At 39.0% G+C, this 57,671-nt stretch carries 56 protein-coding genes and 3 tRNA genes (2 of these 59 cut by a window edge); 22 read left to right on the top strand and 37 right to left on the bottom strand.

The genetic code is table 11. The features are described 5' to 3' along the window. Positions 1-1,059, bottom strand: the 5' portion of a protein-coding gene (locus I6L31_RS16010; RefSeq protein WP_004885574.1) for a UvrD-helicase domain-containing protein. The gene continues 675 nt to the left of window position 1, outside the view; 1,059 of the gene's 1,734 nt are visible here — the first part of the coding sequence; it begins with the start codon at positions 1,057-1,059; its stop codon lies beyond the left edge, outside the window. A 5-nt stretch (positions 1,060-1,064) separates the two neighbouring features. Continuing rightward, positions 1,065-3,161: an ATP-dependent nuclease gene (locus tag I6L31_RS16005; protein WP_005003443.1), complete on the bottom strand. Its 2,097-nt coding sequence runs from the start codon at positions 3,159-3,161 to the stop codon at positions 1,065-1,067. 365 nt (positions 3,162-3,526) lie between these two features. Here I6L31_RS16005 and I6L31_RS16000 point away from each other — a divergent pair, with 365 nt between their 5' ends. Both I6L31_RS16000 and chrA read left to right on the top strand, forming a co-directional pair. Next, the gene (locus I6L31_RS16000; RefSeq protein WP_004885571.1) at positions 3,527-4,447 is read left to right on the top strand and encodes a chromate resistance protein ChrB domain-containing protein; all 921 of its coding nucleotides are present in this window, start codon (positions 3,527-3,529) and stop codon (positions 4,445-4,447) included. A 2-nt stretch (positions 4,448-4,449) separates the two neighbouring features. Continuing rightward, positions 4,450-5,802: a chromate efflux transporter gene (chrA, locus tag I6L31_RS15995; protein WP_004885570.1), complete on the top strand. Its 1,353-nt coding sequence runs from the start codon at positions 4,450-4,452 to the stop codon at positions 5,800-5,802. A gap of 59 nt (positions 5,803-5,861) precedes the next feature. Here chrA and I6L31_RS15990 read toward each other — a convergent pair whose 3' ends face one another. From I6L31_RS15990 to I6L31_RS15920, 15 genes are all read right to left on the bottom strand, one after another. Next, positions 5,862-7,016, bottom strand: coding sequence for an IS4 family transposase (locus tag I6L31_RS15990; RefSeq protein WP_005003123.1), 1,155 nt, complete (start codon positions 7,014-7,016; stop codon positions 5,862-5,864). A gap of 122 nt (positions 7,017-7,138) precedes the next feature. Further along, the gene (locus I6L31_RS15985; RefSeq protein ID WP_016541229.1) at positions 7,139-7,264 is read right to left on the bottom strand and encodes a YHYH domain-containing protein; all 126 of its coding nucleotides are present in this window, start codon (positions 7,262-7,264) and stop codon (positions 7,139-7,141) included. Between the two features lie 89 nt (positions 7,265-7,353). Then, positions 7,354-8,661: an MFS transporter gene (locus tag I6L31_RS15980; RefSeq protein WP_004885568.1), complete on the bottom strand. Its 1,308-nt coding sequence runs from the start codon at positions 8,659-8,661 to the stop codon at positions 7,354-7,356. Positions 8,662-8,741: 80 nt separating this feature from the next. Then, positions 8,742-9,380: a hypothetical protein gene (locus tag I6L31_RS15975; protein WP_005003442.1), complete on the bottom strand. Its 639-nt coding sequence runs from the start codon at positions 9,378-9,380 to the stop codon at positions 8,742-8,744. 11 nt (positions 9,381-9,391) lie between these two features. Continuing rightward, positions 9,392-10,105 carry a HupE/UreJ family protein gene (locus tag I6L31_RS15970; protein ID WP_004885567.1) on the bottom strand — a complete coding sequence of 238 codons (714 nt, stop codon included), beginning with the start codon at positions 10,103-10,105 and terminating at the stop codon, positions 9,392-9,394. 5 nt (positions 10,106-10,110) lie between these two features. Further along, on the bottom strand, positions 10,111-10,482 hold the full coding sequence (locus I6L31_RS15965) for a hypothetical protein (RefSeq protein WP_004885566.1): 372 nt from the start codon (positions 10,480-10,482) through the stop codon (positions 10,111-10,113). An 11-nt stretch (positions 10,483-10,493) separates the two neighbouring features. Then, positions 10,494-13,622 (bottom strand): efflux RND transporter permease subunit, encoded by a 3,129-nt coding sequence (locus I6L31_RS15960; protein WP_004885564.1) that lies wholly within the window; start codon positions 13,620-13,622, stop codon positions 10,494-10,496. 14 nt (positions 13,623-13,636) lie between these two features. Then, positions 13,637-15,112 (bottom strand): efflux RND transporter periplasmic adaptor subunit, encoded by a 1,476-nt coding sequence (locus tag I6L31_RS15955; RefSeq protein ID WP_004885562.1) that lies wholly within the window; start codon positions 15,110-15,112, stop codon positions 13,637-13,639. Positions 15,113-15,122: 10 nt separating this feature from the next. Next, positions 15,123-16,322, bottom strand: a complete 1,200-nt coding sequence (locus tag I6L31_RS15950) for a TolC family protein (RefSeq protein ID WP_004885559.1) — start codon at positions 16,320-16,322, stop codon at positions 15,123-15,125. Between the two features lie 47 nt (positions 16,323-16,369). Continuing rightward, a complete protein-coding gene (locus tag I6L31_RS15945; protein WP_004885556.1) occupies positions 16,370-16,825 on the bottom strand; it encodes a hypothetical protein in 456 nt (151 codons plus the stop codon). Between the two features lie 313 nt (positions 16,826-17,138). Next, complete coding sequence (locus tag I6L31_RS15940; RefSeq protein ID WP_004885555.1) at positions 17,139-17,441, bottom strand: hypothetical protein; 303 nt, start codon at positions 17,439-17,441, stop codon at positions 17,139-17,141. Between the two features lie 115 nt (positions 17,442-17,556). Then, positions 17,557-17,940, bottom strand: coding sequence for a hypothetical protein (locus I6L31_RS15935; RefSeq protein WP_004885553.1), 384 nt, complete (start codon positions 17,938-17,940; stop codon positions 17,557-17,559). 28 nt (positions 17,941-17,968) lie between these two features. Further along, positions 17,969-18,730 (bottom strand): hypothetical protein, encoded by a 762-nt coding sequence (locus I6L31_RS15930; protein WP_004885551.1) that lies wholly within the window; start codon positions 18,728-18,730, stop codon positions 17,969-17,971. 23 nt (positions 18,731-18,753) lie between these two features. Next, on the bottom strand, positions 18,754-20,340 hold the full coding sequence (locus I6L31_RS15925; protein WP_004885549.1) for a CAP domain-containing protein: 1,587 nt from the start codon (positions 20,338-20,340) through the stop codon (positions 18,754-18,756). A gap of 27 nt (positions 20,341-20,367) precedes the next feature. Beyond that, positions 20,368-20,976, bottom strand: coding sequence for a sortase family protein (locus I6L31_RS15920; RefSeq protein WP_004885548.1), 609 nt, complete (start codon positions 20,974-20,976; stop codon positions 20,368-20,370). 1,351 nt (positions 20,977-22,327) lie between these two features. Between I6L31_RS15920 and I6L31_RS15915 the strand changes: the two genes are divergently transcribed. Both I6L31_RS15915 and I6L31_RS15910 read left to right on the top strand, forming a co-directional pair. Continuing rightward, positions 22,328-22,672 carry a hypothetical protein gene (locus tag I6L31_RS15915; RefSeq protein WP_004885546.1) on the top strand — a complete coding sequence of 115 codons (345 nt, stop codon included), beginning with the start codon at positions 22,328-22,330 and terminating at the stop codon, positions 22,670-22,672. After that, a complete protein-coding gene (locus I6L31_RS15910) occupies positions 22,659-23,507 on the top strand; it encodes a hypothetical protein (RefSeq protein WP_004885544.1) in 849 nt (282 codons plus the stop codon). The genes I6L31_RS15915 and I6L31_RS15910 overlap by 14 nt, the downstream gene beginning before the upstream one ends. A 150-nt stretch (positions 23,508-23,657) precedes the next feature. On the opposite strand, the gene I6L31_RS15905 is transcribed toward I6L31_RS15910, so the two are convergent. Next, the gene (locus I6L31_RS15905) at positions 23,658-24,605 is read right to left on the bottom strand and encodes a MobA/MobL family protein (protein ID WP_004885541.1); all 948 of its coding nucleotides are present in this window, start codon (positions 24,603-24,605) and stop codon (positions 23,658-23,660) included. Between the two features lie 594 nt (positions 24,606-25,199). Between I6L31_RS15905 and I6L31_RS15900 the strand changes: the two genes are divergently transcribed. Both I6L31_RS15900 and I6L31_RS15895 read left to right on the top strand, forming a co-directional pair. Continuing rightward, positions 25,200-25,892: a hypothetical protein gene (locus I6L31_RS15900; protein ID WP_005003437.1), complete on the top strand. Its 693-nt coding sequence runs from the start codon at positions 25,200-25,202 to the stop codon at positions 25,890-25,892. 284 nt (positions 25,893-26,176) lie between these two features. Next, positions 26,177-26,392 (top strand): hypothetical protein, encoded by a 216-nt coding sequence (locus tag I6L31_RS15895; RefSeq protein WP_004828347.1) that lies wholly within the window; start codon positions 26,177-26,179, stop codon positions 26,390-26,392. Positions 26,393-26,659: 267 nt separating this feature from the next. Here the strand turns inward: I6L31_RS15895 and groL are convergent, their stop codons facing one another. Both groL and groES read right to left on the bottom strand, forming a co-directional pair. Then, the gene (gene groL, locus I6L31_RS15890; RefSeq protein WP_004996627.1) at positions 26,660-28,294 is read right to left on the bottom strand and encodes a chaperonin GroEL; all 1,635 of its coding nucleotides are present in this window, start codon (positions 28,292-28,294) and stop codon (positions 26,660-26,662) included. Between the two features lie 61 nt (positions 28,295-28,355). Further along, positions 28,356-28,646, bottom strand: coding sequence for a co-chaperone GroES (groES, locus tag I6L31_RS15885; RefSeq protein WP_004939735.1), 291 nt, complete (start codon positions 28,644-28,646; stop codon positions 28,356-28,358). Positions 28,647-28,694: 48 nt separating this feature from the next. Here groES and I6L31_RS15880 point away from each other — a divergent pair, with 48 nt between their 5' ends. Then, on the top strand, positions 28,695-28,847 hold the full coding sequence (locus I6L31_RS15880) for a hypothetical protein (RefSeq protein ID WP_154647390.1): 153 nt from the start codon (positions 28,695-28,697) through the stop codon (positions 28,845-28,847). On the opposite strand, the gene I6L31_RS15875 is transcribed toward I6L31_RS15880, so the two are convergent. After that, positions 28,844-29,605, bottom strand: coding sequence for a metallophosphoesterase family protein (locus I6L31_RS15875; protein ID WP_005003435.1), 762 nt, complete (start codon positions 29,603-29,605; stop codon positions 28,844-28,846). The genes I6L31_RS15880 and I6L31_RS15875 overlap by 4 nt on opposite strands. After that, positions 29,586-30,521: a diacylglycerol/lipid kinase family protein gene (locus I6L31_RS15870; RefSeq protein WP_004990181.1), complete on the bottom strand. Its 936-nt coding sequence runs from the start codon at positions 30,519-30,521 to the stop codon at positions 29,586-29,588. The genes I6L31_RS15875 and I6L31_RS15870 overlap by 20 nt, the downstream gene beginning before the upstream one ends. Positions 30,522-30,917: 396 nt before the next feature. Here I6L31_RS15870 and I6L31_RS15865 point away from each other — a divergent pair, with 396 nt between their 5' ends. Both I6L31_RS15865 and I6L31_RS15860 read left to right on the top strand, forming a co-directional pair. Further along, positions 30,918-32,747 carry a phosphoenolpyruvate carboxykinase (GTP) gene (locus I6L31_RS15865; RefSeq protein WP_004996623.1) on the top strand — a complete coding sequence of 610 codons (1,830 nt, stop codon included), beginning with the start codon at positions 30,918-30,920 and terminating at the stop codon, positions 32,745-32,747. 134 nt (positions 32,748-32,881) lie between these two features. Then, a complete protein-coding gene (locus tag I6L31_RS15860; protein WP_005003431.1) occupies positions 32,882-33,256 on the top strand; it encodes a hypothetical protein in 375 nt (124 codons plus the stop codon). A gap of 57 nt (positions 33,257-33,313) precedes the next feature. On the opposite strand, the gene glpD is transcribed toward I6L31_RS15860, so the two are convergent. Beyond that, on the bottom strand, positions 33,314-34,834 hold the full coding sequence (gene glpD, locus I6L31_RS15855) for a glycerol-3-phosphate dehydrogenase (protein ID WP_005003429.1): 1,521 nt from the start codon (positions 34,832-34,834) through the stop codon (positions 33,314-33,316). Between the two features lie 241 nt (positions 34,835-35,075). On the opposite strand from glpD, the gene I6L31_RS15850 reads away from it, so the two are divergent. After that, positions 35,076-35,504, top strand: a complete 429-nt coding sequence (locus I6L31_RS15850; protein WP_004990195.1) for a hypothetical protein — start codon at positions 35,076-35,078, stop codon at positions 35,502-35,504. Between the two features lie 39 nt (positions 35,505-35,543). Here the strand turns inward: I6L31_RS15850 and I6L31_RS15845 are convergent, their stop codons facing one another. Beyond that, complete coding sequence (locus I6L31_RS15845) at positions 35,544-36,212, bottom strand: class I SAM-dependent methyltransferase (RefSeq protein WP_035272022.1); 669 nt, start codon at positions 36,210-36,212, stop codon at positions 35,544-35,546. 1 nt (position 36,213) lies between these two features. Next, the gene (folD, locus tag I6L31_RS15840; protein WP_005003423.1) at positions 36,214-37,062 is read right to left on the bottom strand and encodes a bifunctional methylenetetrahydrofolate dehydrogenase/methenyltetrahydrofolate cyclohydrolase FolD; all 849 of its coding nucleotides are present in this window, start codon (positions 37,060-37,062) and stop codon (positions 36,214-36,216) included. A 153-nt stretch (positions 37,063-37,215) separates the two neighbouring features. On the opposite strand from folD, the gene I6L31_RS15835 reads away from it, so the two are divergent. Together I6L31_RS15835 and I6L31_RS15830 are read left to right on the top strand one after the other, a co-directional pair. After that, positions 37,216-37,289 (top strand) — tRNA-Cys (locus I6L31_RS15835). A 13-nt stretch (positions 37,290-37,302) separates the two neighbouring features. Then, a tRNA-Leu gene (locus tag I6L31_RS15830) sits at positions 37,303-37,388 on the top strand. Positions 37,389-37,461: 73 nt separating this feature from the next. Here I6L31_RS15830 and I6L31_RS15825 read toward each other — a convergent pair. Then, on the bottom strand, positions 37,462-37,707 hold the full coding sequence (locus I6L31_RS15825) for a hypothetical protein (RefSeq protein ID WP_151835171.1): 246 nt from the start codon (positions 37,705-37,707) through the stop codon (positions 37,462-37,464). Between the two features lie 105 nt (positions 37,708-37,812). Between I6L31_RS15825 and I6L31_RS15820 the strand changes: the two genes are divergently transcribed. Together I6L31_RS15820 and I6L31_RS15815 are read left to right on the top strand one after the other, a co-directional pair. Next, positions 37,813-38,976, top strand: coding sequence for a glycerate kinase family protein (locus I6L31_RS15820; protein ID WP_005003422.1), 1,164 nt, complete (start codon positions 37,813-37,815; stop codon positions 38,974-38,976). Positions 38,977-39,049: 73 nt separating this feature from the next. Further along, a tRNA-Leu gene (locus I6L31_RS15815) sits at positions 39,050-39,135 on the top strand. A gap of 476 nt (positions 39,136-39,611) precedes the next feature. Here the strand turns inward: I6L31_RS15815 and I6L31_RS15810 are convergent. The 5 genes from I6L31_RS15810 to rlmE form a co-directional block, all read right to left on the bottom strand. Then, positions 39,612-39,926 carry a DUF5713 family protein gene (locus tag I6L31_RS15810; protein ID WP_005003419.1) on the bottom strand — a complete coding sequence of 105 codons (315 nt, stop codon included), beginning with the start codon at positions 39,924-39,926 and terminating at the stop codon, positions 39,612-39,614. 72 nt (positions 39,927-39,998) lie between these two features. Next, the gene (locus I6L31_RS15805) at positions 39,999-40,193 is read right to left on the bottom strand and encodes a hypothetical protein (RefSeq protein WP_228128601.1); all 195 of its coding nucleotides are present in this window, start codon (positions 40,191-40,193) and stop codon (positions 39,999-40,001) included. A gap of 126 nt (positions 40,194-40,319) precedes the next feature. Beyond that, positions 40,320-41,171 (bottom strand): dihydropteroate synthase, encoded by an 852-nt coding sequence (folP, locus tag I6L31_RS15800; protein WP_005003414.1) that lies wholly within the window; start codon positions 41,169-41,171, stop codon positions 40,320-40,322. A gap of 131 nt (positions 41,172-41,302) precedes the next feature. Beyond that, on the bottom strand, positions 41,303-43,198 hold the full coding sequence (ftsH, locus tag I6L31_RS15795; RefSeq protein ID WP_034699969.1) for an ATP-dependent zinc metalloprotease FtsH: 1,896 nt from the start codon (positions 43,196-43,198) through the stop codon (positions 41,303-41,305). A gap of 134 nt (positions 43,199-43,332) precedes the next feature. Next, positions 43,333-43,983, bottom strand: a complete 651-nt coding sequence (rlmE, locus tag I6L31_RS15790; RefSeq protein ID WP_005003412.1) for a 23S rRNA (uridine(2552)-2'-O)-methyltransferase RlmE — start codon at positions 43,981-43,983, stop codon at positions 43,333-43,335. Positions 43,984-44,201: 218 nt separating this feature from the next. Here rlmE and yhbY point away from each other — a divergent pair, with 218 nt between their 5' ends. Together yhbY and I6L31_RS15780 are read left to right on the top strand one after the other, a co-directional pair. Continuing rightward, on the top strand, positions 44,202-44,525 hold the full coding sequence (gene yhbY / locus I6L31_RS15785) for a ribosome assembly RNA-binding protein YhbY (protein WP_005003409.1): 324 nt from the start codon (positions 44,202-44,204) through the stop codon (positions 44,523-44,525). Between the two features lie 13 nt (positions 44,526-44,538). After that, entirely contained in the window at positions 44,539-45,075 is a 537-nt protein-coding gene (locus I6L31_RS15780; protein ID WP_005003408.1) for a DOMON-like domain-containing protein, read from the top strand. A 74-nt stretch (positions 45,076-45,149) separates the two neighbouring features. Here the strand turns inward: I6L31_RS15780 and I6L31_RS15775 are convergent, their stop codons facing one another. Next, a complete protein-coding gene (locus I6L31_RS15775) occupies positions 45,150-45,575 on the bottom strand; it encodes an IFT57 family protein (RefSeq protein WP_005003405.1) in 426 nt (141 codons plus the stop codon). A gap of 321 nt (positions 45,576-45,896) precedes the next feature. On the opposite strand from I6L31_RS15775, the gene carA reads away from it, so the two are divergent. The 3 genes from carA (at position 45,897) to greA (ending at position 50,850) form a co-directional block, all read left to right on the top strand. After that, a complete protein-coding gene (carA, locus tag I6L31_RS15770; RefSeq protein ID WP_005003402.1) occupies positions 45,897-47,036 on the top strand; it encodes a glutamine-hydrolyzing carbamoyl-phosphate synthase small subunit in 1,140 nt (379 codons plus the stop codon). A 14-nt stretch (positions 47,037-47,050) separates the two neighbouring features. Further along, positions 47,051-50,284, top strand: a complete 3,234-nt coding sequence (gene carB / locus I6L31_RS15765) for a carbamoyl-phosphate synthase large subunit (RefSeq protein WP_005003400.1) — start codon at positions 47,051-47,053, stop codon at positions 50,282-50,284. Between the two features lie 89 nt (positions 50,285-50,373). Then, the gene (gene greA / locus I6L31_RS15760; protein ID WP_004990223.1) at positions 50,374-50,850 is read left to right on the top strand and encodes a transcription elongation factor GreA; all 477 of its coding nucleotides are present in this window, start codon (positions 50,374-50,376) and stop codon (positions 50,848-50,850) included. 95 nt (positions 50,851-50,945) lie between these two features. Here greA and I6L31_RS15755 read toward each other — a convergent pair whose 3' ends face one another. Further along, positions 50,946-51,644, bottom strand: a complete 699-nt coding sequence (locus tag I6L31_RS15755; protein WP_005003397.1) for a toxin-antitoxin system YwqK family antitoxin — start codon at positions 51,642-51,644, stop codon at positions 50,946-50,948. A gap of 181 nt (positions 51,645-51,825) precedes the next feature. On the opposite strand from I6L31_RS15755, the gene I6L31_RS15750 reads away from it, so the two are divergent. Next, the gene (locus I6L31_RS15750) at positions 51,826-52,263 is read left to right on the top strand and encodes a universal stress protein (RefSeq protein WP_005003393.1); all 438 of its coding nucleotides are present in this window, start codon (positions 51,826-51,828) and stop codon (positions 52,261-52,263) included. A gap of 17 nt (positions 52,264-52,280) precedes the next feature. Here I6L31_RS15750 and I6L31_RS15745 read toward each other — a convergent pair whose 3' ends face one another. Next, positions 52,281-52,589, bottom strand: a complete 309-nt coding sequence (locus tag I6L31_RS15745; RefSeq protein ID WP_005003387.1) for an MGMT family protein — start codon at positions 52,587-52,589, stop codon at positions 52,281-52,283. A 251-nt stretch (positions 52,590-52,840) separates the two neighbouring features. Between I6L31_RS15745 and I6L31_RS15740 the strand changes: the two genes are divergently transcribed. Further along, the gene (locus tag I6L31_RS15740; RefSeq protein WP_005003383.1) at positions 52,841-53,284 is read left to right on the top strand and encodes a universal stress protein; all 444 of its coding nucleotides are present in this window, start codon (positions 52,841-52,843) and stop codon (positions 53,282-53,284) included. Positions 53,285-53,345: 61 nt separating this feature from the next. Here the strand turns inward: I6L31_RS15740 and ppk1 are convergent, their stop codons facing one another. After that, on the bottom strand, positions 53,346-55,439 hold the full coding sequence (ppk1, locus tag I6L31_RS15735) for a polyphosphate kinase 1 (RefSeq protein ID WP_004990233.1): 2,094 nt from the start codon (positions 55,437-55,439) through the stop codon (positions 53,346-53,348). Positions 55,440-55,577: 138 nt separating this feature from the next. After that, complete coding sequence (gene mtgA, locus I6L31_RS15730) at positions 55,578-56,252, bottom strand: monofunctional biosynthetic peptidoglycan transglycosylase (protein WP_005003381.1); 675 nt, start codon at positions 56,250-56,252, stop codon at positions 55,578-55,580. An 80-nt stretch (positions 56,253-56,332) separates the two neighbouring features. Here mtgA and I6L31_RS15725 point away from each other — a divergent pair, with 80 nt between their 5' ends. Then, complete coding sequence (locus I6L31_RS15725; RefSeq protein WP_005003380.1) at positions 56,333-57,145, top strand: rhomboid family intramembrane serine protease; 813 nt, start codon at positions 56,333-56,335, stop codon at positions 57,143-57,145. A gap of 32 nt (positions 57,146-57,177) precedes the next feature. Here I6L31_RS15725 and I6L31_RS15720 read toward each other — a convergent pair whose 3' ends face one another. Next, on the bottom strand, positions 57,178-57,671 hold the 3' end of the coding sequence (locus tag I6L31_RS15720) for an ABC transporter permease (RefSeq protein ID WP_005003379.1). It continues 1,972 nt past the right edge of the window; the window shows 494 of its 2,466 coding nt (coding positions 1,973-2,466); its start codon lies beyond the right edge, outside the window — the gene reads right to left on this strand; the stop codon is at positions 57,178-57,180.

Raw genomic sequence — 57,671 nt, 5'->3', positions numbered from 1 at the left:
AGGGTCTTCTTTTTTAGCAAATTGATCATTACGTCCGTCAAATACTTTAATTAATTGAGGGTATCCTTGTTCAGATGCTAAAACATTATGGCTTAACATCAGTATCTTAGTTTTTTCAATATCCCACCCCTCATTTTGTAGCCTCTGTATCAAACTTGTACGAGTAGATCGAGCTATATCTATTGGTAAATCATCTTTAGAACTTCTCTCATCTGTTCGTTTCCCCTTATAAGAATTAGTATGAAAAAATCTAGCTTCACCTTTTGCATCTGGCGAACTGACAGCTTGTGGTAAGTCTAGTCTTAAATTATTTAATATATCTACAATTGCTGGAACTGATCGAAAATTTGATCCCTTTGCAATCTCTTCGATTGGATACTCTGCCAATTCATATTCACTACCATAAATAGTCTGCCAATGGTCTCCAAAAAGACCAAAAAGTGGTCCCACCTTTGGTTTTAAGAAATACTCTGTAATAGCATCCATAAATTGGCGATTGGTATCTTGATATTCATCAATAAAAACTACCGGAAACTGATTGCTAAATATTTTCCGAAACTTTTCTTTACTTAGTAATTTAGCCATCATCGTTGGGATATCATCATGACTCAGTGTAATTTTCTGATCATTAACACCAAAAAAGCCCAACTCGTATTCCACTGATTTAGACCCAATGCCACCACCTTGTTCAACTTTTTCTTTTCTTGAATCATCTTCAATAAGAATCTCTCTTATGGCTTTTTGAAATTGGCGCATAAAAGCCCATGAGAATCCATGTATAGTATCGACTAAAATTGCTGGATGGTCTTCAATTTCTTGGGCAATCTCATTTCTTGCAACTTCCGTATAAGTAATACAAGCTACTTTTTTACCTGTTTGCGTTAATGATCTACCACGCTCCTTAATAATGGATTTTAGAGCATGAACTAAAGAAAATGTTTTTCCCGCACCTGCGCCAGCTTCTAGCCGGAAACTTCGTCCTGCTTTTATAGCTGCATTAATTTTTGCTTCAGCTAGTTGAGCTGCAATTATTGCTGGATTGTCTAGAATCTCACTCATGCTACTTATTCGCCTGTAGTTAATTCATAGTTTGATTTTTTTATAGTGTCCATTTCAGATAACCAAATTAGACCTTCCTTGATATATCTTGGTGCCGACCAATCTTCTATTAGAATTGCATATTCTAAGGCGAAATCAGATTTAATAAGCCCTTGTGCTTTTTCCCAAGCAGCAACAGCAATATCTTGTCCTTCAGGTAATTCAAATTTAGAAAGATTAGCTAATATGAAAGCATCCTCATAACTTCTAGCGCATATATTAGTTTCTGGATCTTCTGGTATTTGATATGCAATTCTACGGAACTTAATTTGTTTCTCTTGAGCAGTTTTAGCAATCAAGACTGACGGGGAAATTTGACTATCCTCATTTTTAGCTTTTTTCTTAACTTTACCAGTATCATCGACTTCTTTAGGATAAAACCAGTTTTTAATGGCAGCATTAGATGTATTCTGACCATCAACTACTGGGCATTTCACCCATGCATCTTCCTGTTTTCCATTCTTAGTTATTTTGCCTTTTTTTGTTGAATCTAGATCAGTGATTACTAACGTTTTCAACTCCAGAAAGTCAAGGAGTGGATAAAAAATATGCGCATGTGCTCCACCAACCTCAACACAAGTAACATATTGTCTGGCTAGTTTTTGTGGTTCATCAAGAGACTCATCAACTAATTGACATAACTTTGGCATTAATAAACGTTCTGTTGTCCCTTCAACTAAGATAGCTTTATCAGCAAAGTAAAGATCACATTTCGTTAAGGTCATATGATGTAAAAATTTTTGATCTTTAACAGAAATACTACTCAACCCCTTCTTAAAATCTTTAACCTTTGTCTGACGTACGTTTTCTATCTTATGAATTTCATTATAAAAATATCTAACAGCATCAAATTTTGCAGCATTCGCAACATGTGGGGAGTGTGTTGTGATAACAAACTGGATATTCCATTTATCTTTGTTAGAATAATTTTCCGATAATTTTTGAACAGCCACATTTAATTGATTGATAAAAACCTCCTGCATTTGAGGATGTAAATGAGCTTCTGGCTCTTCAATAAATATTAAATGAGTAGCGGGGCTAATTGATTTTGATCTATAGATTTTGTGATAGCTTGCTAACTGTAGCAACATGTAAATCAAATTACGGGTTCCTAGACCATTATACCCTTCTGGTAAATGTACTCCATCAACTCCGCTATAAACGACCTTAGTATGCCCTGATAATAATGATTCCACGTTTAATGATGTCTCTGGTCTTATCTCAGTATCATTAAGACTTGGAAATCCCATTACGTTCATAACTGGTAATAATTCTTTAAGCATGCCATCAAAGTCGAGTTGGACATTATGCTCAATATTTTCAACAGATTGCTTTAATCTTATAGCTAAATTTTGATCTGCCTCAGCAGCAGATGGTGCTGTAGCTGTCTTAAATAGCTCACTAAGCAATTTACCTATTACATCAGCATCCCCTAGTTTTGTTTTATCAAGATTTCTTTGAGCTAATACAAAGTTACATTGTAATAATGCTGTTAAAGCAGATGTGCCTTCAAAATCTCTCGTATTTGTACTATCAGTAGGATCAATTGCACTTACATGAACCCCATAAGCTTTAGACAAATTACCCTTCAAATTTTTATAAAAATGTGTACGAGGTTCAACCACTGCGGAAGATGGGGTAAGGTCAAAAAGCAAATGCATATTTTTCAAAATAGGCCGATACTCAACTCGCGCAATAGCCGTTGTAGAGTCTTCATCTAAATCAATAATAAAAGGGGATAGAGAACCTAAATCAGGAGAAAGTTTATTATATTGAAATGTAAGTATAAGAGAAATTCGAGGAAGTGTTTCGAATATTACTTCTGAACTTTCCCCCGCCTCTCTTAATTCTTTAGCTTTTAAAAATTTTTCTCGTGATAAAACTGAAAAATCCTCTAGCCGAAATCTTGTTCCAGATTCACCACAAAAACAATCAAAAATACTGGTAAAAGATGTCTTTCCACTATTATTACGTCCAACAATTACAGTTGAATTCTCTTCCAATCCGAATTCGACATTCTCAAGAAGCCTAAAACCTTCTACTTTAATTTTTTCAATGCGCATTATTATCCCCAATTATTTATTTTAAGCTTTTAAAAATTCGACTATGAATATAGCTTAATAACTAAGATATTATTATTTCTAAAAATAATAATATACAACTTAAGCATAAACTTTTTAAAGCTATCTAACATAATCTTCAAAATAGAAATTGCCATCTCTACAAGCTAACTACGACTGAGCCTTTTTTCAACACAATAGATCAGTAACGTAAACACATCGAATAGTTTTCAACTTTAATTTTACTTCAATCAAAGCTTGTCTGCCGCCCGTCTTAATATTTATCCTGATATAAGAAATCAGTTCTTAATATTTGTACCACGATACAAGCAATGTAATATAATAAACAAATAAGTTGAGTATATTACATGAAAATATCCTTGCTCATATCCTCGCTACCTACACAGAATACAACCACTCGTATGAGAGTCTGGCGATCTCTCAAAGCAAGCGGCGCAGCAATTCTAAGAGATGGCGTCTATTTGCTCCCTATTTCCCATAGTGAAAAGTTTGATCCTATTGCTAATGATGTTATCTCAGAACAAGGGGCTGCTTATATCTTTCATGCAGAACAACCCTTAAATCTTGAGCTTGCTTCTTTTTTCAGTCGGAAAGAAGAATACGATGCTCTCTATAAACAACTGTCTGAATTAAGAGATCGGCAGACCAAAGATGAAAAGAAAGAGCTGCTCAAGCAAATCCGGAAATTAAGAAAAAGTATCGATGCGCTTGTAGAAATTGACTACTACCCCGATGAAACTCAAGCACAGGTTCTAAATGAGCTTTCCTCTTTAGAACTTTCAATTGCACGTCTTGGTGAAGTGAATGAACCACTAGCAATACAAGCTCATATTCAACTTCTCGATAAAGCTAGTTATCAAAACAGAATTTGGGCAACTCGTAAAAGACCTTGGATTGATCGCCTAGCTTCTGCATGGCTAATCAAGACATTTATTGATACCTCACCAACATTCATTTGGTTAGAAACGCCAAGTGACTGCCCAGAAGAGGCATTAGGATTCGATTTTGATGGTGCAACTTTCAGTCATATCAATCATTGGGTGACCTTCGAAGTTCTTTTACATAGTTTTGATCTAGAAACACCTGCATTAAAGAAAATCGCTGAAATTGTTCATTACCTTGATGTAGGTGGGATTGAACCTCCCGAAGCAATCGGTATTGAAAAAGTTATTCAAGGAATTCGAAGTCAGATAAGTGACGATGATCAATTATTTGCATTATCGAATCACATTTTCGATGGCTTATATGCCAACCTATCAAGAGAATAATCATGGAACAAGAACTTGTTATAGAACCAGAACAAGAAATACAGTCAATTTCATTTTGGCAAGCATTTCTATTCTGGCTGAAATTGGGGTTCATTAGTTTTGGTGGGCCAGCAGGACAAATCGCTGTCATGCACCAAGAACTCGTTGAACAAAAACGTTGGATTTCTGAAAAACGTTTCTTACACGCTCTCAACTACTGCATGTTATTACCCGGACCTGAAGCTCAACAATTAGCAACCTACATAGGTTGGTTAATGCACAGGACTATAGGTGGTATTGTTGCTGGTGTCTTATTCGTTTTACCTTCTTTATTTATCCTGATCGCCCTTTCATGGGTCTATGTAAAGTTTGGTGATGTTCCTATCATTGCTGGTCTCTTTTATGGAATCAAACCAGCTGTTGTTGCTATTGTCTTTCATGCAACTTACCGGATTGGCAGCCGATCATTAAAGAATAAGTTTTTATGGGCAATTGCTGCACTTGCATTCGTTGCTATCTTTTTCTTTAACCTTCCGTTTCCTTTAATTGTTCTAAGCGCTGCAATCATTGGATACTTGGCAAGTAAAAAATATCCAAGCTTTTTTACTGGTGGAAGTTCACATCAGCAAGGTAAAAAAGATTATGGTCCAGCATTAATTGATGATGATACTCCAACCCCAGAACATGCCATATTTAGTTGGAAGCACTTAGGAAAAATTTTATTTATCGGTGCAATTTTATGGTTTACACCCATTATAGGTTTGACTCTTACCTTGGGATGGGAGCATGCCTATACACAAATGGCTTGGTTCTTTACTAAAGCGGCACTGCTAACATTTGGTGGAGCTTATGCGGTATTACCTTACGTGTATCAAGGTGCTGTAAATTTTTATGGTTGGTTGAGTCCAACACAAATGATCGATGGTTTAGCACTAGGTGAAAGTACACCCGGCCCACTGATTATGGTTGTTGCATTTGTCGGATTTTTAGGTGGCTTTAATCATGCACTTTTAGGAAGTGATCATGTATTTTTAGCAGGTGCCTTAGGTGCTGTCATTGTTACTTGGTTTACGTTTCTATTTTCTTTCATTTTCATTCTAGCTGGCGCCCCAGTGATTGAATCAACACACAATGAATTAAAGTTTACTGCACCTTTGACTGCAATTACTGCTGCTGTTGTAGGAGTAATATTGAATTTAGCACTCTTCTTCAGTTATCACGTTTTATGGCCCAATGGATTCAACCATTCTTTCAACTATGAAGCCGCATTCATTGCAATTGCAGCATTCATCGCCTTGTTCCATTTTGAAGTCAAAGTCATGTATGTGATTTTTGCCTCTGCATTCTGTGGCTTGATTCTATATATTGGTGCATAAACTTATAGTTTTATTTCTTAATAAAAAAGGAAGCTAAGCTCACTGCTGTCCCACAAATATCACAAGAAGAACCTCAATTGAGGTTCTTCTTGTTTTCGCCATTTTTTATCAGGCACAAAGAGTGACCTTAAAAGTTTCCTTTCAAATAAATTGACCTGAATAATTCTCAGTAAACGCTGAACACTCCATCCTTCTTGTGCCATGTGTTTAGCGAAGTTCACCAGCAAATAGGCAATTAATGCAATCCATATTTGCGTTTGTATCGCATTGCGGCTTCGACCTAGAAATGACTTCAGTTTTAAATTCTGCTTGATGGCTTTAAAGAATAACTCAATCTTCCAGCGATCTTTATAAATTGCAGCAATGGTGGATGCTGCCAGATGAAAGTTGTTGCTCAGAAATTCGAATGTTCTTTTCTTATCTGTATCATAAAACTCTATACGTCTTAATAATTCAGGTGCGCCTCTTTTCTTGGCATGCGCACTGCTCAATTCAATACATTCATCCGCAATAATCCCTTTAGTCTCTAATACGCTGCGGCTTGATTTAACTTGATAAACTGTCTTTGGGCGTAGCCGGGTTACAAAGCTGACGTTCTGAAGTGTCAACTGAGCAAACCATTGATAATCAACATATCCTTTATCAAAGACGATAATGCTGCCAGCAGGAAATTTAAATGCTCTGCCTTGCACCATATCATTTTCAATACCATCCCCAAGCGCTACAAATTCAGGAATGGTATTGCTGTGATTTAAGCCAACACTGAGTTTAATACTGGCTTTGGATTCATGCACTTTTGCCCATGCGCACAATGACAGTGAAAGATCAATATGACTGGCATCTAGTGAATACAGCGGATTTTTGAATCTAAATTTATGTGCAGTTTTAGAGTTTTCACAGCGCTGAAGCAGCTGTGTGAACAATTGCTGATACAGGCTGGCGGGCTGTTCTTCGTTGAGTCTTGCTAAGGTGCTTCGCGCAATTCTCTTCGCGCCAAGATGATAGAGCTTTTCCTGCTGGGATTCGAGATTGGATTGAATGTCTCTTAAGCTTTGCCGACAAGAAAGTTGGGACATCAATATGGCAACAAACTGATCCCAGCGGGTGGCTGATCTTAATTTTTGCCCAGAGTGGTGCAGTTTAGCCAGACGTTCAAAATCTTGTCTTAGAATGGGTTTGAGTAATTGATGAAATACGGTATTCTGATGTGACAAAACCTGAATCCTTGTAGTTGAAGTGTTTGTTCGCACTTATATTTTAACTACTTTGGACTCAGGTTTTTTTATTTAAGTTTAACTATGGGACAGCAGTGAGCTAAGCTTCCTTTTTTGTACCATTAGTGGCAGTGACGATCCCCTGTCTTGCTATTCGTATGGCAGCCTGAAGAATCCGTACCACCTGAATGAGCAAAAGCATTTGTTACCGCAAGCCCCATTAAACATACAAAGATTAGTTTTTTCATGTTGTTCACCTTTTTTATTGAACGATAAAACAAGTTTGAAATTGTACAACAAATAAACGGGTTACTTCTAAGCCATTAGTCGAAAAGAATTATTTAGGCCACTTTTGATGATAGTCATCAATCACATACTCATGCACATGTACACCATTGACTTGGTGCTGAACCACATGATCGTGGTCTGCGGGTAAATCATCATGGCTATGTGCTAGAAAATCTTCATCTTTAGTTGTCCATAAACGTAATGCAAGAATGAGAGCAATAATCGCAATAACAGCCATCGGAATAAAAGTCTGTAATGTGCCTATATTGGTACTTAACCATCCAACTAATGGATAAGTAATTAACCAACAAGCATGAGAGAAAGCAAATTGGGCAGCAAACAATGACGTTCTATTCTCACTCGATGCAGACTTGCGAATTAAACGGCCTGTAGGTGTTTGTGAAACAGAATATCCAATACCAAGTACAAACCAGAGTGCAAGCAAACCATTATAGGATGTAATGAAATAACCACTTAACAGCCCGATTACAAGAATTGTTGTACCAGTCAACATAACTGATCGATCAGGAAATTTATCCAATATCTTTGGCAAAACAAAAGCCGATAACATTGATCCAAGACCAAATAAACCAAATGCCCATGTCGTTGCATTTTCAGTAAGTTTAAATGTCGATTGAACCAGTACAACAGTATTTACAATCACAACCGCACTCGCCGATGCAATTGCTAGATTTAAAGCAAGCAAAGCCTTAAGTCTTGGCGTATTAAAATAAATTTTAGCTCCCTGCTTTATACGACTATAAACACCTCTAAATTCAGGTACTTTGGCAACTGGTAATTTTGCACTTACTACAAACAAAGCAGAACCGATAAAACCCAATACTGTTCCTAAAAACAGATTATGGTAGCTCATGACAGTGAGTAAGAAACCTGCCAGCATTGGACTGATAATATTTTCCAAATCATAGGCTAAGCGAGACAATGACAAAGCATTGGTATAGTCTTTTTCTTCAGGAAGAACATCTGGAATCATTGCCTGAAATGTTGGTGTAAATGCAGCAGAAGCAGATTGCAAAATAAAAATGAGAATATAAATTTGCCAAATTTGCGTCACAAACGGTAGACACAATGCTGTTAATGCTCGAATAACATCTAGTCCAACCAATACTTGTTTTCTTGGTAATCTCTCAGCAAATGCAGATGCTATAGGTGCTACACCGATATAAGCAATCATCTTAATTGCCAATGCAATACCGAGAACTTGGGCTGCGTCTCCCTTTGCAATATCGTATGCCTGTAAAGCTAGGGCGATTGTGATTAACCCCGTTCCGATTAGCGCTATTACTTGGGCCAAAAACAAATGCCGATATGTTGTGTTTTTTAGTACTTCTAGCATCTTATGGATTCCTTTTAGAACCTGACTTCTTTAGCAATTGAATCTCCTTGGAATATTATTCCAAGGAGATTGATCAAAACTTAAAAGACTTTCTTCATTTCACTAAACTGCCCTTCTACAAGTAGAGTTACAGTCACTGGATTTTCAGTACGGTTACGCCAGAACCAACCATGTTTGCCATCAAAAGCTGCCTTTAAGACGCCCTGCTGAGTTGTCTCATTCTTTCCTTTACCATAGCCATGATAGAACCCTTTAGGAGCATTCACTGGATCACCATGAGTATCATAGTTAAGACCGCCTCCTACTGCTTTCCAATCAAAGTTGACACTTGCACTTTGTGGCATTGTCAGTTTCACTTCGGTTGCTTGGCCCGGTTTAAGCTCAATACTAATGCTCTCTTTATTAATAGCAGGCATAATCATTTGAGCATTATCAGCTGCCGTTTGAGTCGAAGTTTCCACTGATATTTGTTCAACACTATTCACTGCCTGTGCAGCATTGATACCATTTTCCGACTCTTCAGCTAGTGATTGTTTGATTTCTCCCATTTTCGTTAAACCAAGCACTTTACCCATACCTGTCGGATCAATTGCATACTCCGCAGGCATGACACAGGTAACTAGCACAACAACAGCACTTACGGCAGCAATTGCTTTTGATTTAATTAACTTTTTTGATGAAGGTAATTCGATATCTTTTGGAATTTCAGCGTTATACATAATTTAGATCCTTATTGAGTAATGAAGCCAGTAAGTTGATAGCCAACAAGTAAAAAACCGAGAAACATGAGGAAGACATTGCTTTGATAAGCTGTTTTAAAGAAATAAGGTGTCTTTCTCCAAAACGTCATTAATAACAAGATGATGCACAGAGCCATAAACTGACCTAATTCAACCCCAATATTGAATGAGATTAAATTTGCCAACAGTCCATCACTCGGAACTTCATATTCCTGAATTTTTACTGCGAGTCCAAAACCATGAATCAGACCAAAAATTAAAGTCGCGATTTTCGTGTTTGGTTGAAAACCAAACCAACGTTGATAAGCCCCCAAGTTATCAAGAGCCTTATAAACAATTGAAAAACCAATGATTGCATCGATGATGTAGGCGTTTATCGAGATGTTGTAATAAACACCTACCAGCATCGTAATCGAATGCCCAAGTGCAAATAGGCTGACGTATAAGCCGATATCTTTCATTCGATATAAAAAGAAGATAATGCCAACAAGAAATAATAGATGGTCATATCCAGTGACCATATGCTTCGCACCCAAATAGATGAATGGAATTACTTGAACGCCATAAATTTCTTGAATATAGCCCTTATCACCTTCTGCTACTCCATGAGCAAAAAGTGTAGGACTTACCAATGTAATGAATAAAGCAAGTAATAGCTTTATGTAAGCACTTAATTTCACAATGTGTGAAGCAATAATTTGCATGTATATCAAACTCCAAAATTTAAAATGAATTGAAAATCCATTAACTTTTTGGGCGGTTTAAAAATACGACTCACCATCAGATAAACATATTCTTTTGACCAATCTAGAATCGATATCCCCTTTAAGAGATGGGCTAAAGCGGTCGATTTAAGTGCGTCATAGCCAACAAAATGTTCATAGTAATTATCTTGGTGACTATGTGAATGTTGTTGACTTATCTCATGATGGTGAGAGTGAATTGCATCAATTGAAACGTGTCTCTGAAATTCATTTACAGTTACATGCTCATTAAAGTGCAAACATAAAGCGAGACTGATCATGCAGACTAGCCACATCATCACAAATTTGCTTTGTTTATCTCGCAATATATTTGTCATTAAAGATGCCCCTAAACAACCTGTTCAGCAGCATCGTTTGATTTTCTTGACCTACCTTGGTTAAACCACACATATAAGGTTGGCAAAATAATCAAAGTCAGTAAGGTTGATGAAATAATCCCACCAATAACGACAGTTGCAATTGGGCGCTGAACTTCAGAGCCAATGCCTACGTTTAAGGCCATCGGAATAAAACCTAATGAAGCGACCAAAGCTGTAATCAACACGGGACGGAGTCTTTCCATTGCACCATGTTTCACTGCATCAATGACACTTTCACCTTGAACTCTAAGTCGCTGAATGGCTGAAACAAGAACCAAACCATTCAGCACAGCAACACCCGATAAGGCAATGAAACCCACAGCCGCAGAAATGGAGAATGGGATATCACGTAGTGCTAAAGCAATCACACCACCTGTTAGTGCAAATGGCACACCTGTGAATACCAAGATACTGTTTCTAACATTACCTAAAGCCATATAGATCATGGCAAAGATCAGAATTAAAGCAATCGGTACTACAACCATAAGACGATTTGAAGCAGATTCCATTTGCTCAAACGTACCGCCCCAAGTCAGCCAATAACCATCTGGTAATTTAAAATCAGCAGTCAGCTTAGATTGTGCTTCTGAAATGTAACTACCAATATCAGTTCCACGAACATTTGCTGTAATGACGATACGACGTTTACCATTTTCGCGAGAAATCTGGTTTGGTCCTTGAACATTTTTTAACTCGATCAATTCTGATAAAAGAACACTCGAACCATCAGCTAAACTCACAGGAATCTGATAAAGCTTCTCTAGGTCTGTTACCGAGTTTTGGTCCATGCGTACCACAATGTCGAACTTTCGATCTCCTTCAAACACCTTACCTGCTGTCTCGCCTGTAATTAGACTAGAAACCTGTTTTTGCACATCCTCTGCATCAAGCCCATAGTTGGCAATCATGTCTTTTTTCAGCTCAACAGAAACCATGGGTAAACCAGACATCTGTTCGACTTTAAGATCAGCAGTACCATTGACTCCCTCTAAAATCTTAGCGGCAGCGTTTGCTGATTCAAGTAACTGTTCCAAATCATCACCATAAATTTTTACGGCAACATCGGTTCTGACACCTGAAATAAGTTCGTTAAAACGCATTTGAATCGGCTGTGTAAACTCATAATTGTTTCCATATACGCCTTTAGATACGCGTTCAATTTCAGCAACAACCGCAGACTTTTCCTTATCAGGATTAGGCCACTGACTACGAGGTTTCAGCATGACAAAGTTATCTGCAACGTTAGGTGGAACAGGATCAGTCGCAATTTCAGCAGTCCCTACTTTGGCAAAAATAGTCTGAACTTCTGGAATTTTCTTAATCTCTTTTTCTAACGTGTATTGCATTTCAATTGCTTGAGTCAACGACGTGCCAGGGATACGCAAAGCATGTAGTGCCACATCTCCCTCATCCAAGGAAGGTATAAACTCTGAACCTAAACGAGTCGAAAGACTTGCACTAAAAACAAAGAAAATAGAGACAAAAGCAATTAGCAAATATCTGTGATTTAAAGACCAATCTAAAATTGGGTTATAAAACCTTTTGATACCATGAACGATTTTTGACTCTTCTTCTTTAATTTCACCGGTAGTGACCAATGCCACCATTGCAGGGACAAACGTAATTGAAAGTATCATTGCTGCCACTAAAGCCATAACCACTGTTGCAGCCATTGGTGTAAACATCTTTCCTTCAACACCAGTCAAAGTCATTACAGGTAGATACACCAAGATAATGATCAATTGACCATAGAGAATCGCTTTGCGGGATTCTTTAGTCGCCTCAAACACAGTCGTAAAGCGTTCTTGCCTTGTTAAAACTCGCCCAAGCTCTTTTTGTTTAATTGCCAACTTTGCTAAGGAAGCCTCAACAATTACAACAGCACCATCTACAATAATCCCGAAATCTAGTGCCCCAAGACTCATAAGGTTTGCACTAATTTTTTGGTTCACCATACCTGTGATTGTCATCAGCATGGATAATGGAATAACTAGAGCTGTAATCAGCGCAGCACGGAAATGACCAAGAAATACAAACAGAACAACGATTACTAGAATCGCACCTTCTAAAAGATTCTTTTTCACCGTCTGTATCGTTGCATCAACCAAAGTTGTACGGTTATAGACCGCTTTTGCTTCTACACCTTCTGGTAATGATTTTTGAACTTGCTGTAGTTTTTGATCAACAGCATGAGCAACATTTCGTGAGTTCTCACCGATAAGCATGAATGCTGTACCCAGTACAATTTCTTGCCCATCTTTAGTTGCGGCACCTGTACGTAATTCGTGACCAATAGATATTTTGGCAACATCTTTCAATCTGAGGATATAACCATTGCTCGTCGTAATCGGGATATTCTGGATTTGCTCAATTGAGTTAATTTGAGAATCAGAACGAATCAAATACTGTTCACCATTTTTCTCAATATACCCCGAGCCTTTATTCATGCTGTTCTTAGAGATAGCCTCTAAAATCGCCTTCTGATCCAGCCCTATGCTACGTAAATAAGCATAATCAGGTTGAACTACAAATTGTTTGAGATAACCACCAATGGTATTGATTTCATTAACACCCTCTACATTTCGAAGCTGAGGTTTAATCACCCAGTCTTGTAAGGTGCGTAATTCCGTTGGTGAAAGTGGATTAGGATTGTTCTTGGCATTTTCAACGGTATACATGAAGATTTCGCCAAGTCCTGTAGAAACAGGCCCCATAGAAGTTGCAATTCCAACGGGAAGATTTGGTGTCACCCCTTGTAGCTTCTCATTCACTAATTGTCGGGCAAAATAAATATCCGTCCCTTCTTTGAAAATTGCCGTCACTTGTGACAGGCCATACCGAGAGACTGATCGGGTATAGTCTAAATTTGGAATACCAGCTAAAGCCGTTTCAATAGGATAAGTCACCTGAGACTCCATCTCCATTGGAGAGAGTCCTTGAGCTTCACTATTAATCTGAACTTGTACATTCGTAATATCGGGAACAGCATCAATTGGTAGCTTAAAATAGTTATAAGCCCCCAATGCACCGACAAATAGGAATACGATGAGTACAAGCCAACGATTCTTAATCGAGAGTTTAACAATCTGATCAAACATATTCGCTACTCCCCTTAATGGTCATGAGTAGCGCCAGATTTACCTAGCTCTGCTTTTAAAAGATATGAATTTCCTGCGGCATAAACCTGTCCTATTCGTAATCCAGATTTAACTTCCACATACCCATTGTATTTATCGCCAAGCTCCAGAGGTCGAGCTTCAAAATCGTTACCAACACGAATGAATACCACGTCCCAATCACGGAAATTCTGTAACGCATCTTCACGTACAACCATTGGCTTTTGACTTTGATTTTCAAAAATTTGAGCCGTGATTAACTGTCCAGAACGCCACTTAAACTGATTTGGTATCTCAATAAATACCTTCGCTGTACGTGTTTTAGTATCGATGACATCACTAATATATTTGATCTTGCCCAATGCCTCTTCTGTGCCTGTCGGACTTTGAGGTTTAACTTTGACTCTGTTTGTAGGGTTTATAGCATTAAGCTTGTCAGCAGGAACATTTACTACCGCCAAGAGTTGCGAAGTATTTGCGATTTTAAAAATAGGGGTTGAAGAGCTTACATTAGATCCAACAGCACCAAGGATTTCTAATATTGTTCCTGACATTGCTGCACGAACTTCAACTGTTCCATTACCTGAACCGCCATAAGAGCTTATTAAGTTATTCAACTCATTTGCACGAGTTTGAGCAGCATCAAAATCTCTCTTTGCAGAAATATAATCAATCTCAGGTGATACACGCTTTTGCCATAATGCTCGTTCTTGTTCCATTTTTTGTCGAGCAAACTGTAGAGTATCCAAAGCAACTTTACGATCCGCATTCAAACGAATTAAATCTTGGCTTTGGACAACAGCAAGTAAGTCTCCTTGACTTACTTTATCCCCAATATTACGGTAGGTTTTTATCAGTGTTCCACTGGCTTTTGGTGCAACAAGGCTTTCAAAATTATCAGGAAACTTCAACTCACCTTTCAGTTCCAAAGCATTTTCAAACATCATTGGTTCAACTTTTAAGAGCTCTAAACCACTGCTCTTAATACTACTGTCTAACATGGTGACACGACCTTCTTTCGTATCCCACTTCCAAGTATGTTTTTTCCCTTGATAATCGACATTTACAACCATTAAAAACGAATGTGGCTCATAGACAATTTCATTTCCAATCAAGTAATCACTCTCTGGTTTAAATTGAATATTTTGCTCAGCATCTAAACGCTTAATGTATATATTCGCTTTTAAGTCTTCAGGTTTAAGCGGCTTGTCATTCAAATACCCATAAACACGGAGGTGTGGTTCCACTCCTTCTTCAAATATCTTAACCTCAGCAGAGAAATCTCCATCTCGATACAACCGACCACCGTGAGGTCCTTTCTCATCTCCAGCTACAGCTACTTTTTCTTCGGCGACCTCACCATGTCCACTCACTTGTGTCTTATTACCGGTTTTATACCAAGCAATAGCACATAAGACGATAAGTAAGGCAACGACACCAGTTGCAATCAATGTATTGGTTTGTTTATTCATATTCTTGCCCTTATTCTTGATCTAAATGAGTAATGTAGTTGCGCTCGACTTCTGCAATTTCTGTCTGCAAAGCCAACCACAAATCGAATCGAGCAAGATGTTTGTCTAGCCAAATTTGCTTGATGTTATTGAACTCAAGTAAAGAGTTTTTCCCTGCTTGGTAACCCATCTCTGCAATTCGCAGGCTTTCATTTGTTGCGGGCAAAACGGTTTGATCATATTGCTTAATCGCATCAATTAAATTGGAAACCTCAATAGATTTGTTTTCCAATTCAATTTTAGAGTTACGACTCAAAAGCATAGACTGTGTTTCTGCTTTCGTATGCTCTGCTTGAGCAATCGCAATATTGCCCTTATTTCGATTAAAGATATTGAGGGGTATTGACGTTGAAACTTGGAAGACTTTGTCATTGGTTTCTTGGTAGTTCCTAACCCCGACTCCCAAAGTAATATCTGGTATTGCTTCTTTGCGGGCCAGTTCAAACTGAGTCTTTTTCAGCTTCGAACTCAGCGTTGCTTCTTGCTCAGACAAACTTATTTTGTTTGTGAAATTAAAGCTTAACGGAACCTCCAATGCATTACTTGGCAGGTTGGAAGTGAACTTAGAACACAGATTTTTCTGGAACTGAATCTTCTTCACTTCATTTTGATGGCGCAATTTCGACTCAGATGAAAGTGCTATGCTTAGCTGAGCATCGGAAGGAATTACTCGCCCGTACTTAAGCCGTTCGGAAAGAACGTTAGCTTGTCTGGCATTCAATTTACTCTCAGAAGAATAAATTTCAGCACGCTGAGTAGCTACATACCAATTCGCCATACAGATTCTTAAATCTGCTTTGAGTTCAGCCTGACGCTTTGCTATTTCGAACTGATTACGATCACCTTGAAAACTCGCAATCTGTTTTCTCAAGGAAAGTTTATTACTAAGAGGAATCTCTTGTGACAGTCCCAATAAGGTTGTTGGGCCATCCAAATCCTTCAGTTTAGAATTACCGAGATTATCCAACTCCACATTGAAAGTCGGATTATTTAATCTACCAGCAAACTTTTGATTAATTTCATAAGCTTGCTCGGACTGCTTTAAGCTATTGAGTACAGCATCACTTGCGATTACCTGCTTTTGTAGTTCAGCATAATTCGTTTCTGCGAATACATTTGCTGCTGTTGCTACAAATCCACAGGTAAGAAATATCTGATATTTTTTAGACATGACTTTACCTATACAAAAAAATTAAAATTAATTTTTGTATAGAAAAATCAATTATGTAGGACGATTAAGTTTTTAGAGTAGGTATAAGAATTACTAAATATTAGAGGGGATCGCCGCTTTAAAAAGGCTCGATAAATAGGCTTTTCAAAAAGCTGGAAAAAGAATAAAACTAGTGGAAGTGCGAAACTCAGAATAAAGACTGGATCTATGCTTAGATCACTATCAGAAGAAATTGGTTTTACTGAATGATGATAAATTGGCTCATCAATGTTCTTCCAGCTATGTGCTTCAGCGTCATGATCAGTAGAGTTTTTAAGAGAATCACTATAATGCTGCAAAGACCAATGACTTGATGCATCATCCTCAACGACAATACTTAACTCATGTTGGTGTTCAATATTCTCAAGTAAGACAGGCGCCCACGCATGAACTCCGGTAATTGTTATCGTAAACAAAAACAGGATAAATGCGAGTATAAGCTTAGACAACCTACTTGAACGCATAGCGATGGAAATACTACTGATTTGCTAACAAAATACTAAAAAGTTTTATTAAAGTAAATCTCTCTCCTCAACATTTGAGAATGAATATGTTCGAAACTATTACCAATATCAGCAAAAGGAGTATGAATAAGCTCAAATCCGATCTATCTAATACTTACCCATTTTTTAGGGCAGCTATTAAGCTAAATTTGAGCTAAGTTTTCTACAGTCGTCAAATCATCCGCTACTGCTAGATAAGTATGTAATTATTAAATTCGGCATTAAGCAAAAAATAAGGGAAAAACTATTCCTTTATTTTTAGATAAAATAAATTTTAGGCAACATCCTCTTTAAAGTACTGATGCTTTCTTTTGGAATTATGCTTCCAGCTTTTAGCTACCTTGTAGACTGAAGATGGAAGATCATCCCATTCTTCTGGCAAACCAGAACCTCGTGCAACACGAAGTTTTAAAGGATAATCCTTATATTCGATCAAATGAAAAAAATAGAAACTACGTTCTGGATATGTACTGAACTTTTTAAAATAAGCATTCCTCATATGGGGATATCGTTTTCGGATACCATCATTAGGATCGATTTTTACAGGGCGCTGGTACTGAAATTTCAGCTTTTGCATATTACCTCCTAGTTTAAATTATCTAGAAGGGATCCTCTGCGTAGTAATTCATGTTTTAAAAACCTCTGGTCAATTATCGCTTTAGCTTTATATATTTAGCCTACCTTAGATCAAGCTATTTAAAATAATAGCCTAGCGTATCGTCTTTTGAATCTCCCCACCCCGTCCATATCTGGGTCAATTTTACATAATGCTGATTAACGCTTTGAACTTTATATAAATAGCTACGTGGTGGAGAAATATTATTCGTTCGTACTTTCTCAATTAGAATAAAGGTCTTGTCATCTAGCCATTTTACTCGAAGTGGTAAAGGATCTTGGCATTGCCCCATTTCGGCATACATTGCTGCGTCCTTACCATTTTTGGCAAAAGATAATCCCGCACATTCGGTATCTGGCAAATCTAAGACCAGACGCTTTCCTACTAGGCTTTCTTTTGCACCAGCACAAGCTAGTGTTGAAAGACTTAAACATAATCCTGCGAATATTAATTTTTTCATTTGATTTGACTCTTTATTTATTTGGAAGTTAAAACACATTGTCAATAAAGCCACACTGTAAAATGTGTTGTGAAGAATTGACTGGGTTGTCATAAAGACTGATAAAAGCAATCATATCATTCAGATAAGAAGTGTCACGTTTATAGGGCTGGCTATAAATATAAATCTGTTTGGGTGTATAGATCTTTTGATTTTGGAAGACTTCGCCATTAAAGACCTTTAAATGTGGATATTGCTGAAAGACTTTTTGGGTTTTACTTCTATTTTGATCATCATGCATAGAAGCTTTATCCCACTGCTGTTTAAAGCTTTTGAATTGCTGCCCTGTATGGCGACTGAATTTAATATTTAATCCGCTCTCAATTTTTTGTTTAGTTGTGGCGATGTCATCTCGACGATAGATCGATGTACTTGCTCCTGCAACACTGACATGCATTGAGGTCTCAATGCGTTGAATCGGATTGCTTTTGTTTCTAGGACGATAGACGGTTGTTTCAGGGCAGTCCTGACAGAAATTTTCATCGTCTGAATCATCGATAATGGTCGTCTTTTGCTTGCTATATTGCTTTTGAAATTGTTTCTGAAGTTTGGCGATCGCTGGTGTTGGTATATCTGCCCTGTCACCCAACGCCAGTTGGTTATTAAAAGATTGTTCATTTTCAGTCCAATCCAGACAGGATAAGCCTTGCTCCAGTGTTAAAGATGAGGCAGAAATAGGTTGAGCCGTCGCGGTGTGTATCATGAGCAGCGAGATACTCGTGACAAGAAATTCTTTAATCATACATCTCATTTTGTTGTTGTCCTTATTTTCGCTTACCGATCATTCACGTTAAACCAGTAGGAATATTCTTTAGGCTGACCATTCACCAAGACATTGCTGAGTTTGACATCGTAGATCACGTTCAATTTCAAATCGTCAAAGTTAAACTGGATATGGTTGGGAACTCCGATATTTTCATAACGGATATTACTGATCTTCTGTTTAGCACCACTACTTCGTTCAGTGACAACAACGTTAGCTTTGGCGTAGTCCACATTGCGATTGGCAAAGAAATTCTTTTGATCGGTTAAAACTGAAATCGAGAGAATTGAACCCGCCATATAATATTTGGCTGGATAGTTGTGGTAGGGATAGGCAATCACACCGAGTGGTGCAGTGGTTGGATTATCGAAGGGATAAACCACTTTGTAGGACGTACCGACCACATAAGGGAATCGGGTATCCTTGAATGATGGTGCATTGACTGAACCATAAGCCGATTTTTTCAAGAATGGATTGAGCATCCAGAGTCGATGTCCTACATCTCCTGCAAACAGATTTAATTTGTCATGCACCATATTGGTAATGCTTTCCGCAGGTGAATAGTCATATTTATTCTGTCTTACCCCCATTTCTAGGCTACTGGTTCTTGCACCCACCGCACCAATATCGGAATAGCAGTTTGTGTTGGCTTCGGGGTAATGGGTCAAGATGTTGTTTGCCGCAAGAACCAGTGCGGTCTGCATCATCTCATCTTCACGGGCATCGTCGTATGTAATACTTGGCAACCCATGCAAGGAGCGAACTGTATTGATTTCACTCAAGAATTCATTTCTAAACTTTGCACTGAGCTTACCCGCATAACAGTTATTAATATTGGGGGCATCACTCATAGATGAAGCCTTAAACACATCAAAGCTGATGGTTTTACTCTCTGCTACCAGTGTTTTGGTATCACCCTCTTGGGTGAGTTTAAGAGTACATACACCCGCCCCAATCCCCTTGAGTTCGCCCTGACTATACGTACAGGTTGATGAAGAAAGGCTGCTAATCGTGACGGGAAGTTTGGCACTGGATTCAGTATCCAGTGAATACACACTATCCGTCAGGATGTATTTGATTTTGAGTGGGGTAATGGTTTGCTCGACCTTAGTTACACAAACATTATTTTCTAGATATTGATCGGCAGCACAAGTCACATTGACGGTCATGCGGCTATTGAGTGGTAGAACTTTTGTTGTACCAGCCTGTGTCAGTGCCAGAGTACACTGTCCAACCTTTAGGGCTTTAAGTTCACTATCATTTACACTACAGATGTTGGGGGTATTACTGCTAAAAGTCACTGCCAGACCTTGATCTGTTTGCAGCGATAATGGATAGCTTTGACCTTGGATCAGGTTACTCAATGAGAATGCCTGAATATTCTGCGGCGCCTTATTTCTACATGTCCCCTCTTCTAGATATTGAGTTTCAGCACAAGTTACAGGCTTAGGATTGGTACTGCCATTATTAGGATTTTCCGTTCCACCACCATTGGATGAACTGGACTCTCCTCCCGAACCACCGCCTCCACAACCGACCATGACTGTACTGATTGCCATCATCAGCACAGATGGCATAAAGGTTTTTGAAATCATCATGATTGACTGCCTTATATTTATATATTGTTATTGATAATGATCAGCCGAAAGGAGTTGACGGATTTCACTGGCCATTTTTGGGCTACGCCAAGGAAACAGCACTTTAAGGCTGTAATCTGGTTTAAATTGATCCCGTGTTCCAATATTGACTTGGAACTCACGTTTCATCGGTGTCCGATGGACTTGTTGGTTAACATGAGTTCCCATCATTGGGTTACTGATCACCGTGGTTGTCGTTCTAAAGCGATCTTCAACCAGATTGTAATGACCCACAGAGGTAATGTAGTCGAAAGGATATTTCACTAGACGTTGATCAGGCTGATCAAACAGGATGATGGTTTTGTCCTGAGAGTTAATCCAGACACCACGGTTTTGATAATTAAAAGTTTCACCCTGACGTTTCAGTTGTTCGGTCATTCCGTCAAAATAGGTATTTCCATATTGATAGAGGTAGTAAATGATCACAAACCAGAATAGGTCAAATCCAAAGAAGATATAGCCGAAAGCACCAAAGGAAAAGATTTTGCCAATGATCAGAAAGATCACAATCGGCAAGACCACACACTTTAAAAATAGCTTGGATTTCTGAGGACGGTTTTCGATTGGAATGATTTTAGGTTTGGTTAATTCAGTCATGGTTGTTCCCCGCATGTTCAATGCAATTCACAATCACCAGCAGATATAAATATAAAAAGGTCTATTTTTTTTATAGGCATGATTTAGCCATCCACCGTTGGATTGTTCTTGTTAAAAGTTTTTAATACAGCCTAAAAATTAAATTAGCCGTATAGTCCTCGTTGAAAAGCACAACAAGGTTGAACAGGTGGCGTGGCACAAATGAGAAAAGATAGATACAGCATGAGAAGCTCCTTGTGTTAAAGAAGTTCTACCAATTACTGTCAAATAATGGTGGCAGAACGAGAGCGGGTTGACAGACTGGAACACAAGAATCCAGCACGTCCGAAGACGTCCCCCTCCCGTTCCACCGCAGAGGGGCACGAGGGGATAAACACTAAAGGACAAGTCCCTTAATGTTCTTGTGTTGGACGGTCTGTCAAAACCGACTGGCAATGTAGGCCAGCGAGCCCATATTAATTTTATCCAGCGCTTTAGTCAATTTTAGCAATACTAAAATCTGGACAATCAGTTTGGAATAAACGCATTTAATCTAAGTTGTTGATTTTTCGCATTAGACCAAATTAAACCAAACGATTAGCTTATTTTGATTTTATGGATGGGTCTAAAATGAACTTTTCTTCTTTAGTAAAATAAAACAATAAAATAAATCAATAAATTTCCCAATCACACCTTTAAATATTTGGCTGATTGAAATGAGTTTAGTCATGTAAGTTATGATTCAGAATAGACTTATCATTTTATGAACTTATTCAATACATCTAAGGGTAGTATTCTGATTCAACCCATTCATATTAGAAAAGATTAGTGAAAGCCTTAAACATTGTTGAGGCACTGACAAATCGATCATGAATTCAGCTCATGATTAACAGCAGTCACTCTAAGTTTTATGACTTAAACACATATAAGACCTATTCAGATGAGTCCTCAAAGCAAGAAAAACAACAAACATTGAACAATGACCATCGTTCATAAACACTTCTGAAAACAGTTTCCTAGCCGTCAGCAATCCAAAATATCTTCAGGTTAATCAATAAATTATTTAATGTTAAAATATGTAAAAACATCAAATTGAATCGTTGACAGGTTAAGGTATACCCAGTTAAGCTAATCTTACACAGCAAAATCTGTGTACAGGCGTGAGAACCTGTTATATTCTACAAGCGCAAATTAATGTCGCTTATGCGGCTATTTTTTTGTCTACTGTTTAGCAGTCGTTATGGCAGCTTGACAGGGCAGCTTTTGGCTGGCCGTACCTTGTAGAACGGTATTCTCACCCCTGTTTTGCTGCCACCATTACCGTGAGAAGTAATGGAGGTAAGTATTAAAACTTATCTACAAGGAAACGACTATGAACGCAATTCTTCATGGTGCAAACACTTGCACAGCTAAAAAACTAACTGCTCAACTGATTGTTGAACTAGGTGAAACAATTTCAAATCCGCAGCGTCAAACGCTGGCCAATCTTTATATTGCAGTTGATACCGCAAATTCCTTACTTAATGAGCTTGAACAAGCACATCAAATCATTCGTCAGTGTATGCGTGAGATGGATGATGAACAAATTCTTGAAGTTGCAAAGCTCAATCAAAATAATAACCTCTCCTCTCTCTGGGCATTCCGCACACATCAACGTCAAAAGATGATTGAACGTGCACAGCGTGTACTGCTTGGAGCTGGTTATGCCCAAAGCTAATAAGAACAATCTCCTGATTTCAGGAGACTATCCTTTGATCGCTTCGCCAACGCTTGCAAAAGCGTTTGGCGTGGCTGCCGCTCATTTGCTACAGAAACTGCATTACTGTTTAGAAAATAACGAGGGCAAAACTTATAATGGTAAAAAATACTGGTTTCACAGCTATGAGCAATGGCAAACCACACTTGGCGTGTATAGCATATCAACGATTAAAAGAATCGTAGCTAAGTTAAAGCAGGCTGGAATTTTAATCATTGAAAAATTGGCACAGAATAAATGGCTACAAACCAATTTTTATACGATTAACTATAAAAAGTTAAAACAACTCATTAGCTCGAATGACAAGCAAAGAAATCAACCTAACGAGGTAGTTACAACTTCTGATCCAGTAGTAATCACACCATCCTTGGCGAAGCCTGCTCAAGCCGCGCAACCCTCTGTATTAATAAAGTCAATTCAACAGGCATTTCAAAATATCAAGGTTAAATCAAATACAGTTGAACCCTCATTAAAAGTGGCAAAAGAATCCCGTCTACGCCCCAACTTTGTAACGCCTGAATCTTATTCAGTAAAGGGATTAAGCCAACCACTCCACCCTCCTGCATCAAAGGAAATATTAAAAAATATGGCAATGAATTACCGCCATTTTTATCAGGCACTGCGACAGCAACGTGTAGATATTGCTTATGATGATCAACGTATTCAACAACTATTAAAATATCAAAAGCGAATTCTTCAACATATTGTATATATCAAACAGACATTTGCGGGACAAGAGCGTTACCAATGGCACACGGTTGAGCAATTGCAAATGGAAAATTATTTAAAGAAGTAGGTCAAATCGTACTAAGACCAATTTCAAATGATTCATCTATTAAAGTCCATAGATGGATCATTTGATTAAATCAAAGGTTGAACAAAGACTGATTAAATCCATTGAACTGGCTCATCAGAGATAACAAACTTTGGGTTTTTCATCTATATATTAAAACTCAAAATCTAGATTTTTCGATTGATCAAGATGATGTGTATTTTCCTTTTCCTGTTCACGTTTTTTAGATAATTCTAACTCATACTCTTTTTTATAGAGTTCACACAGGTTATGTTGACGAATTTCCCGAATCTCCTTTCTATAATTTGCCACCTCATCTTGATCTTCAGGGTTAGTGCTATACAATAATTCCCTAGGAACTTGAGTAACATCCATTAATTTAGTTCCATATTTTTTATTATAATCTTCATTAGATAAACATGACACCGCACTACTCACTTCTAATTGAATACCATAGATTTCTACAATCTTGGTTGGCGCATATTTTTCTAAAAATTCATTTATTATTTCTTCAGTTTTTGTTCGATAGTGAAATAATATATTACGACGAAATCCGAGCACATCCGCAGTAATTTTTAATGCACCACCTTTTTCAGGATTTTTTTGACGATATTGTTTAAAGAACTGCTCAGGTAAACGTTGTATATTATCCAGCATACTTTTTTCAGAAAATAATAAATGTAAATGTGGTTGTTCTGACTGTCCATCTAGCGCAGCTACATGATTATGAATTGCAATTGTACATGGCATTTTATATTGACCACAAAATTCATGCATTAACATTTCAGACAATTCAATACGGCGATTTTTATCCAATTCTTTTGGCAAAGCGATTGTAATATGTGATGACGTTCGTCGGGTCACACTTGTATATTGATCTGCCGCATACCAAAACTGATCGGGATGATTATCGACCCAAGCTGGCATATGATATGAAGCACAATATTCAAGCTCTTCAATCTCACTTTTATGCTTAGAAAAATATAAGGTGCGAGTAATATAGTGATAGGCACTTTTTGATAGTCGATACTTTGAATGACCGTCACTCAATTTTATTTGACTATTACCTTTAACGTTATGACTTAAATGAAAATAATACATTTTTACTTCCGATATTAATTTAACTGGAATATCGGATCCTACAAAATTTTAAAATTTCATGATTCGTTTCGTGAAGAAAAATGAAAAAAACTTAAATTTAGATCAAAAAATACACATTCAATAAAACTGCATGAGTAACAAAACCTAAAAATAAGAGTAACAGGCTGAAAAAGTTAAAAAATATCAATTTTTATCAATAAAAACAGATATATAGGCTATTCATAAAAAACGTGTAACAGCTTAACTAAATAAGAGTAACACTTAATAAAAATATGAGTAACACCAATTAAAAATAAGAGTAACACCCTATAACCATTAAAAATCATAGACTTAAAAATTAACAGGGCTGCGCAGCACGAGAAGAAGTGTCTTTTAAATGAAAGCGAAGCGAAATTTAAAAGACACGGATACGAGATATAAAAAATCTTTTTTGCATTCGCAAAAAAGATTTTTTATCTGTCCCACTATTAACAGCCATAAATTAACAGCTCAAATTAACAGAAGAGTAGTATTTTTTGAAAACCTCAACTTATGACGATTTTTTTTTAGACTCTGTGATATACCAACATTTTCTTAAGTGCAGATGGTTTAAAAATGGCTAGAGCTAGATTAACAGTAGATGAAATTACTTTAAGAGTTGAAAAAAATTTAAAACAGATAGCAAGACGTACTCATTCAGATGAGTTGGTACTTCAATTAATTCAATCTAAACCTGTAAATCAATTTACCGAAGAAGATATAATAAAATTAAAAAATAAATATCACAAAGTTTTAGAATTACAAAAACTTGAAAAGTTAATTGACTCTATCTGCTCAATCAAAAAAAGTGATCGCTCTGATATTGAAAAGGACATTGTTGATTTTAGTGGATATGAAGACCTTTCCTCTCAGACTGATGAAAGATTAAAAATAGCATTAAGGATGCTAAAAAATTATAATAAAAAAATTCCCGATGAAATTAAACAAAAAGCACACCATGAAATTAAAAAATCTTTGAATAATTCGTATAAGCAAAGAGATCAGAAGATAAAAAATAGGAAGAAAGAGAATCATGAGAAGTTTTTTCTTGGCAGTGTGCTTATATCATTTTTAAAATCTAAAGATGTTGAAATGAATTATCTTGATATTACACTTAAGATGATAGAGCTTTATCAGACTAAAAATTATTTTAGCAGAAAAGTATTTTCAGAATATGAAATAAATGAATTTAAATTTTCAGAACAAGGTAGAAAATTTAACGATAAGAAAAACGCGATTTTATCTGATCCTAAAAATCCTTTTAAATAAAAATATAGATTAAAAGAAAATGCAGTATACGTTTATCTCATTTATTTTAAATGAGCTGAGTAGTCAACGTTGTTATTACTGACAACTAACAAAAGATTATTTACTGATATAATAAAAAAATAAGTCTTTTTTTTATTTTTTTAAACATATCTCATCTTTTTTATTTTCTGCATATATCTCATCTTTTTTTGGTTTTTTTCCATATATCTCATCTTTTTTTTTATATTTTGATAGCCTTTATTTTAAGAGGTTTTCTCTTAAAACTTTATTGAAGGAGATATTTAATGGCTGTATCTATAGACCTAACTAATACCGAACGTCGAGTATCTACTGCCGAATTCGCTTTGCGCATGAATATTTCAGAAAAGGAGCTATATGATCGAATTAAAACTGGTCGCGTGACAAGACCAATCAAAGATGGACGTAAAAATTACTGGCTTAATAGCTATGTCCTTTCCTGTATTATTCATGAGGAAAACTCCACTCTTACGTCAGAATGAAATAGCTGTTGTTCTAAGTCAAAAACGCCTGATTTTTCTCAGGCGTATTTTTTCAATATTTTCATTCATCCAATAGTTAAATTCTTATCTAATATGATGACTTTAGTTTTTAAGAGATCTAGTAGATCTATAAAATTAAAAAGGTCACAAATAAAATTTGTGACCTTTTTTGTAACAAACTTGAATGTGAGTAACATTATGAGTAAGCTTAATAAATACTGCTTAAATATTATTAAATTACAATAACTTAAACAACATGTGCGCGGTTTACATCATACCGCCCATACCCCCCATGCCACCCATATCTGGCATAGCTGGTTTGTCTTCTGGAATATCAGTAATCATCGCTTCAGTGGTCAACATTAAACCTGCAACAGAAGCTGCATGCTCAAGCGCAGAACGTGTTACTTTCGCTGGATCAAGAATACCCATTTCAAGCATGTCGCCATATACACCTGTCGCAGCGTTGTAACCATAGTTACCTTCGCCCGCTTTCACAGCATTGATCACGACTGATGGTTCATCACCCGCGTTTGATACGATTTGACGAAGTGGTGCTTCAATTGCACGGCGTAAAATATTGATACCCACAGTTTGGTCATCATTGGCGCCTGTTAAACCGTCAAGTGCATTTACAGCACGAACCAGTGCAACACCACCACCAGCAACCACACCTTCTTCAACCGCAGCACGCGTTGCATGAAGTGCATCATCAACACGGTCTTTCTTCTCTTTCATTTCAACTTCAGTTGCTGCACCAATTTTGATGACTGCAACACCGCCAGCTAATTTAGCAACGCGTTCTTGAAGTTTTTCTTTGTCGTATTCAGAAGTTGACTCTTCAATTTGGGCACGGATCTGTTGAACACGCTCAGCAATCGCATTGGCATCACCAGCACCATCGACAATCACTGTATTTTCTTTAGATACCGTAATTTTATGCGCAGTACCTAAATCTTGAAGAGAAGCTTGTTCAAGCGACATACCCACTTCTTCTGAAATCACTGTCGCACCAGTCAAGATTGCAATGTCTTGAAGCATTGCTTTACGACGATCACCAAAACCAGGTGCTTTAACTGCACATACTTTGATGATACCGCGCATGTTATTCACAACTAATGTTGCAAGCGCTTCGCCTTCAACATCTTCAGCAATGATAAGAAGTGGTTTACCTGTTTTAGCAACTGCTTCTAACACAGTAATCAATTCACGGATATTGCTGATTTTTTTATCAACCAACAAAATGAACGGATTTTCAAGTTCAGCAGTTAAAGTATCTTGCTTGTTTGCGAAATATGGTGAGATATAGCCGCGGTCAAACTGCATACCCTCTACAACATCAAGTGCATCTTCAAAGCCTGAACCTTCTTCAACGGTAATCACGCCTTCTTTACCCACGCGTTCCATTGCTTGAGCGATCAATTTACCCACAGTTTCGTCAGAGTTTGCAGAAATTGAACCGACTTGCTCAATCGCTTTAAAGTCATCAGCAGGTTTCGCTGTTGCACGAATATTTTCTACAACCGCTTTCACCGCGATATCGATACCACGTTTAAGATCCATTGGGTTCATACCAGCAGTCACTGATTTGATCCCTTCGTTTAAGATCGCCTGAGCCAGTACAGTTGCAGTGGTTGTACCGTCACCCGCAATATCATTGGTCTTGCTTGATACTTCACGTACAAGCTGCGCACCCATGTTTTCAAACTTATCTTTTAGGGTGATTTCTTTGGCAACCGTCACACCATCTTTAGTGATATGTGGTGCACCAAAAGAACGATCAATCACGACATTACGACCTTTAGGGCCTAAAGTCACTTTCACTGCATCTGCAAGAACATTGACACCTGCGATCATTTTTGAGCGGGCTGAATCACCGAATTTAACGTCTTTAGCTGACATTTGTTACTCCAAATATTTCTATCTTTGTTTGATCTTATTTATCAATGAGTTAAGTAAAAATTTAGCCTTCAAGTACAGCTAAAATGTCAGATTCTTTCATAATTAAGAATTCATCACCATTTACTTTGACAGTAGTGCCTGCATAAGTACCAAATAACACTTTATCACCCACTTTAACGTCTAGTGCACGAACGCCGTTGTCAGTGATTTGACCATTACCTACTGCAATTACTTCACCTTGAGCAGGCTTTTCAGCAGCAGAACCTGGCAATAAAATTCCGCCAGCCGTTTTTGTTTCTTCTTCAACACGACGAATTACTACACGGTCATGTAATGGACGAATGTTGCTCATAAATAACTCCATCAGACTAAGTCTATGATTTGATAAATGATGCTTACCATGATTATTGCTTTAGCAAGCACCAAAATGAATTTGATGACACTTTTGTGGGGATGGAAAAAAACGCTTCAAGGGGAAAAATCAAAAAAAATGCTATTTTTTGTGTCTTTTTTAAACACTCAAACACTTTGCTTGTTTTTAGCTTCAGATTAATTGTGCAAAACAAAGGATTTTGTCCTTTCATCGAACCAAAAGTGCTGAATCAGTCCGTCATTTGAAATTGTATTAAAACTATTCGGCAAGCCTTTATGTAAACGATAAGAGGTTGCTGTACCCGCATGAATATCATAAACAGGATGATCAATTTTCAAATCATAGATTTGAGTTAAGTTATAGACCGCAGTTTTATGTAAATGCCCATGCAACACACCAAATAAACCACTTCGACTCCAGTTTTCAAGTGCCATTCTCCCTAGCACTGGACAATCTTTTATTCCATGTGGATCATCTGGAGAAGTATAAAAAGGTTGATGTAATACCACCAGTTTCAACTTATCATCAGGCGCGTGTTTTAAGGTTTCATTGGTTCTCTGAATTTGCTCCAGTGAAATATATCCTCGCGTATGGTAACGCCGACGAATACTATTCACCCCAACAATAAAAAAATGTTCAGTTTGCAAAGTTGGCTCTAATTCACCAAAAAAGAATTGATAACGCGCAAATGGAGAAAAAAAACGATTCCATAAATTATACAAAGAAATATCGTGATTCCCTGGCACCACAATATATGGAATTTTAAGAGAATCCAAAAACTGCCGACAATTATAAAACTGAATAAATTTTGCACGTTGGGTTAAGTCCCCACTCACCACAATCAGTTCAGGTTGATGTTCCTGACAAAATTTTTCGATTGCAATCAGACATTCTGGCTTTTCCGTACCAAAATGCAAATCAGACAGATGAAGTAGCATCGACAGGCACCATGATACTTAATGCATTTTTTGCCACAGCAAGTGTCAAAGGTGTCTTCAACTCTTCGATTTCGCCATCTACAGCAACCGTTAAAGTTTTACTTTTTGAATCAACCACTACCTGATCAGCAGCAAAACTATAGACATCTTTGGCATGTTCGAGATCCCCTTTAATCAATTGAAATAACATGCGAAATAAACTCAATTTATCACTTTTGGCGACTACAATGCCTGCAACATGACCTTCTTCAGCACATTCAGCAATATTCAGGTTCATTTCTTGTAATTGCAATTTATTATTGCCAAAAAAGACCAGCGATGTTTTAACAGGATAAACTTGCCCATCAACAGTTAATGAAAGTTTTAATTCTTTATGATCACGAATTAAGACATCAAGCCCAGATGTATATGCATTTAAAGTATGTCGACCCAAACGCTGATTATATTGCTCTCGTTTTTGAATAAATAAAGGATAGAGACCCAAGCTGGCATTATTTAAATAAATTCTGTCGTTGATCGTTCCCAAGTGAACATTTTTAGGTGTTCCCGTTGCAATCACCTCAGCCGCTTGAAGCAAATCTTGAGGGATATTTAAAACGCGCGCCACATAGTTAAACGTGCCTAAAGGCAAAATCCCCATCGGAATATCTGTGTATTTGAGCTTAGAAGCCACTGCATTTAATGTCCCATCCCCACCTGCTGCAACCACCACACCATGATCATCACCATGATGACGCACAAGAACTTGCTGCATAAAATCGTCGAAATTATCCTCAACACTCAATTCAAAGACCTGAATCTCAAAATCATGCTGGGTAAATATCGTCATGATTTGCTCATATACGCCTTCTTTATTGGATGCATGGAATCCAGATTTTTCATTATAAATAAGGGATAAAGGTCGAAGTGTTGGCATATTTATGGTTCTAAGCTGATGATTTATCCTATTTTTGTCCAAGAATTAGACAAATAAAATACGCTTTATGTAAAATTTAAATGATGATCATTTATTTAATCGATAATTGTTCTCAAATTTATTTTAACAACAAGACTTTGTTTTTTATACACATTTAATTAAAAAATAACATATATTACATATCTTAATACATATATTTAATGCCTGATAATTATATTAAATTGTTGATTTAAATAGATTTAAACTATTTTTCGACCTACTACTCTAATTTAGTCTTTAGTCTTATTTTTTTTGTCATTTTATGCTTTAATAGCGCCACTTTTTTTTACTTCATCTACTTGCTGTATCTCAGCATCTAGATTTGTACTTTAGTACGTTTTTTAAATAGGCCTCACCATGACCCAAGTGAACGCACCAGAATTCGTTCGTCATCCTAAGCTTATTGCATGGGTTGAAGAAATTGCAAAATTAACCAAACCTGCAAAAATCGAGTGGTGTGACGGTAGCGAAGAAGAATATCAACGTCTGATTGACTTGATGATCGCCAACGGCACAATGCAAACACTCAACCAAGAAAAACATCCAGGTTCTTATCTTGCAAACTCTGACCCTTCTGACGTTGCGCGTGTTGAAGACCGTACGTTCATCTGTTCTGAAAAACAGGAAGATGCGGGTGCGACAAACAACTGGGAAGCGCCAGCAGCGATGCGCGCAAAACTCAACGGTTTGTTTGATGGCGCAATGCAAGGTCGTACCATGTATGTGGTTCCATTCTCAATGGGTCCTTTGGGCAGCCACATTGCACAGATTGGTATCGAATTAACTGATTCTCCATACGTTGCTGTCAGCATGCGTAAAATGGCACGCATGGGCAAAGCGGTTTATGACGTTCTTGGCACTGATGGCGAATTTGTACCCTGTGTTCACACGGTTGGCGCGCCTCTTGCTGAAGGCGAAAAAGATGTTGCATGGCCATGCAATCCTGAAAAATATATTGTTCACTACCCAGAAACGCGTGAAATCTGGTCTTACGGTTCAGGTTACGGCGGCAATGCATTACTCGGTAAAAAATGCTTAGCCCTTCGTATAGCGTCTGCAATGGGCCGCGAACAAGGCTGGCTCGCTGAACACATGCTGATTTTAGGTGTCACTAACCCTCAGGGTGAAAAGCACTACATCGCAGCAGCATTCCCATCTGCTTGTGGTAAAACCAACTTTGCAATGTTGATTCCACCAGTAGGTTATGAAGGCTGGAAAATTGAAACTGTTGGTGATGATATCGCTTGGATCAAACCGGGTGAAGATGGTCGTCTGTATGCAATCAACCCTGAAGCTGGTTTCTTCGGTGTTGCGCCTGGTACAAACACTAAAACCAATCCAAACTGTATGGCAACCCTACACAAAGACGTAATTTATACTAACGTTGCTGTGACTGATAACGGTGAAGTATGGTGGGAAGGTCTATCTAAAGAAGTTCCAGCAAACTTGACCAACTGGAAAGGTCAACCTCATGTAAATGGTGAAAAAGCAGCACATCCAAATGCACGTTTTACTGTTTCAGCAGGCCAATGCCCTTCTATTGATGCTGACTGGGAAAATCCAGCAGGTGTTCCAATTTCTGCATTTATCTTCGGTGGTCGTCGTGCCGATACGGTTCCTTTAGTTTCTGAAGCATTTGACTGGGTTGATGGTGTTTATAAAGCAGCAACCATGGGTTCTGAAACTACTGCGGCGGCTGTTGGTCAACAAGGCGTAGTACGTCGTGACCCATTTGCTATGTTGCCATTTACTGGTTACAACATGGCGGACTACTTCCAACACTGGTTAGAAGTGGGTCAGCAAGTCGGTGAAAAAGCTGAAGCTGCGGGCAATAAATTACCAAAAATCTTCAACGTCAACTGGTTCCGTCGTGATGCTGAAGGTAACTTTGTATGGCCTGGTTTTGGTCAAAACATGCGTGTGCTTGAGTGGATGATTGACCGTGTTGAAGGTCGTGCCAATGCAGTTGAAACACCAATTGGTTATGTTCCAACTTATGACGATCTTAACTGGGCAGGTACAGATTTTTCTAAAGAAGAATTTGATCTGATCACGGCACAAGACAAAGATCAGTGGATTACTGAAATCGAAAGCCACACAGAATTGTTTAACAAACTTGGTGATCGTTTACCACAAGCATTAAAAGAACGCCAAGAAGCGTTATTAAATGCGGTTAAAAACCACTAAATCATTTAATCGCATAATAAAACAGGCCATTTAAATGGCCTGTTTTATTATGTGCAATATGCTAAGAAATATCGGCAAATAATCTTTAATATACTGATAAATTTTATTTTTTTACAACCAAAGAGAAACAAACAATGAAAAAACTTGTTCTTTGTACTTTGTCTTTACTTGTTCTTTGCAACACCACCCATGCAAATGAGGTAACAGCAAATGAAAAAGCGAAGAATCATTTCGGGGTATGTCTTATTAGTGGTGTTCCATCGCAGCAATATGTGGTCGTTAAACGTGTAAAAGTTGCAAAAGGCACCTATGGAAGTGTAGAAGAACTCTATCCAAAATTAGGCAATGCTGCGCAAAAACTGAATGCCAATGCGATTGTGGATTATAATGCGAGTCAACGTTTTGGCTTTTGGCCATGGCGGATCGTTCGTCCTGTAGCAACAGGAACAGCAGTCAGATGGAATGCACCGAATGTAGATTGTCAAAGTTTAGGCGGTAAGGAAATCTAAACGTCGATCAATTGTTTTATAGCTGCATAAATTGACTTTATGTAGCTTTTATTGATATTAAGCAATCTTGCTGTGCTGATGACCTAGAACGCTTTGAAGATAATCATCCAATAATGTCATATCAGCTTTACCAAATTTTAATCCCAGTTTACTACGCCGCCATACAATATCATCTACTGATTGTGCCCATTCCACTTTGGTCAAGTAATCGACTTCAAGTTGATAGAGCCCGTGCCCAAAATATATGCCAAAGTCCTCCAAAGTATAGACTTCTCTGAGCAACTGCCATACACGAGTGCCATAACTACTCGCCCAACGTGTCGCAATTTCGATTGGAATATGTTTAATTCTGAGCTGAATCCCCCGAATTAATCCATCTAAACTTTTAAAATACTCCCCTCCTGGTAATGGCTCATATTCAGTCCACGCAGTCTGTAACTCAGGGAAAAAAGGGGTTAATTCATCCAGTGCAGATTCAGCAAGTTTTCGATAGGTGGTTAACTTACCCCCAAATACCGATAGCAACGGCACCGTCTCATTCAGCATCGTCATTGCCAAAGTATAATCTCGGGTCACTGCTGAGGGTTGATCTGACTCATCATCACATAAGGGTCGAACCCCTGAATAAGTTTCGATAATATCTGCTTGAGTAATCGTGCGTTCAAAGTGCAAGTTTACCACTGTCAATAAATATTCAATTTCATCCTGTGTGATTGCGACCTGCTGCAAGTCTCCCTGATAAATCCGATCCGTCGTTCCGATCAATGTATATTCATCTAAATAAGGAATGGTAAATACGATACGTCGATCTTCATTTTGTAAAATATAGGCATAGTCTCCCTCATAAAGTTTGGGAATAATCAAATGACTACCCTGAATGTGCCGTATTTTATAAGGAGAATCCAATTTAAGCGTATCTTTTAGAAAACGTTCAACCCACGGCCCCGCTGCATTGACCAAGGCTTTTGCACGAATTTGATACTGTGTTTGTTGCTGCTTCAAAGTTAATAACCATGTACCATCAATTACTTCTGCGGCAACACACTCAGTTCTAGTTACCAGTTCTGCCCCTTTTTCTCTAGCTTGCATCGCATTTAAAATCACCAAGCGCGCATCATCTACTGCACAATCTGAATATTCAAAGCCCAATACAATATCCTGTTTTAAAGGACTTCGTTGATCCAAGACCAAACGCTTAGATGCAGGTAATTTTTCTCGCTTTCCCAAATAATCATATAGAAATAAGCCAGAACGGATCAGCCACGCTGACCGTAAATGTGGACGATGCGGCAAGACAAAACGTAAAGGACGGATAATGTGCGGAGCTTTCGCCATAAGAACTTCACGTTCGGCAAGTGCTTCACGCACCAGACGAAATTCAAAATGCTCTAAATAGCGCAAACCACCATGAATCAATTTACTACTGGCAGATGAGGTATGACTCGCAAAGTCATCTTTTTCACAAAGAAAAACGGAGAGTCCCCGTCCAGCAGCATCATTGGCGATCCCTACCCCATTAATACCACCACCGATCACTGCAACATCATAAAGAGGAAGATCATTAAAATGAGATGACATGTGTGATTCCCCCCTTTTATTATTATCAATCTTTAATCAAGATCATTTGAAATTAGCAAATTTAAACACAAAGTGAAAGCTTTACCCGCCATATACGGTACGTATTTTATTTACCAAGCTGAATGGTTTTAAAGTTAATACAATTTTATGGTTTGTTTAGGTCCGTAAATGCTTAAAATATAAAAAATACATCTGCATATTTTCAACTACTGACTTAAATACGATTAGAAGGAACAACCTCATGAAAAAAAGCTTATTATTTTTAATTACAGGGAGTGTCATTGTATTAACTGCGTGTCAGAGTACCCCACGCCAATACAACGGCAACACAGGCTATCAGGTTGAAAATAAAACGGCATCTTCTGCAACACTGGCTTATACACTTGCTGGACGCTCTAACCAACAACTTGATGAACGAAAATTACAACGCGCCTGCCAACAAGTTTTAGGCACCACACAAACTTATAAATTATCTATTTTAAGTATTAATGAAATCGCCAATCCTGCGGCAAATCAATCAAGTCAGGATGGATTACAAGTCGGCAACTCACGTATGTCTGTAGGATTAATGGACTCTCCTAGTCTCAACAACAGTGAAGGCTATGCAACTCGTCAGGCACTAGATACGAAACCCAGCACACTTAAAGTTGTACGCTATACCTGCTCATAAGCTTTACTTAATCGCCTCCAAATATAAAACGCTGTAAACTTACAGCGTTTTATAAAAACTCACGTTGCGAAACTCTTTTGCTTCATCCAGATCAGGCCATGTTGTGGCACTACGTTCATCAATCTTCATATATTGAGGATGACTAAAATTTTTGACCCGGCTGTCTGCCACCCATACTTCTGGGGCAAATTTTAAAAATTCATCTAAAAAGAAACGATTAGATTGGTCATATAACACATCCGCAGCAAGTAACACATCCACTTGTTCTGCCTTGTATAAATCATCCAGATATTCAAGCTCAACATCGTTGAGCAGTGCATTCTCACGACAGGCAGCCAAACTGACCTGATCGATATCACAACAAATGACCCGCTTAGCCCCTGCAATTTTCGCGGCAATGGCGACAACACCAGAACCTGCACCAAAGTCTAAAACCACTTTATCTTTGACATGCTGTGGCTCTGCCAGCAACCACTGCGCCATCGCCAATCCCGAAGCCCAACAAAAAATCCAGTAAGGTGTATCAATCCAAATACGTCGAATCACTTCATCATCCAAACGATCGGTTGGAAAGACAGGTGGAATTAACCAAAGTGAAATTGGCGTTTCTGGTAATTGCTGAGGTGATAATTCACACTGGGGAATCACGTGATGAAGCGCCTCAAGCAAATGCTGAGGCACTTTTGAACACTGAAATGTAGAGTTCATCTTAAACTAAAGCTTTTTCAGCCGCTTCAACAGTTTGACGAATCAAAGTCGTAATCGTCATTGGCCCAACACCACCTGGTACAGGCGTATAAGCCGATGCAATATCTTCAATTCCTTGTAATTGGATATCACCTACACCGCCGCCATCACGCGGATGAAAACCCGCATCGACCACGACTGCGCCTTGTTTAATCCAGTCTTTTTGAATCAACTCTGCTTTACCCACAGCACCCACAATAATATCTGCTTGTTTTACGAATTCAGCTAAATTCTGTGTACGTGAATGGCAAATCGTCACAGTCGCATTCGCTTCAAGTAACATCGCCGCCATTGGCTTGCCTAAAATCGCAGAGCGCCCAACCACAACCGCATGTTTACCCGCAATTTCAATGTTGTTTTCTTTTAAAATCGTCATGATCCCAGCAGGCGTAGCCGAACCATAAGCCGCTTCGCCCATGGCCATACGACCATAACCCAAACAAGTCACGCCATCCACATCTTTATTCAAAGAAATTGCATCGAAACAGGCACGCTCATCAATTTGAGCAGGTACTGGATGTTGTAACAAAATCCCGTGTACATCGGGATTGGCATTTAATTTTTCAATTTCAGCCAAAAGTTGCTCAGTAGTCGTTTCCTGTGGCAATTCAATTTTAACTGAATCCATACCTACACGTTTACAGGCATTGCCTTTCATACGTACATAGGTTGCAGATGCACCATCATCTCCGACCAAAATCGTTGCCAAAATTGGGGTACGACCTGATTTTGCTTTTAACGCTTCTACACGTGTCAGCAAGTCAGCTTCAATTTGTTTTGCCAATGCACGACCATCAAGAACCAATGCCACAGCACATCTCCAAAGTAGATATGAATTCGATTTTGCAAATGATACATGATAATTGAGTCAATTTTATTTTAGATGTTGTTTTTCTGTGCATATTCGCTGAAATCACTATTGTTTTTTTTCTGAAGCTTGCTAATATGTGCATCACCAAATGATGGCGGGGTGGCAGAGTGGTCATGCAGCGGACTGCAACTCCGTGTACGCCGGTTCGATTCCGACCTCCGCCTCCAAATTTGGTAAAAAGCCCGGGTGGTGAAATAGGTAGACACAGGGGATTTAAAATCCCCCGCCCACAAAGCGTGCCGGTTCGAGTCCGGCCCCGGGCACCATTTTAAATCAGTTAAAATGGTGCCAATAAAGAATCCAGCATAAGCTGGTTTTTTTATGTCTAAATTATCCTTTTTACCAATATTTAAACCAAAGCCATAATCTATTCAAACACCGACTCGCAGTATCAGGTGCAAAAAAACCCATCAATGTACATGTCAAACTGATGACTAAAACAATCATAGAAGAACTAAAGCCCGTATCTAAGTATTTCGCCATAGATAGTGCAATCAGAAACCCGAAAAACAAACCTAATAATCCATAACATCCTGCGAATACAAAGCGATCCGTCAAAGTCCACTGCTCCATTCTTTTTTTCATTATTATCACCCAATTAAAATATTTCGTATTGTTTTAAAGCGATGTTATCTTAAATAGCATTTGATTTTAAATTAACAATTTACTCCAGAAAAGCTGCCGTCACCCATGCCTAAAACTTTTGTACTCGCCCCAGATTCGTTTAAAGAAAGTATGACTGCACTTGAAGCTTGTCAAGCGATGCAAAGTGGGCTGCAAAAGGTATTTCCTGATGCTCATTTTATTTTGCACCCTATGGCAGACGGTGGTGAAGGTACAGTCGATACCATAATTAATGCTCAGCATGGACAAAAAATTGATGTTGAAGTGATGGGACCTTTACCTTCACAGCGAATCTCAACTTATTTTGGCTTAATCAATCAGGGCAAAACAGCAATCATTGAGATGGCAAAAGCCAATGGTATTCACCTTCTCTCTTCCGAACAGCGTGACCCTTTACTTACCTCAACTTATGGAACGGGTGAAATGATTCTCTTAGCACTGGATCACGGTGTTTCTCAAATCATTATAGGTTTAGGTGGAAGTGTGACCAATGACGCAGGCATGGGAATGGCGGCTGCTTTAGGAGTTAAATTTCTAGACCAAGAGAAACAACCCGTTAAGTTAGGTGGTGGTTATCTCAATGACATTCAGTTCATAGATATTTCCGAAATAGATCAACGCCTGAATAACGTTGAAATTATCATTGCTAGCGACGTGAACAACCCCTTATTAGGACCAAATGGTGCAAGTCATGTATTCGGCCCACAGAAAGGTGCAAGCCCTGAAATGGTTATACAACTTGAATCAAACCTCACTCACTTTGCCAATTTAATTGAAAAACATCTCAATATAACAGTTCAAGATATTGCAGGTTCTGGTGCAGCGGGTGGATTAGCTGCTGGGCTTTTGGTGTTTACTCAAGCCAAAATCCAGTCTGGCGTAGAAACAGTGATTAATCTGTTAGATATGCAACAAGCCATATATCAGGCCGATTATGTGTTTACAGGCGAAGGAGGAATTGATTTTCAAACCAAATTTGGAAAAACGCCCGTCGGAGTAGCACGTCTTGCGCACAAATATGATAAACCCGTTTTTGTTTGTGCAGGCTATATGGGTGAAGGAATCGAAAGTCTGTATGAGGAAGGCATTACTGCAATATTCGGAATACTTGATCAAAGCAGTGATCTTAGAACAGCACTGCAAAATGGCCCTAAAAATCTGAGTCGATGCTGCGAAAATATTGCCAGATTGATTCGCAGCATTGACACCAGCTCATTTAAAAACGAGTAGTTGATTGAAAAAACTACAAATAATTTCAGATATTCTTGCCAATATTAGGCAGTTCATCTATCATTGCCGACATGCCCGGGTGGTGAAATAGGTAGACACAGGGGATTTAAAATCCCCCGCCCACAAAGCGTGCCGGTTCGAGTCCGGCCCCGGGCACCATTTTAAACTGTTGAAATAGTGTAAAATAAAAGTTCCAGCATAATGCTGGTTTTTTTATATCTACAAAATAATAATCTGATGAAAAAAACTGAACTGTTTTACCTATTATATTTCGTTTCAGCGTTAAACATGACACCCCGTCATACTCACGATATTTTTCGAACCAGTAAAAATAAAAAAATCAGAAGCTCTATTTAAAAAACCGCGCAGTGGAGGCAGATGAATAGAATATCTTATTCAAAGTAAAAAAGCTGAAGTAATAAAACAACTCGAACAGTTCAAGCAAAATTATTCTCAATTTTGGCTACGTCTTTTAGCAACCGTGCATATAATCATTCACAATTAAAATTAAACGTTGAGGACATTACAGATGTACATCTGAATCAAAGTTGTGACCTAAACCGAGCTTCGGTGGATTTATTCTTAGCCGTTTCCCACACAAGCCAACAGAAATAACCTCAGACTTACAAGAGAAATTACCACGCTCTACTCGCGACCAATTCCTCTAAATCAATCTCAAGGTATCCCGCATCCTGCACCACCATCATCATAGCTTCAGCGATATAATCCGTGGCAGTATCATCAAGGCTTGAATCCAAATCTTCAAAATCAGCTTTCATTTCATTGATTTTCACTAAAGTTGAATCTGCTAATTGATAAATTTCAGATTCAGTTTTAGGATTAGCTTGAATTTTTCTTGAAAAATCAATTAGGTTTTGCTTTATTTCAGCCACCAAGATTTGAGGATAATAACCATCATCAAACATAGGGAGAAGTAGATCATTTAACATGGATAAAGGCTTAACAACATTAAAAATTCGGTGATGCTTATAACACACCTTCAAGTTAAATTCGACTAGTCACTAATCCCAGAGTTCAAAATTTAGTCGATATTCTTCAAAAATCAACCAACCTGCGACCAACAATAAGATCGCCATAAAGGCAAATAAGGTATTTGCAGTAAAAATTGCAAAAAATAAAAAAAGGATGTCTAAAAGGATAGAAGCAATGAACACCACAAAAATGAATGGATGAAGCTGCATGATCACTTTACTCATCGATAACAACCAATTTATAAATTAACATGCGCTTCACTTTCAGCCTTATCTTCACATACCCAAAACTTCATCTTCTCAAACAATTCAGCAATTGAGGGATCTTTAGGCAAAATAAGATTGACGCTTTTAAGCTTGATTCATTGCCTGCCAAATTCGAATTGCATCCACAGTTGCCTTAACATCGTGTGCGCGCACCAGTGAAGCCCCCTGCTGGATACTCAACAAATGCGCTGCTACACTACCCACCGCACGTTGTTGCGCATCAGCACCGCCCAATGCCTCGCCGATAAAACGTTTACGTGATAATGCCGATAAAATCGGATAACCCAATTCATTCAACTTCCAAAACTCTTGCAAGAGCTTTAAATTTTGTTGCGCATTTTTAGCAAATCCAAATCCCGGATCAATCATAATATTTTCTGCTTTCACACCCGCAGCCAATGCTTCATTAATCCGAATCTTCAACTCATCGATGACGTCTCGTGCTACATCGGCATATTGAGCCAATTGATTCATGGTCGTTGGCTCACCGCGCATATGCATGACAATCACAGGAACGTTCAGCTCAGCAGCAGTCTCTAGCGCTTGAGGAAGAGTTAATGCTCGAACATCATTCCAGATATGTGCGCCAGCCTCGACTGCAGCCTTAATGACATGAGGTTGACTGCTATCAATTGATAAAATCACGTCTTCTTTTGCCAATAGTTCAACAACGGGCACTACTCGTCGAATTTCTTCTTCAACCTCCACAGGTGATGCCCCTGGTCGTGTAGACTCCCCACCAATATCAATAATGGAAGCGCCATCTGCAATCATTTGCATGGCATGCGCATAAGCCTGCTGCTTTTGATGATATTGCCCACCATCACTAAATGAGTCAGGCGTTACATTTAAAATACCCATCACCTGAGGCTGAGATAAATCGAGCAGGTGCTGACCACACTTGAGTTGTCGCTGAGGTAAAGGCATTAAACGCATGAATTGACTCCTGTTGTTGAGGCGTATTTTAACAGTATGTTTTCTAATGCTAGTTGATTTAATTTCACATCAAGCTGAATAATGTGCAAATAAAAAGAGCTGCCGAAGCAGCTCTTGTAATACTAAAATCATTAACCCATTGAAGGTAATGGTGGCGGTGTAGACGGACCACTACTTGGCGGATCCAAATCTACCACAGGATTTTCAGCCACATAGACTTTTGGTGGACGTGGTTCACGACCTTCCATAATGTCACGTACCTGTTCACGATCAATCGTTTCCCAGTCCAGAAGCGCCTTAACCATCACATGCGCTTTATCCTTGTTATTTTCAAGAATATCCCAAGCAACTTTATATTGTTCATCCAGAATACGACGAACTTCCTGATCGACCTGCTGCTGTGTCGCTTCTGAAATAGTACGACTGCCTACATTTCCAAAGAAACCATTCTGGTTCTCATCTTCATAGACCATCACGCCTAACTTATCCGACATACCATATTTGGTCACCATCGCACGCGCCATTTTAGTTGCACGCTCAAAGTCATTGGATGCACCAGTGGATTGCTGATTGATAAAAATCTCTTCGGCAATACGTCCACCAAATAAAATCGAAATTTCATTGAGCATTTTGTCTTTATAATGACTAATCTGGTCTTGTTCAGGCAATTGCCAAGTGACACCCAAGGCCCAACCACGCGGCATAATCGTAACCTTATGCACAGGATCTGTACCTGGTAGCATTTCAGCAACAATCGCATGCCCAGACTCATGGTAAGCCGTCGCACGACGTTCTTCTTCACGAAGAATCATCGATTTACGTTCAGGCCCCATATAGATTTTGTCTTTAGCATCTTCAAAATCATGCATATCCACCGTATTTTTATTACGACGGGCTGCAAACAAAGCTGCTTCATTTACAAGGTTAGCCAACTGTGCACCAGAAAAACCCGGTGTACCACGTGCCAAAACTTTTAAATCCACACCAGTAACTGAAGGAAGTTTCTTCAAATGAACATTCAGGATTTGCTCACGACCATTAATATCAGGCAAACCAACCATCACTTGGCGGTCAAAACGACCCGGACGCAACAATGCTTTATCCAGAACATCTGCACGGTTAGTTGCAGCAATGACAATTACCCCTTCATTACCTTCAAAACCGTCCATTTCAACCAACATTTGGTTCAAAGTCTGTTCGCGCTCATCATGGCCACCACCTGTACCTGAACCACGGTGACGACCGACCGCATCAATCTCATCAATGAAGATAATACATGGTGCATGGCGTTTCGCTTGCTCAAACATATCACGGACACGGGACGCACCCACACCGACAAACATTTCAACAAAGTCAGAACCAGAGATACTAAAGAACGGAACTTTGGCTTCACCCGCAATGGCTTTGGCTAATAAAGTCTTACCCGTACCCGGTGGACCCACCATAAGCACACCACGAGGAATGGTTGCGCCCAAACGCTTAAACTTTGCTGGATCTTTTAAGAAATCAACGATTTCAACGACTTCCTGCTTCGCTTCATCACAGCCAGCGACATCTTTAAATGTCACTTTAATCTGGTCTTCTGAAAGCATCTTGGCCTTAGACTTACCAAAACTCATTGGTCCGTTTTTGCCACCAGCTCCCCCACCCATATTTCGCATAAAGAACATGAATAACAAAATGATGAGAAGTACAGGAAAACTAGCAATGAGAAGTTGCATCAACAAGCCCTGACGTTGTGGTGCAGTTCCTTCAACCACGACGTTATTTTTGTTTAGGCTTGGTAAAAGCTCGGTGTCTTCAACCTGCGGACGTACTGTCTCAAAATGAGAGCCGTTGGTTTTTTCACCACTAATATTTAAACCATCAATAGTGACTTGCTTAATTTGACCAGCATTCACCGCAGTAACGAATTCTGAATAATTCATTGCTGATGGCTTATTGCGGTCACTGATGTTACTGAAAATCAAAATCAGAACACCAAGTATTATTAGCCACAATACGGCATTCTTGAAGAGATCGCTCAAAGCTTTATTCCCATTATCAATCTAATTTGATCATGCCCATTACGGGGTAGACCCTAGTAAACAGCAAGTCTAATGCTTGCTACAAGTTGAAATTGTACAAAATGCACAATTTTTCTCGACTTGGCAAGTAAACTTTATCGCATTGCCTTTTTACGCCCCTGCCCGATCAAAAATACTTCTTTTGAACGCGCACGGGAAGCTTCAGGTTTTACAGTTTTCAAGACATCAAAACTATCGACGACTTGCTTTCGAAACTCATCGAAACCAGCGCCCTGAAACACTTTTACCACAAATTGTCCATTGGGGCCGAGTACTTTCTGGGCAAAATCGAGAGCCAGTTCACATAAGTAAATCTGTCGAGGTTGATCGACAGCCCTATTACCTGATGTATTGGGGGCCATATCTGAAATTACAATATCTACAGTACGACCATTTAAAATATTTAACAATTTTTCGAAGACTTCCTCTTCGCGAAAGTCACCTTGTAGGAAGGTAACATCTGGAAGTGCATCCATAGCTAAAATATCAGATGCAATGACCAATCCTTTACTTCCCACCAGTTTTCCTGCAATTTGCGACCAACTGCCTGGGGCTGCACCTAGATCAACCACCGTCATACCCGGTTTGATCAGCTTGTATTTTTCCTGAATTTCAAGAAGTTTGTATGCAGCACGGGCACGGTAACCTTCTTTTTGTGCTTTTTTCACAAAAGGATCATCAAGGTGTTCCCGCATCCACGCACGACTACTCTTCGATAACTTCTGATTGGTAATGCGTGTCGCCATAACTCACTAAATTATAAAAAACTTCTGATCTGTTATTGTACGTGAAAAATACTGATTTTGCAGTATGCATATGTATCTAGAATTAACACTTTCATGATCTTTTTTTCAATGATCATGATCGAATATTTCGTATATTTATGGAGGATAGTCCATTCTCAATCTATCTTAGATAAAGGATGCAAGTTATACTAGGTCGTTTTTACATTCAGGTAGTTTTCATGGCGGCTTTATCTATCCAAGAGCGCAAACGTTTACGTCAAATTGGACATGCACTGAATCCAGTGGTCATGATTGGTGGACAGGGTTTAACTGAAAACGTCATTGAAGAAACCAACCGTGCTTTAAACGACCATGAATTGATTAAAGTTAAAATTGCGGCTGAAGACCGTGAAGCTCGCGCACAGATGATTGATGAGCTTGCACAGGCGACTGGAGCAGAAGCCGTTCAAAAGATCGGTAAAATTGTACTGCTTTACAAAAAAGCACCTAAACAAAATCCAAATTTATCCAATCTGGTTCGTCATGCTCATTTAGCCAAATAAATCGATTTTCATTATGGCAAGTTATGAATTGATGTCCTTTGATCGTTTTGACTCTATTTCATTGGTCGGAGCGATCGAACAACAATCCCCATTTACACTCAATGTCGGCTATTGGCTGCGTGATCCCAATCATTTGATGATTTGGCCTGAACAAGTTGCAGCCCACCCACGCCGTGATTTTTTGTGGGAACAAACCTGTTTTGAAATTTTCATTGGCGTGAAAAATCAGGATTTTTATCGCGAAATCAACTTATCGCCTTCTGAAGCTTGGCAAGCGTATCAGTTTGAAGAATATCGTTACCCTGAAAACATGCCACCTATTGCCGCTTATGATATTGAGCTTAACCAACTGAAACGGACTCATTACGGTTTAAACGTCAGTTTGGACTTAACCGAATTTATGCAAAAGCATCAACTCAAATGGTCTGATGTGTATGTAGGTTTAAGCGCAGTTCTTAATACCGCGCAAGGCATGCATTTCTATGCCATGCAACATAGCAGTCCTCAAGCTGATTTTCACAATAAACGCGATTGGCTACACGAGTTTTAAGTTTTCGATTACCTATAATTTCACCAGTAAAAGTCTTTGTACTCTTACTGGCTATTTATATAGGCCTTAAAGTCTTAACTTTCGCGTACTTTATTCCAAGCTTCAACAGCCTGATCTTTTGAACGCTTAAAAACTTCGGTTAACGTATCTTTATGCTTTAAAGTAACTTGACTTAAATCTTCTTTAATTTCACGTCCAACTTTACTTAAATCATCCACCAAAGTTCCAAACTCTTTTTTAATGACATCACCGAGTTCAGTTAAATCACCTTGCGAGTTATTAAATTGAGACTTAATAATGTCAACGCGCTGTAATACATCTTCTTTAAGATGCGAAAGTTGGGTTTGAATGGTTTGATTCAATTCTTTTGCTTCAGCTTCAATTTTTTCCTGTGTCTCAGTTAGAACATCTTTTACCTGAGCACTTGTTTCAGTATATAACTGTTCAACTTGTTGTTGGTGTTCTTCAACAACGGCCTTCAATGGTTTTTTTGCTGGCATGTGATGATCCTCTTTTTTTGAATTATGTCAGTTTTTATTTTAAATCGATCAACATTTACCCACCATACAAAATTGTTAGACAATACTCATTTTACAAACTGATCCCGATAAAAGGCCAGCATCATTTGTATTGTCTAAATAAGTCAGGATTTGCTTTAAAATGCGTAGACTTTCACAGACTTCATGCGTATAATACGCTGTTAAGTTACAAGCGAGCAGACCAAGAAGGAGGGCGTGTTTTTTTAAGACAGCCGGCCTTTTTTTATGTCTACTCGCTTTTTTACAGCCCTATTTTTGTGGTTTTAATTCAGGAGCTTTGGTTTGAGCACCCCCGCCATTTTAGCCCTTGCTGATGGAACGATCTTTAAAGGAACGTCTATTGGTGCAACGGGATCAACGACTGGTGAAGTCGTTTTTAACACAGCCATGACTGGCTATCAAGAAATTCTGACCGATCCAAGTTATGCACAACAACTGGTGACGTTAACTTATCCTCATATTGGTAACACTGGTTGCAATAGCGAAGATAATGAATCGGGTCGCATCCACAAAGTTTGGGCAAATGGCTTAATCATTCGTGATCTTCCGTTACTGCATAGTAATTTCCGTGCAGAGCAATCCTTAGGCGACTACTTAGAACAAAATAATGTCGTAGCGATTGCGGATATTGACACCCGTAAATTGACACGTATTTTGCGTGATAAAGGTGCCCAAAATGGCTGTATCCTTGCGGGCGAAAATATTACGGAAGAAGAAGCACTTGCAAAAGCGCGAGCATTTGGCGGCTTAAATGGTTTAGACCTTGCGAAAGAATGCTGTGACCCAGATGGCTTTGAATGGACTGAAGGTTCATGGGAGTTGGGTACAGGCTTTAGTCAACCTGAATTAAAATATCATGTGGTTGCATACGATTACGGTGTCAAAACCAACATCTTGCGTATGCTTGCAGACCGCGGCTGTAAATTGACTGTTGTTCCTGCTCAAACACCTGCTGAAAAAGTGTTGGCGTTAAATCCAGATGGTGTGTTTTTATCTAATGGTCCAGGCGATCCAGCCGCATGTGACTATGCCATAGAAGCGGTAAAAACGATTGTTGAAACCACGACGTTACCTGTATTTGGTATTTGTTTGGGACATCAAATTTTAGCACTTGCTTCAGGTGCCAAAACCATGAAAATGAATCATGGTCACCACGGTGCCAACCATCCTGTACAAAATCTTGAACAAGGTACAGTGATGATTACTTCTCAAAACCACGGCTTTGCTGTTGATGAAAGTACCTTACCTACAAACTTAAAAGTGACACATCGCTCACTGTTTGATGGTACAAACCAAGGAATTCATCGCACTGACAAACCAGCATTTAGTTTTCAGGGTCATCCTGAAGCCAGCCCAGGTCCACATGACTGTGCCCCATTGTTCGATCATTTCATCGAACTTATTGAAGCCGCTAAGAAGTAATTAAGGAGCGAATAATGCCTAAACGTACGGACATAAAAAGCATCCTGATTATTGGTGCGGGTCCTATTGTGATTGGTCAGGCCTGTGAGTTTGACTATTCTGGTGCACAAGCCTGTAAAGCGCTTCGTGAAGAAGGTTATCGCGTGATTTTGGTGAACTCCAATCCTGCGACGATTATGACCGACCCTTCTATGGCGGATGCAACTTATATCGAGCCAATCACTTGGCAAACCGTTGCACAGATTATTGAAAAAGAACGTCCAGATGCGGTTCTCCCAACCATGGGGGGTCAAACTGCATTGAACTGTGCATTGGCGCTGGATGAAAACGGCGTTTTAGAGAAATACAACGTTGAATTAATTGGCGCAAGCAAAGACGCAATTGAAAAAGCAGAAGATCGTAAACTGTTTGATATTGCAATGCGTAAAATCGGATTGGAATGTCCAAAAGCCGCCATTGCAGAAAACATGCAGGAAGCTTTGGAAATTCAATCACGCTTTGGCTTCCCTGTCATTATCCGTCCATCGTTCACCATGGGTGGTTCAGGCGGTGGTATCGCGTATAACCGTGAAGAATTCCTTGAAATCTGTGAACGTGGTTTCGATCTTTCTCCAACGCATCAGTTATTGATTGATGAATCATTGATCGGCTGGAAAGAGTACGAAATGGAAGTTGTTCGTGATAAAAACGACAACTGTATCATTGTCTGTGCCATCGAAAACTTTGACCCAATGGGTGTTCATACGGGTGATTCGATCACAGTTGCACCTGCACAAACACTGACAGATAAAGAATATCAAATCATGCGTAATGCATCGATTGCCGTTCTTCGTGAAATTGGTGTTGAAACGGGTGGTTCTAACGTTCAGTTTGGTATCAATCCTCAAGACGGCCGTATGGTCGTGATCGAGATGAACCCACGTGTTTCTCGTTCATCTGCACTTGCTTCTAAAGCAACAGGCTTCCCGATTGCTAAAATTGCGGCAAAACTGGCAGTAGGTTATACCCTTGATGAATTGAAAAATGACATTACAGATGGAACCACACCTGCATCATTTGAACCATCGATCGACTATGTCGTAACCAAGATTCCTCGTTTTAACTTTGAGAAATTCCCACAAGCTGAACCTGTACTGACGACGCAGATGAAATCGGTCGGTGAAGTCATGGCGATTGGTCGCAACTTCCAGGAATCTGTACAAAAAGCACTTCGTGGCTTGGAAGTGGGTGTATCTGGTTTTGATGAAAAAATTGAAATTGGGACCGAAGGCGCACGCGAGAAAATCCAGCATGAACTGAATGTTCCTGGACCAGAGCGTATCTGGTATGTTGCAGATGCTTTCCGTCACGGTTTTAGCCTTGATGACGTATTCAATGCAACCAAGATTGATCGTTGGTTCCTGATCCAGATTCAAGACATCATCAAAACTGAAGAACAAGTGAAAACCTTGGGCTTTGGTGACTTGAATGCCGATAATATTCGTGCATTTAAACGTAAAGGTTTATCTGACCTGCGTATTGCTGACCTCATGGGTATTTCACAAAAACAATTCCGTAAACAACGCTGGAATTTAGGTGTCTATCCTGTTTACAAGCGCGTGGATACGTGTGCAGCCGAATTTGAATCTTCAACGGCTTACATGTACTCAACGTATGATGAGGAATGTGAAGCAAATCCATCCAACCGTGACAAAATCATGGTGATTGGTGGTGGTCCAAACCGTATTGGTCAAGGCATCGAGTTTGACTATTGCTGTGTACATGCGGCGCTTGCAATGCGTGAAGATGGTTATGAAACCATCATGGTCAACTGTAACCCTGAAACAGTTTCAACCGACTACGATACTTCTGATCGTTTGTACTTTGAACCTGTTACCCTTGAAGATGTTCTTGAAATCGTACGTACCGAGAAGCCTAAAGGCGTAATCGTACAGTATGGTGGTCAAACCCCTTTGAAATTGGCTCGTGCTTTAGAAGAAGCAGGTACGCCTATCATTGGGACATCTCCAGATGCCATTGACCGTGCAGAAGACCGTGAACGCTTCCAGCAAATGATTCAGCGTTTACAGCTTCGTCAACCGAACAACAGCATCGTCAAATCTGCTGAAGAAGGTATGGCAGAAGCGTCTAAAGTAGGTTATCCGTTGGTTGTTCGTCCATCTTATGTATTGGGTGGTCGTGCCATGGAAATCGTCTACAATGATGAAGAACTGAAACGTTACTTACGTGATGCAGTTCAAGCATCCAATGAAGCACCTGTTTTGCTTGATCATTTCTTGGATGATGCGACTGAAGTTGATGTCGACTGCGTATCTGACGGTAAAGATGTGGTGATTGGCGGTATTATGCAACACATCGAACAAGCAGGGATTCACTCAGGTGACTCTGCATGTTCAATCCCACCTTATTCTCTTTCTGACACTATTCAGAATGAAATGCGTCGTCAAACCATTGCGATGGCAAAAGAACTAGGTGTAGTGGGCTTAATGAACGTTCAGTTTGCTGTAAAAGGTGATGATGTTTATGTGCTTGAAGTAAATCCACGTGCATCGCGTACGGTTCCATTCGTATCGAAATGTATTGGTGAATCTTTAGCTAAAGTTGCTGCACGTTGTATGGCAGGTCAAACGCTTGCTTCTCAGGGTTTTACCAAAGAAATCATTCCGACTCGCTTTGCTGTAAAAGAAGCAGTTTTCCCATTCGCGAAATTCCAAGACGTTGATCCAATGCTTGGGCCTGAGATGAAATCGACAGGTGAAGTGATGGGTGTCGGTAAAACCTTTGGTGAAGCGTTCTATAAAGCAGTATTGGGTTCAAATGAACGCCTGCCTGGCTTACCGACTGAAGGTGAAATCAAGCATGCTTTCTTGTCTGTACGTGAGTCAGATAAAAAATATATTGCTGATATTGCTAAAAAACTCGTGGACTATGGTTTCAAACTGCTTGCTACAGGTGGAACTTATCAGGTACTTAAAGATGCAGGTTTGGCATGCGAACGTGTAAATAAAGTAACTGAAGGCCGTCCACATGTTGTTGACCGCTTGAAAAATGGTGAAATACACCTTATTGTCAATACCACTGAAGGTAAACAAGCTCAGTATGACTCAGCCATGATTCGTCGTGCAGCCCTACAAGGCAAAGTGTATTATACGACGACTATTAATGGTGCTGAAGCAGTTTGCCAAGCTTTTGCAATTCAATTACCAATGGATGTATATCGCTTGCAAGATTTACAAACTGTAGGTTAATTCGTTACCGATAAGCCCGTCACTTTATCGGTGGCGGGTTTTTTGTTTTTTTAAAAAGGTCAACTCCCATTTCATTTAGAGGGACTAAAATGCAACGTTATCCAATGACTCCAGAGGGCAAAGAAGCTCTTGAGAAAGAATTACACCAGCTAAAGACTGTGGAACGTCCACGTATTACTCAGGCGATTGCTGAGGCACGTGAACATGGCGATTTGAAAGAAAATGCTGAATATCATGCTGCGCGTGAACAACAAGGCTTTTGTGAAGGTCGTATTCAGGACATCGAAGGCAAATTAGGTGCAGCTCAAGTCATTGATATTCATGAACTTGAAAAAAATGGCCGTGTGGTTTTTGGGGTAACGGTGACCATTGAAAATCTGGACACTGAAGAACGTAAGACCTATAAAATTGTAGGTGATGATGAAGCTGATTTCAAAATCAATAAAATCTCCGTGAACTCCCCTATTGCACGTGGGCTTTTGGGTAAAAATGAAGGCGATGAAGCCAAAATTGTCACTCCACAAGGTGAAGTCGAATATGAAGTCGTAAGTGTTGAGTATCTCTAAACATCTAGTTTAATGACTTAAAACTCACAAGACTCAAAAAAGAATATCCAAATGCTACGCCTGCAAAGGTTTAGATTTGGATATTTTTATTACACTTAAAATGTATCCCAACGAACAATTTCTTTTCCTTCATATTGCATGATGCTTGTGATTTTGTTTGAAGCGTCAAACTCGGTGATGGCTTTATATTCAGTGCCATTGACTATTTTTTGTTGAGTTTCACGCCGCGTATCTTCGTTTTCATACCAGTAAGTTTCTTGATAATTCCCCTCTCCATAGATCGCCTGAATTTCCTGTTGCCCAGTTTGATACCAAGATTGCTGCAAACCCAATAATTGATCATTTTGATAGTGATGGTTAGATCTTAATTGACCTGAGCGATACCAACTTTTCCACGTTCCTTGCTTTTTATTGCCAATATAATGACCTTCAGCCACTTTATGTCCATCATAATCCCAAACTTGGATATCGTTATTTTTTGCGATATCTTCAAAAAAATCAAAATTCGTTTCAACATCAAATCTAAGACACTCACCGTAATGTTGACCCGAAATTGGATCTAAACTTTTGACCCAAAACGCACTCGAGTTTTTTTGATTATTTTCATGGTAATACTGGATGAATAAATTATCCTGATCATCTTTCTTAATTAGCTTAATCTGGCAATTGTATTTAAAATCATCTTTAGGATCGCCTAAAGAACCCACCCAGTAAGCAACACCAAGTAGACCATCTGAAGAACAGCCTATTAAAAATGATGTCATCATCAAAGTAAAAACTGCACACTTTTTCATTCAGTCCCCAATACAAACAATAAAGTTTTGCACATTATTTTTAATTATATTTATCAATATATCATATTCATTTTTAACAAAATCACATTGTTGCCATCTGTTCTTTCTGCTAAAAATATCATTTAAAGTTTATTCTCTTTATCCACATAATGCATACCTAAACTTAATATGAGACTATAAAATGAGCTATCAGCATATACTGGTTTGTGTAGATGATTCTGAACCTTCTATCAAGGCACTAGAACACGCCATACAATTAGCCAAGAGTTTAGGTAGTCAAGTGGCGGTCTTAGAGGTCTTGGAACTCGACCCGATGATTGCTGAGGACTATATAAATAAGGGGCAGAGTAACGTATTGATCGATCGGGCAAAGGATTATATCTTGGCTTCGCTAGAAAAGATTAAAGCCCAATATTCAGAAGATGGATTGAGCTTAAGCATTCAATATCGTGAAGGCCTCTCAATTGCCGAAACAATCATTCAGACCGCTATAGAGCTTAAAGCTGATTTACTGGTGATGGGGTCACATGGACGCACAGGTTTAAAGAAACTTGTATTGGGTAGTGTTGCTCAAACCGTATTGGCTCAAAGTCCAGTACCTGTTCTTATTGCTAAATAAATCTATTTTTCAAGAGATCAATTCCATTGGTATTTTTTTAGACTCACTTTCCCTGCAACTACCACAACATCTTCCTCTAGTAATTTCATTTGCTGGATATTTTCTCCATGTGCATTTAATCGGTTGGTGCTGATTTTGCCTTGAGCATTAATCACACGATGCCACGGCAAATCACTTTCAGGATCAAGATGTTTTAAAACATATCCCACTAACCGCGCATGCTTAGGGAGCCCCGCCAATTGGGCAATTTGTCCATAACTGGCGACTGTACCATAAGGAATCAGAGCCACTACTTCGAGTATCTGGATATGAAGTTCTTTGGTCATTTATACGCCACACATATCGTGATCGTCTTTGTTGAATAGGATTCTCAATCTGCTCGACTTTAGTGTAAGCATGATAAAGTTGCCGATTAATTATGCTATTTTATCACTGTATTGCATGTGATTAACTCAAAGTAATCCTCGAATATTCGTTCGGTTCAAACGACATATTTCAGGCAATATGATGATAATGTTGAAAATATATACACAATAACTTTTACAAACAATTTTTTATAATGAAAAGGAGTTTACCGATGTCATATCAACATATTTTGGTTCCTGTTGATGGTTCATCCACTGCCCTTGCTGCGGTTCATCAAGCGGCACAATTAGCAAAAACCTATAATAGTCAGGTGACCATTTTACTGGTCGTGACGATTGATCCTTTTATTGGGGTTGAATATGTTAATGCTGAAAGCCAAAAAGAAGATGCCATTAATCGTGGACGCGCTATGATCCAAGATATTTTGGAAGAAGCAAAACAAGTGTTTTCATCACAAGGTGTCGAAGCAAAGACTAAAATAGTCGAAGGTCAGGAAATTTACAAAGAAATTGTGAATGCTGCAACAGAGGTAAATGCTGACCTTTTAGTGATGGGTTCACATGGCCGTACAGGGTTTAAAAAGTTAGTACTGGGTAGTGTGGCACAAAAAGTATTGGGAGAGATTTATATTCCAGTATTGATTGTTCGAAGTTAAGCATAAATATTCAGACATAAAAAAAGAGAATCATTCGATTCTCTTTGGATTCAGATTTAATTTACTTAAAAATTTCCAATAGAGTTTGCTGTGCATTATGAGGTTCCTCACCTTCAGCGAGTTGAGCACGCACCCATGTTCCATCCCCTTGCAGCAACCACGCTTGCTGGTTATCTTTTAAATAATTCACCAAACCTTGCTGATAAATTCGTTTCTTCAACACTGGATCTTCGATTGGGAAACACGCCTCAACACGATTGAATAGATTACGATCCATCCAGTCCGCGCTCGAACAATAAATCCGAGCATCGCCATTATTACTAAAATAATAAACGCGGGTATGTTCTAAGAAACGGCCGACAATAGATCGAACACGAATATTTTCAGATAGTCCAGGTAAACCAGGACGCAAACAGCAAATCGAACGAATGATCAAATCAATTTTAACGCCTGCCTGCGAAGCCTCATATAGTTTGTTAATCAACTGCATTTCAGTCAATGCATTGACTTTGACAATAATCTGGGCGGGCTTGCCTGCTTTGGCATTGGCAATTTCATCATCAATAAAATTAATCAATTGAGCATGTAAGGTAAATGGTGCATGCAATAACTTTTTCAGCTTTGCCATTTTACCCATTCCCGTCAGTTCCTGAAAAATACGATGGACGTCATCGCATAATTCTTTCTCTGTGGTCAGCAAGCCGTAATCGGTATAAATACGGGCATTACCTGCATGGTAATTCCCTGTACCCAAATGTACATATCGAACCAATTTATTATTTTCACGGCGCACCACCATGATCATTTTGGCGTGAGTTTTATAACCCACAATACCATAGACCACGACTGCTCCCGCTTCTTGTAACAGGTTTGCCACTTCGATATTGGATTCTTCATCAAAGCGCGCGCGTAACTCAATAATAGCAGTCACTTCCTTACCATTACGCGCTGCTTCTGCCAAAACTTGGACAATTTCAGAATCCGCACCACTACGGTATAAGGTTTGCTTGATTGCAAGAACCTGTGGATCACGTGCTGCTTCACGCAGTAAATTGATGACAGGAGCAAAAGATTCAAACGGATGATGCAGTAAAATATCCTGCTTCTGCATCGCTGCAAAAATATTTTCTGATTTTTTGAGTATTTTTGGAATGACAGGCGTATGCGAATCATAACGCAAATGCGGACGTTTAAAATTGGATAATAAACGTGCAAGATTGACGGGACCATCGACTTTATAAAGTTGTTCTTCGTCCAGATCGAACTCATCTAGTAAATATTCATAGATATGCTTTGGACAGTTTTCAGTGACTTCCAAACGTACTGCACGACCAAAACGGCGTGAACTTAATTCACCTTTTAAGGCTTTAGCCAGATCTTCAACGTCTTCATTCAGGGCCAAGTCTGCATTACGCGTCACACGGAACTGATAGCAACCTGTCGCAGTCATTCCTGGGAACAGGTCAGAAATATGTTCATGAATAATCGCAGAAAGCATCACATGATGTTCTTTACCGCCAGTTAATTCATTGGGTAAACGTACTACACGTGGCAACGAACGTGGTGCAGGTACAACAGCCAAATCAATCTGACGACCAAAAGCATCTTTGCCTTCTAAAGTGACAATGAAGTTCAGGCTTTTATTGACCAAGCGCGGAAATGGATGCGCAGGATCTAAACTAATCGGTGTTAATACAGGTGCAACTTGTTCCTGAAAATATTTTTTAATCCATGACGACTGGGCAGGTGTCAGCTCACCGCGACGTAAAAAGCAAATATCTTCTTCACGCAGCTTTGGCAAAATTTCTTCGTTTAATATCCGATATTGGCGTTCAATGGCGGCATGTGCGGTTTTAGAAATTTGATCTAGAACCTGTCGTGGGGTCAAACCATCTGGGCTACGACTTTCATTGCCCAAATACATTTGCTCCATGACACCAGCCACTCGGATTTCAAAAAACTCATCCAGATTACGCGAAAAAATCAGCAGGAAGTTCATCCGCTCCAAAAGTGGATGTAATGGATCAACCGCTTGTTCCAAAACTCGCAAATGAAAATCGAGAATTGAAAGCTCGCGGTTAATATAGCGATCATTATAAGTATACTCTGCTTCTGTCGGCATAGTTTCAGACGGTGTTGTAATCGCGGTATTCATGCATTCAACCTGACATTATAAATTTTTGATGCCTAAACAAGGCTTTTAAATAGTATGCTGCAAAATTATGACAATTTCATAAAAAAAGCTCGTATTCACAAGCTTTTTTAAAAATTACCATATTCTAAAACCAGATATTTATGGAATCTGGCTATAGCGCATATATTTTAAGGTAAAACGCTGCTTAAACTTAAATTTTGGATCATTACGATTGGCTTGATAACCTTTTGGATTTGGCAATAATGCAGCCAAAAATGCAGCTTGTTGATTGGTTAAGCTTCTCGCGCTTTTATGAAAATAATATTGAGAGGCGGCTTCCACGCCATAGATATTATCTCCGAGTTCAACCGAGTTCATATATACCTCAAGAATACGTTGCTTTGACCACATGCGTTCCATCATCCATGTTGCAACGGCTTCCTGACCTTTGCGAATCAATGAACGTTTATTATATAAAAATAAATTTTTTGCTAATTGTTGCGAAATAGTGGAACCACCATTGACGACTTCGCCTGATTTTTCATTTTTCTCAAGTGCATACTGAATACCATCCCAGTCAAAGCCATGATGTTGTAAAAACTTACCATCTTCTGCCGCGACAACTGCGCGTTTAAATGTATCGCTGATATGGTCATAGTCACGCCATTCATGATGCAACGGCTCAGAAGGATCTGACCAATAATCGATGCGCATAAACATCGTCGTTTCAACGGGATGCGTTCGCCACCAAGCCAAACTACAAAAAATCCATAACTGAACCAGAAGAATAAAACTGACAAGAATTAAAACAGCGCGAACAATAAATTTCTTCATGCCAGATGGGTTCTCCAGAAAATCACGTATTTCATGTTAAGCTTAAACTAAGCATTATTGATATATAACAAAAGCATATCATGTCTGAATATAGTCCTCCGCAAGTAAATCGTAAACTTGAAGTCAATCTATGGTGGATTACCGCAGTTTTAATCGCCATGAATGTGGGTTTATATGGCTGGCAAGTGCTATCAGGTGTCGATGCCACCAGCCCGACAACAGCCGATGCCATCCGTTGGGGTGCAGACTTCTCGCCCCTGACTTTTCTGGAACAACCACAACGTTTATTTACCAGTATGTTCTTCCATTTTGGACTGGTACATCTGATGCTGAATATGTGGGCGCTGTATATTTTTGGCAGTATTGCAGAACAAATGCTCGGGCGTTTTTATTTTATCGGGTTGTATCTATTGGCAGGACTGATGGGCAGTTTGCTCAGCAGTTACGTCACTATTCGTGACAGCTATGCATTACTTGAGCATTTTGATCCAACTTTACTTCCTCATGTTGGCGCAGGTGCCTCTGGGGCAGTCATGGGACTTGGCGCAGCACTCACCATTTTGGCCTTGTTGCCTGCTTTACCCGATCAGCGTTTTATTTTAGATAAAAAATCTTTAGTCATGGTCATGGCAATTAACCTTGCCTTTGGTTTCATTGCAACTGGAATTAATAATGCCGCTCATATTGGCGGGATGATCATGGGCGCTTTACTGGCAACGATTTGGTATATCAGCCAAAAGATACATCAAGCAAATCTAGGCGCAGTGGTTGGATTGATCATCGGAGCGGTGCTGTGTGTCTTATTTTATCAATACTGTGTCAGTCTGATTCCACCGATTGAGCCACTTTGGCAAGAAATTTTAACGCAAATGAAAAGCCAGCTGGGTTTATAGCTGGCTTTTTATGGTTTGATTTTACTTAAAGTTTAAGATTGGTTGATTTCTCTTAAGCTTTGTAAAGGTGGAATATCACATAGATAACTAAGTCGATATCGTCCAATCAAGGCACAAATCAGCATCATGGCAACAGGTAAAATCAGCCAGATTTCAGGATGCCATTGTAGCGCAATGTTCATTTTATAGCTGGCAATGGCACTGATAATTTCAGCGAAGAAGCAGGATACTACCCCTGCAATTAAACCGATAAAGCCGATTTCCAAACTCAACATATGTTTAAGTTTTGACTTGGATAATCCAAAGGAACGCATCAATGCCACTTCTCGACGGCGTTCATCCATGAGTAGATTCAAACACGCCACTAAGACCAAAATCCCAGACAGCCCAACCAATATTGCCAATACCGTAATCACTTGAACCAATACGCTGACCAGTCTTTTAATTTCATCCAGTATCAAACTGACATCAATAAAGACAGTGTTAGAAAAACGTTGAATCACCTGAATCAATTGCGTCTTATCCT

The sequence above is a fragment of the Acinetobacter septicus genome (assembly GCF_019355975.1).
GTDB classification, from domain to species: domain Bacteria; phylum Pseudomonadota; class Gammaproteobacteria; order Pseudomonadales; family Moraxellaceae; genus Acinetobacter; species Acinetobacter ursingii.
The sequence above is the reverse complement of the archived record's forward strand: the minus strand, read 5'-3'. Positions and strand labels throughout refer to the sequence as shown.

Coding starts and splice junctions, on each gene's coding strand:
- I6L31_RS15965 (WP_004885566.1), bottom strand. CDS start 10,482: ATGACAAATATATTGCGAGATAAACAAAGCAAATTTGTGATGATGTGG.
- I6L31_RS15880 (WP_154647390.1), top strand. CDS start 28,695: ATGATTATTGCTTTAGCAAGCACCAAAATGAATTTGATGACACTTTTG.
- I6L31_RS15905 (WP_004885541.1), bottom strand. CDS start 24,605: ATGTATTATTTTCATTTAAGTCATAACGTTAAAGGTAATAGTCAAATA.
- I6L31_RS16000 (WP_004885571.1), top strand. CDS start 3,527: ATGAAAATATCCTTGCTCATATCCTCGCTACCTACACAGAATACAACC.
- groES (WP_004939735.1), bottom strand. CDS start 28,646: ATGAGCAACATTCGTCCATTACATGACCGTGTAGTAATTCGTCGTGTT.
- mtgA (WP_005003381.1), bottom strand. CDS start 56,252: ATGAAGAAATTTATTGTTCGCGCTGTTTTAATTCTTGTCAGTTTTATT.
- I6L31_RS15745 (WP_005003387.1), bottom strand. CDS start 52,589: ATGACCAAAGAACTTCATATCCAGATACTCGAAGTAGTGGCTCTGATT.
- I6L31_RS15725 (WP_005003380.1), top strand. CDS start 56,333: ATGTCTGAATATAGTCCTCCGCAAGTAAATCGTAAACTTGAAGTCAAT.
- I6L31_RS15870 (WP_004990181.1), bottom strand. CDS start 30,521: ATGCCAACACTTCGACCTTTATCCCTTATTTATAATGAAAAATCTGGA.
- folP (WP_005003414.1), bottom strand. CDS start 41,171: ATGCGTTTAATGCCTTTACCTCAGCGACAACTCAAGTGTGGTCAGCAC.
- I6L31_RS15740 (WP_005003383.1), top strand. CDS start 52,841: ATGTCATATCAACATATTTTGGTTCCTGTTGATGGTTCATCCACTGCC.
- I6L31_RS15845 (WP_035272022.1), bottom strand. CDS start 36,212: ATGAACTCTACATTTCAGTGTTCAAAAGTGCCTCAGCATTTGCTTGAG.
- I6L31_RS15970 (WP_004885567.1), bottom strand. CDS start 10,105: ATGCAAATTATTGCTTCACACATTGTGAAATTAAGTGCTTACATAAAG.
- rlmE (WP_005003412.1), bottom strand. CDS start 43,983: ATGGCGACACGCATTACCAATCAGAAGTTATCGAAGAGTAGTCGTGCG.
- I6L31_RS15850 (WP_004990195.1), top strand. CDS start 35,076: ATGAAAAAAAGCTTATTATTTTTAATTACAGGGAGTGTCATTGTATTA.
- I6L31_RS15960 (WP_004885564.1), bottom strand. CDS start 13,622: ATGTTTGATCAGATTGTTAAACTCTCGATTAAGAATCGTTGGCTTGTA.
- I6L31_RS15920 (WP_004885548.1), bottom strand. CDS start 20,976: ATGACTGAATTAACCAAACCTAAAATCATTCCAATCGAAAACCGTCCT.
- I6L31_RS15980 (WP_004885568.1), bottom strand. CDS start 8,661: ATGCTAGAAGTACTAAAAAACACAACATATCGGCATTTGTTTTTGGCC.
- groL (WP_004996627.1), bottom strand. CDS start 28,294: ATGTCAGCTAAAGACGTTAAATTCGGTGATTCAGCCCGCTCAAAAATG.
- I6L31_RS15810 (WP_005003419.1), bottom strand. CDS start 39,926: ATGTTAAATGATCTACTTCTCCCTATGTTTGATGATGGTTATTATCCT.
- I6L31_RS15925 (WP_004885549.1), bottom strand. CDS start 20,340: ATGATGATTTCAAAAACCTTTATGCCATCTGTGCTGATGATGGCAATC.
- carB (WP_005003400.1), top strand. CDS start 47,051: ATGCCTAAACGTACGGACATAAAAAGCATCCTGATTATTGGTGCGGGT.
- I6L31_RS15860 (WP_005003431.1), top strand. CDS start 32,882: ATGAAAAAACTTGTTCTTTGTACTTTGTCTTTACTTGTTCTTTGCAAC.
- I6L31_RS15950 (WP_004885559.1), bottom strand. CDS start 16,322: ATGTCTAAAAAATATCAGATATTTCTTACCTGTGGATTTGTAGCAACA.
- greA (WP_004990223.1), top strand. CDS start 50,374: ATGCAACGTTATCCAATGACTCCAGAGGGCAAAGAAGCTCTTGAGAAA.
- I6L31_RS15865 (WP_004996623.1), top strand. CDS start 30,918: ATGACCCAAGTGAACGCACCAGAATTCGTTCGTCATCCTAAGCTTATT.
- I6L31_RS16005 (WP_005003443.1), bottom strand. CDS start 3,161: ATGCGCATTGAAAAAATTAAAGTAGAAGGTTTTAGGCTTCTTGAGAAT.
- I6L31_RS15825 (WP_151835171.1), bottom strand. CDS start 37,707: ATGAAAAAAAGAATGGAGCAGTGGACTTTGACGGATCGCTTTGTATTC.
- I6L31_RS15975 (WP_005003442.1), bottom strand. CDS start 9,380: ATGTATAACGCTGAAATTCCAAAAGATATCGAATTACCTTCATCAAAA.
- chrA (WP_004885570.1), top strand. CDS start 4,450: ATGGAACAAGAACTTGTTATAGAACCAGAACAAGAAATACAGTCAATT.
- I6L31_RS15915 (WP_004885546.1), top strand. CDS start 22,328: ATGAACGCAATTCTTCATGGTGCAAACACTTGCACAGCTAAAAAACTA.
- I6L31_RS15755 (WP_005003397.1), bottom strand. CDS start 51,644: ATGAAAAAGTGTGCAGTTTTTACTTTGATGATGACATCATTTTTAATA.
- I6L31_RS15900 (WP_005003437.1), top strand. CDS start 25,200: ATGGCTAGAGCTAGATTAACAGTAGATGAAATTACTTTAAGAGTTGAA.
- glpD (WP_005003429.1), bottom strand. CDS start 34,834: ATGTCATCTCATTTTAATGATCTTCCTCTTTATGATGTTGCAGTGATC.
- I6L31_RS15910 (WP_004885544.1), top strand. CDS start 22,659: ATGCCCAAAGCTAATAAGAACAATCTCCTGATTTCAGGAGACTATCCT.
- I6L31_RS15750 (WP_005003393.1), top strand. CDS start 51,826: ATGAGCTATCAGCATATACTGGTTTGTGTAGATGATTCTGAACCTTCT.
- I6L31_RS15930 (WP_004885551.1), bottom strand. CDS start 18,730: ATGAGATGTATGATTAAAGAATTTCTTGTCACGAGTATCTCGCTGCTC.
- I6L31_RS15895 (WP_004828347.1), top strand. CDS start 26,177: ATGGCTGTATCTATAGACCTAACTAATACCGAACGTCGAGTATCTACT.
- I6L31_RS15940 (WP_004885555.1), bottom strand. CDS start 17,441: ATGCAAAAGCTGAAATTTCAGTACCAGCGCCCTGTAAAAATCGATCCT.
- I6L31_RS15875 (WP_005003435.1), bottom strand. CDS start 29,605: ATGCTACTTCATCTGTCTGATTTGCATTTTGGTACGGAAAAGCCAGAA.
- I6L31_RS15775 (WP_005003405.1), bottom strand. CDS start 45,575: ATGCCAGCAAAAAAACCATTGAAGGCCGTTGTTGAAGAACACCAACAA.
- I6L31_RS15945 (WP_004885556.1), bottom strand. CDS start 16,825: ATGCGTTCAAGTAGGTTGTCTAAGCTTATACTCGCATTTATCCTGTTT.
- I6L31_RS15985 (WP_016541229.1), bottom strand. CDS start 7,264: ATGAAAAAACTAATCTTTGTATGTTTAATGGGGCTTGCGGTAACAAAT.
- I6L31_RS15820 (WP_005003422.1), top strand. CDS start 37,813: ATGCCTAAAACTTTTGTACTCGCCCCAGATTCGTTTAAAGAAAGTATG.
- ppk1 (WP_004990233.1), bottom strand. CDS start 55,439: ATGAATACCGCGATTACAACACCGTCTGAAACTATGCCGACAGAAGCA.
- I6L31_RS15935 (WP_004885553.1), bottom strand. CDS start 17,940: ATGAAAAAATTAATATTCGCAGGATTATGTTTAAGTCTTTCAACACTA.
- I6L31_RS15805 (WP_228128601.1), bottom strand. CDS start 40,193: ATGAGTAAAGTGATCATGCAGCTTCATCCATTCATTTTTGTGGTGTTC.
- I6L31_RS15780 (WP_005003408.1), top strand. CDS start 44,539: ATGGCAAGTTATGAATTGATGTCCTTTGATCGTTTTGACTCTATTTCA.
- yhbY (WP_005003409.1), top strand. CDS start 44,202: ATGGCGGCTTTATCTATCCAAGAGCGCAAACGTTTACGTCAAATTGGA.
- I6L31_RS15955 (WP_004885562.1), bottom strand. CDS start 15,112: ATGAATAAACAAACCAATACATTGATTGCAACTGGTGTCGTTGCCTTA.